The sequence below is a fragment of the Enterovibrio nigricans DSM 22720 genome (assembly GCF_900167155.1).
Lineage (GTDB): Bacteria > Pseudomonadota > Gammaproteobacteria > Enterobacterales > Vibrionaceae > Enterovibrio > Enterovibrio nigricans.
The window spans coordinates 1-48205 of sequence record NZ_FUXU01000032.1; the positions used below are offsets into that span (position 1 = coordinate 1).

General features: G+C 46.1%; 60 protein-coding genes and 1 pseudogene. 38 read left to right on the forward strand and 23 right to left on the reverse strand.

Annotated elements, in window-relative coordinates; all coding sequences use genetic code 11:
- Positions 1-59 precede the first annotated feature (59 nt).
- The 13 genes and pseudogenes from B5D35_RS12440 to B5D35_RS12490 all read left to right on the forward strand — a co-directional run.
- Positions 60-296 (forward strand): annotated as a pseudogene (locus B5D35_RS12440) (DUF3164 family protein); the annotation flags it as partial.
- Positions 297-386: 90 nt separating this feature from the next.
- Positions 387-578 carry an SEC-C metal-binding domain-containing protein gene (locus B5D35_RS12445; protein WP_078752899.1) on the forward strand — a complete coding sequence of 64 codons (192 nt, stop codon included), beginning with the start codon at positions 387-389 and terminating at the stop codon, positions 576-578.
- Positions 579-589: 11 nt separating this feature from the next.
- Complete coding sequence (locus B5D35_RS12450; RefSeq protein ID WP_078752900.1) at positions 590-793, forward strand: hypothetical protein; 204 nt, start codon at positions 590-592, stop codon at positions 791-793.
- Positions 790-993 (forward strand): hypothetical protein, encoded by a 204-nt coding sequence (locus tag B5D35_RS12455; RefSeq protein WP_078752901.1) that lies wholly within the window; start codon positions 790-792, stop codon positions 991-993. Before B5D35_RS12450 ends, B5D35_RS12455 begins: the two co-directional genes overlap by 4 nt.
- A 283-nt stretch (positions 994-1276) precedes the next feature.
- Positions 1277-1450, forward strand: coding sequence for a hypothetical protein (locus B5D35_RS24315; RefSeq protein ID WP_170915175.1), 174 nt, complete (start codon positions 1277-1279; stop codon positions 1448-1450).
- Positions 1443-1808: a hypothetical protein gene (locus B5D35_RS12460; protein WP_078752902.1), complete on the forward strand. Its 366-nt coding sequence runs from the start codon at positions 1443-1445 to the stop codon at positions 1806-1808. Before B5D35_RS24315 ends, B5D35_RS12460 begins: the two co-directional genes overlap by 8 nt.
- Before the next feature lie 2 nt (positions 1809-1810).
- A complete protein-coding gene (locus B5D35_RS12465; RefSeq protein ID WP_078752903.1) occupies positions 1811-1996 on the forward strand; it encodes a hypothetical protein in 186 nt (61 codons plus the stop codon).
- Position 1997: 1 nt separating this feature from the next.
- Entirely contained in the window at positions 1998-2246 is a 249-nt protein-coding gene (locus B5D35_RS24050) for a hypothetical protein (RefSeq protein ID WP_139367762.1), read from the forward strand.
- 1 nt (position 2247) lies between these two features.
- Positions 2248-2826 (forward strand): 3'-5' exonuclease, encoded by a 579-nt coding sequence (locus tag B5D35_RS12470; protein WP_078752904.1) that lies wholly within the window; start codon positions 2248-2250, stop codon positions 2824-2826.
- Positions 2819-3247 carry a hypothetical protein gene (locus B5D35_RS12475; protein WP_078752905.1) on the forward strand — a complete coding sequence of 143 codons (429 nt, stop codon included), beginning with the start codon at positions 2819-2821 and terminating at the stop codon, positions 3245-3247. The genes B5D35_RS12470 and B5D35_RS12475 overlap by 8 nt, the downstream gene beginning before the upstream one ends.
- A gap of 124 nt (positions 3248-3371) precedes the next feature.
- Positions 3372-3653: a hypothetical protein gene (locus tag B5D35_RS24320; RefSeq protein WP_078752906.1), complete on the forward strand. Its 282-nt coding sequence runs from the start codon at positions 3372-3374 to the stop codon at positions 3651-3653.
- A 1-nt stretch (position 3654) separates the two neighbouring features.
- Positions 3655-4104, forward strand: coding sequence for a regulatory protein GemA (locus B5D35_RS12485; RefSeq protein WP_078752907.1), 450 nt, complete (start codon positions 3655-3657; stop codon positions 4102-4104).
- Complete coding sequence (locus tag B5D35_RS12490; protein ID WP_078752908.1) at positions 4104-4373, forward strand: hypothetical protein; 270 nt, start codon at positions 4104-4106, stop codon at positions 4371-4373. The genes B5D35_RS12485 and B5D35_RS12490 overlap by 1 nt, the downstream gene beginning before the upstream one ends.
- Before the next feature lie 148 nt (positions 4374-4521).
- On the opposite strand, the gene lysC is transcribed toward B5D35_RS12490, so the two are convergent.
- Genes lysC through B5D35_RS12540 form a run of 11 tightly spaced genes read right to left on the reverse strand, consistent with a single transcriptional unit; the run spans position 4522 to position 9979 of the window.
- On the reverse strand, positions 4522-4842 hold the full coding sequence (lysC, locus tag B5D35_RS12495; protein ID WP_198557022.1) for an Rz1-like lysis system protein LysC: 321 nt from the start codon (positions 4840-4842) through the stop codon (positions 4522-4524).
- Entirely contained in the window at positions 4787-5125 is a 339-nt protein-coding gene (locus tag B5D35_RS12500; RefSeq protein ID WP_078752909.1) for a hypothetical protein, read from the reverse strand. The genes lysC and B5D35_RS12500 overlap by 56 nt, the downstream gene beginning before the upstream one ends.
- The gene (locus B5D35_RS12505; RefSeq protein WP_078752910.1) at positions 5122-5661 is read right to left on the reverse strand and encodes a lysozyme; all 540 of its coding nucleotides are present in this window, start codon (positions 5659-5661) and stop codon (positions 5122-5124) included. Before B5D35_RS12505 ends, B5D35_RS12500 begins: the two co-directional genes overlap by 4 nt.
- Positions 5662-5868, reverse strand: coding sequence for a hypothetical protein (locus B5D35_RS12510; RefSeq protein ID WP_078752911.1), 207 nt, complete (start codon positions 5866-5868; stop codon positions 5662-5664).
- Between the two features lie 40 nt (positions 5869-5908).
- Positions 5909-6550, reverse strand: a complete 642-nt coding sequence (locus B5D35_RS25620) for a hypothetical protein (RefSeq protein WP_483189026.1) — start codon at positions 6548-6550, stop codon at positions 5909-5911.
- Between the two features lie 3 nt (positions 6551-6553).
- Entirely contained in the window at positions 6554-7090 is a 537-nt protein-coding gene (locus B5D35_RS25625; RefSeq protein ID WP_483189025.1) for a baseplate J/gp47 family protein, read from the reverse strand.
- Positions 7087-8136, reverse strand: a complete 1050-nt coding sequence (locus B5D35_RS12520; RefSeq protein WP_078752912.1) for a phage late control D family protein — start codon at positions 8134-8136, stop codon at positions 7087-7089. Before B5D35_RS12520 ends, B5D35_RS25625 begins: the two co-directional genes overlap by 4 nt.
- Positions 8124-8348, reverse strand: coding sequence for a tail protein X (locus tag B5D35_RS12525; RefSeq protein WP_244556583.1), 225 nt, complete (start codon positions 8346-8348; stop codon positions 8124-8126). The genes B5D35_RS12520 and B5D35_RS12525 overlap by 13 nt, the downstream gene beginning before the upstream one ends.
- Positions 8345-8734 carry a phage tail protein gene (locus B5D35_RS12530; protein WP_078752913.1) on the reverse strand — a complete coding sequence of 130 codons (390 nt, stop codon included), beginning with the start codon at positions 8732-8734 and terminating at the stop codon, positions 8345-8347. Before B5D35_RS12530 ends, B5D35_RS12525 begins: the two co-directional genes overlap by 4 nt.
- Entirely contained in the window at positions 8724-9344 is a 621-nt protein-coding gene (locus B5D35_RS12535) for a hypothetical protein (protein WP_078752914.1), read from the reverse strand. The genes B5D35_RS12530 and B5D35_RS12535 overlap by 11 nt, the downstream gene beginning before the upstream one ends.
- Complete coding sequence (locus tag B5D35_RS12540; RefSeq protein WP_078752915.1) at positions 9341-9979, reverse strand: hypothetical protein; 639 nt, start codon at positions 9977-9979, stop codon at positions 9341-9343. Before B5D35_RS12540 ends, B5D35_RS12535 begins: the two co-directional genes overlap by 4 nt.
- A 133-nt stretch (positions 9980-10112) precedes the next feature.
- Between B5D35_RS12540 and B5D35_RS12545 the strand changes: the two genes are divergently transcribed.
- From B5D35_RS12545 to B5D35_RS12605, 14 genes are all read left to right on the forward strand, one after another.
- On the forward strand, positions 10113-10655 hold the full coding sequence (locus B5D35_RS12545) for a phage protein Gp27 family protein (protein WP_078752916.1): 543 nt from the start codon (positions 10113-10115) through the stop codon (positions 10653-10655).
- Positions 10656-10657: 2 nt separating this feature from the next.
- Entirely contained in the window at positions 10658-12379 is a 1722-nt protein-coding gene (terL, locus tag B5D35_RS12550) for a phage terminase large subunit (RefSeq protein ID WP_078752917.1), read from the forward strand.
- Complete coding sequence (locus B5D35_RS12555; RefSeq protein ID WP_078752918.1) at positions 12376-13119, forward strand: phage baseplate assembly protein V; 744 nt, start codon at positions 12376-12378, stop codon at positions 13117-13119. The genes terL and B5D35_RS12555 overlap by 4 nt, the downstream gene beginning before the upstream one ends.
- A gap of 130 nt (positions 13120-13249) precedes the next feature.
- The gene (locus B5D35_RS12560; protein WP_078752919.1) at positions 13250-13591 is read left to right on the forward strand and encodes a GPW/gp25 family protein; all 342 of its coding nucleotides are present in this window, start codon (positions 13250-13252) and stop codon (positions 13589-13591) included.
- 128 nt (positions 13592-13719) lie between these two features.
- The gene (locus B5D35_RS12565; protein WP_078752920.1) at positions 13720-15534 is read left to right on the forward strand and encodes a phage tail sheath family protein; all 1815 of its coding nucleotides are present in this window, start codon (positions 13720-13722) and stop codon (positions 15532-15534) included.
- 7 nt (positions 15535-15541) lie between these two features.
- Complete coding sequence (locus tag B5D35_RS12570) at positions 15542-16054, forward strand: phage major tail tube protein (RefSeq protein ID WP_078752921.1); 513 nt, start codon at positions 15542-15544, stop codon at positions 16052-16054.
- Between the two features lie 9 nt (positions 16055-16063).
- On the forward strand, positions 16064-17038 hold the full coding sequence (locus B5D35_RS12575) for a hypothetical protein (protein ID WP_078752922.1): 975 nt from the start codon (positions 16064-16066) through the stop codon (positions 17036-17038).
- Positions 17039-17052: 14 nt separating this feature from the next.
- Positions 17053-17412 carry a hypothetical protein gene (locus B5D35_RS12580; protein ID WP_078752923.1) on the forward strand — a complete coding sequence of 120 codons (360 nt, stop codon included), beginning with the start codon at positions 17053-17055 and terminating at the stop codon, positions 17410-17412.
- Positions 17412-18197, forward strand: a complete 786-nt coding sequence (locus B5D35_RS24565; RefSeq protein WP_078752924.1) for an Ig-like domain-containing protein — start codon at positions 17412-17414, stop codon at positions 18195-18197. The genes B5D35_RS12580 and B5D35_RS24565 overlap by 1 nt, the downstream gene beginning before the upstream one ends.
- An 82-nt stretch (positions 18198-18279) precedes the next feature.
- Positions 18280-19305, forward strand: coding sequence for a major capsid protein (locus B5D35_RS12590; protein WP_078752925.1), 1026 nt, complete (start codon positions 18280-18282; stop codon positions 19303-19305).
- Positions 19306-19309: 4 nt separating this feature from the next.
- On the forward strand, positions 19310-19747 hold the full coding sequence (locus B5D35_RS12595) for a hypothetical protein (protein ID WP_078752926.1): 438 nt from the start codon (positions 19310-19312) through the stop codon (positions 19745-19747).
- Positions 19689-20336: a phage portal protein family protein gene (locus B5D35_RS24890; RefSeq protein ID WP_244556584.1), complete on the forward strand. Its 648-nt coding sequence runs from the start codon at positions 19689-19691 to the stop codon at positions 20334-20336. The genes B5D35_RS12595 and B5D35_RS24890 overlap by 59 nt, the downstream gene beginning before the upstream one ends.
- A 50-nt stretch (positions 20337-20386) precedes the next feature.
- A complete protein-coding gene (locus B5D35_RS24895; protein ID WP_425291237.1) occupies positions 20387-20782 on the forward strand; it encodes a phage portal protein family protein in 396 nt (131 codons plus the stop codon).
- Positions 20770-22101 (forward strand): phage head morphogenesis protein, encoded by a 1332-nt coding sequence (locus B5D35_RS12605; protein WP_078752927.1) that lies wholly within the window; start codon positions 20770-20772, stop codon positions 22099-22101. The genes B5D35_RS24895 and B5D35_RS12605 overlap by 13 nt, the downstream gene beginning before the upstream one ends.
- Before the next feature lie 153 nt (positions 22102-22254).
- On the opposite strand, the gene B5D35_RS12610 is transcribed toward B5D35_RS12605, so the two are convergent.
- On the reverse strand, positions 22255-24600 hold the full coding sequence (locus B5D35_RS12610) for a coiled-coil domain-containing protein (RefSeq protein WP_078752928.1): 2346 nt from the start codon (positions 24598-24600) through the stop codon (positions 22255-22257).
- Between the two features lie 138 nt (positions 24601-24738).
- Positions 24739-25149, reverse strand: a complete 411-nt coding sequence (locus B5D35_RS12615; protein ID WP_078752929.1) for a hypothetical protein — start codon at positions 25147-25149, stop codon at positions 24739-24741.
- Positions 25150-25272: 123 nt separating this feature from the next.
- Here B5D35_RS12615 and B5D35_RS12620 point away from each other — a divergent pair, with 123 nt between their 5' ends.
- The 3 genes from B5D35_RS12620 to B5D35_RS12630 are packed head-to-tail and all read left to right on the forward strand — an operon-like array spanning position 25273 to position 27691.
- Positions 25273-25896 carry a phage tail protein I gene (locus B5D35_RS12620; RefSeq protein WP_078752930.1) on the forward strand — a complete coding sequence of 208 codons (624 nt, stop codon included), beginning with the start codon at positions 25273-25275 and terminating at the stop codon, positions 25894-25896.
- 2 nt (positions 25897-25898) lie between these two features.
- Positions 25899-27137 (forward strand): phage tail-collar fiber domain-containing protein, encoded by a 1239-nt coding sequence (locus B5D35_RS12625; RefSeq protein WP_078752931.1) that lies wholly within the window; start codon positions 25899-25901, stop codon positions 27135-27137.
- Positions 27137-27691: a hypothetical protein gene (locus tag B5D35_RS12630; protein ID WP_078752932.1), complete on the forward strand. Its 555-nt coding sequence runs from the start codon at positions 27137-27139 to the stop codon at positions 27689-27691. Before B5D35_RS12625 ends, B5D35_RS12630 begins: the two co-directional genes overlap by 1 nt.
- A 105-nt stretch (positions 27692-27796) precedes the next feature.
- Here the strand turns inward: B5D35_RS12630 and B5D35_RS12635 are convergent, their stop codons facing one another.
- From B5D35_RS12635 to B5D35_RS12645, 3 genes are read right to left on the reverse strand one after another with little or no spacing between them, the layout of a single operon-like run.
- Complete coding sequence (locus B5D35_RS12635; protein ID WP_078752933.1) at positions 27797-28132, reverse strand: lipocalin-like domain-containing protein; 336 nt, start codon at positions 28130-28132, stop codon at positions 27797-27799.
- Positions 28132-30591 (reverse strand): ABC transporter permease, encoded by a 2460-nt coding sequence (locus B5D35_RS12640; RefSeq protein WP_078752934.1) that lies wholly within the window; start codon positions 30589-30591, stop codon positions 28132-28134. Before B5D35_RS12640 ends, B5D35_RS12635 begins: the two co-directional genes overlap by 1 nt.
- A complete protein-coding gene (locus B5D35_RS12645; protein WP_078752947.1) occupies positions 30572-31243 on the reverse strand; it encodes an ABC transporter ATP-binding protein in 672 nt (223 codons plus the stop codon). The genes B5D35_RS12640 and B5D35_RS12645 overlap by 20 nt, the downstream gene beginning before the upstream one ends.
- Positions 31244-31620: 377 nt before the next feature.
- On the opposite strand from B5D35_RS12645, the gene B5D35_RS12650 reads away from it, so the two are divergent.
- Positions 31621-33141, forward strand: a complete 1521-nt coding sequence (locus tag B5D35_RS12650) for a DUF2867 domain-containing protein (protein WP_101210142.1) — start codon at positions 31621-31623, stop codon at positions 33139-33141.
- On the opposite strand, the gene B5D35_RS12655 is transcribed toward B5D35_RS12650, so the two are convergent.
- From B5D35_RS12655 to rsuA, 3 genes are all read right to left on the reverse strand, one after another.
- Complete coding sequence (locus tag B5D35_RS12655) at positions 33124-33777, reverse strand: DUF2913 family protein (protein ID WP_078752935.1); 654 nt, start codon at positions 33775-33777, stop codon at positions 33124-33126. The two genes, B5D35_RS12650 and B5D35_RS12655, sit on opposite strands and share 18 nt — an antisense overlap.
- 4 nt (positions 33778-33781) lie before the next feature.
- Positions 33782-34981, reverse strand: a complete 1200-nt coding sequence (locus B5D35_RS12660; RefSeq protein WP_078752936.1) for a Bcr/CflA family multidrug efflux MFS transporter — start codon at positions 34979-34981, stop codon at positions 33782-33784.
- Between the two features lie 292 nt (positions 34982-35273).
- Positions 35274-35978 (reverse strand): 16S rRNA pseudouridine(516) synthase RsuA, encoded by a 705-nt coding sequence (rsuA, locus tag B5D35_RS12665; protein ID WP_078752937.1) that lies wholly within the window; start codon positions 35976-35978, stop codon positions 35274-35276.
- 328 nt (positions 35979-36306) lie between these two features.
- Here rsuA and B5D35_RS12670 point away from each other — a divergent pair, with 328 nt between their 5' ends.
- The 3 genes from B5D35_RS12670 (at position 36307) to rplY (ending at position 39103) form a co-directional block, all read left to right on the forward strand.
- Complete coding sequence (locus B5D35_RS12670; RefSeq protein ID WP_078752938.1) at positions 36307-36774, forward strand: GNAT family N-acetyltransferase; 468 nt, start codon at positions 36307-36309, stop codon at positions 36772-36774.
- A 66-nt stretch (positions 36775-36840) separates the two neighbouring features.
- Positions 36841-38616 (forward strand): DNA repair helicase RadD, encoded by a 1776-nt coding sequence (gene radD / locus B5D35_RS12675; protein WP_078752939.1) that lies wholly within the window; start codon positions 36841-36843, stop codon positions 38614-38616.
- A gap of 208 nt (positions 38617-38824) precedes the next feature.
- Positions 38825-39103 (forward strand): 50S ribosomal protein L25, encoded by a 279-nt coding sequence (gene rplY, locus B5D35_RS12680; protein WP_078752940.1) that lies wholly within the window; start codon positions 38825-38827, stop codon positions 39101-39103.
- Between the two features lie 111 nt (positions 39104-39214).
- Here the strand turns inward: rplY and B5D35_RS12685 are convergent, their stop codons facing one another.
- Positions 39215-39493, reverse strand: a complete 279-nt coding sequence (locus B5D35_RS12685) for a DUF1289 domain-containing protein (RefSeq protein ID WP_078752941.1) — start codon at positions 39491-39493, stop codon at positions 39215-39217.
- A gap of 302 nt (positions 39494-39795) precedes the next feature.
- Here B5D35_RS12685 and B5D35_RS12690 point away from each other — a divergent pair, with 302 nt between their 5' ends.
- A complete protein-coding gene (locus B5D35_RS12690) occupies positions 39796-40107 on the forward strand; it encodes a hypothetical protein (RefSeq protein ID WP_078752942.1) in 312 nt (103 codons plus the stop codon).
- A gap of 53 nt (positions 40108-40160) precedes the next feature.
- Here the strand turns inward: B5D35_RS12690 and B5D35_RS12695 are convergent, their stop codons facing one another.
- Complete coding sequence (locus tag B5D35_RS12695) at positions 40161-42524, reverse strand: DNA polymerase II (RefSeq protein ID WP_078752943.1); 2364 nt, start codon at positions 42522-42524, stop codon at positions 40161-40163.
- A 151-nt stretch (positions 42525-42675) separates the two neighbouring features.
- On the opposite strand from B5D35_RS12695, the gene B5D35_RS12700 reads away from it, so the two are divergent.
- From B5D35_RS12700 to B5D35_RS24905, 3 genes are all read left to right on the forward strand, one after another.
- Complete coding sequence (locus B5D35_RS12700; RefSeq protein WP_244556586.1) at positions 42676-43356, forward strand: response regulator; 681 nt, start codon at positions 42676-42678, stop codon at positions 43354-43356.
- Between the two features lie 171 nt (positions 43357-43527).
- Positions 43528-44172 (forward strand): hypothetical protein, encoded by a 645-nt coding sequence (locus B5D35_RS24900; protein ID WP_078752944.1) that lies wholly within the window; start codon positions 43528-43530, stop codon positions 44170-44172.
- Positions 44173-44180: 8 nt separating this feature from the next.
- Entirely contained in the window at positions 44181-44498 is a 318-nt protein-coding gene (locus tag B5D35_RS24905; protein ID WP_244556587.1) for a hypothetical protein, read from the forward strand.
- Here B5D35_RS24905 and B5D35_RS12710 read toward each other — a convergent pair.
- Positions 44382-47951 carry an RHS repeat-associated core domain-containing protein gene (locus B5D35_RS12710; protein WP_078752945.1) on the reverse strand — a complete coding sequence of 1190 codons (3570 nt, stop codon included), beginning with the start codon at positions 47949-47951 and terminating at the stop codon, positions 44382-44384. The two genes, B5D35_RS24905 and B5D35_RS12710, sit on opposite strands and share 117 nt — an antisense overlap.
- Positions 47952-47969: 18 nt before the next feature.
- Positions 47970-48205: hypothetical protein (locus B5D35_RS24570; RefSeq protein ID WP_212567541.1), on the reverse strand; the 236-nt coding region annotated here is incomplete at its 5' end.

The window sequence follows — 48205 nt, forward strand, 5'->3', positions numbered from 1 at the left end:
ATCGTAGCTTCTAGATTTAGTTCCATCGATTTAAGCAACAAAGCCCTGGCAACGCTGATGAAAAGCTGAAAGCCTTTATTCATGATGCATTCGATGTGGATAAAGAAGGTAATTTAAATACAGGTCGTATTCTTTCATTGCGCCGTATTGAAATTAAAGATGACCGTTGGAATGAAGCCATGAAAGCCATTGCTGATTCCATCATGGTGTCATCGACAAAGCCTTATGTACGCTTTGCTCAGCGCAATGCTGAAGGGAAGATTGTTAATATCCCACTTGATTTAGCTGCGCTTTAAAACTGATTTAAACCTTATTTAAATACCATTCAGGCAAGGTGTCACACGCCCTGCTACGGGTTCGCTTTGCCTGAATTTAAGGAAGAAATAATGATGACCAAACATGAAGAACCGAAATTTGAAACCCGTGAAGAGAAGATAAAGCTCTTACGTGAAGTGTTAAAAGCCAAGTACCGCAATCAACCATGTAGCTGTGGCTCAGGCTTCAAGTTCAAACAATGCTGTGTTCATAACGTCAAGGCTGAATACATCTTTCTAACCAACAATGCCAACTTCGAATAAAGGTGATGACTATGAAAACTTGGACAGTTGAAGAGGCAGCAAAAGCATTTCCAGTAGGCTCGAAGGTGAAATACTTCCCACTACTACGCGATAAAAGCACGTTCCATGAAGGAGAAGTCAGAAGTGAGCCGTGGATGGTATGTGGCTGCGTTGTGATTAGCGTAACAGGTAAGCCTGGCGGTTTGGATGTTGATCATTTGGAGTTAGTGAAATGATTACATTATTCAATAAAGACGGTTCGATTGTTCCAGAACGCCCTGATGTGGATAACGACGACGTTAAAGAGATTGTTATCAAGCAAGCGGTAGAGGATTTATTTGCAGAAAGAAATTGCGACTTTTCTGAGTGTGATAAAAAAATCTTATCGATTCGCTACTCCGTCATTGGGACGATGGGTGTGATGAATATGAACTAGCTAAAGGTTTTGAAGGCGATTATTGGAAAGTTAATTACGACTTTGTTGGCAAGCTAGAAAACGTTTGTGGGTATGTCAACTCAGCCCTTAAAGCACACATTGATGAGTGGGCGAATAGTAACGACATTGCACCACCATATGAGATAGGCACTCAACTTGATATAGGCGTGATTACAGGCGTTTCAGAATATGACCCAGCTACCTATCGCGTTCTTGTGCATGGTGAGCCTAAAAGCTCAACCTCTCGACGTTTAATTAAGTTTGAAGATGCGAGATTAGCATAATGGATCGTGACCAATTACTTGTAGAAGTCAAAAGCATTATTGGTCACGCGGTCTGCACTATACGTGCAGGCCATGCCTCGCAAAGCCAGCGTGATAATGCATTAGACAATTTAGCCTCGGCAATGTTTGCCATCGAAGAACATCTATCTCAATCAGGAGATCAACATGACTAAGAATACACTGGGCTGTGATTACAAAGGGTATGAGTTTGGTGCTCATTACCTCGACTCTACCTGTATCGATGGTTATCTATGGGATATGGATAGCGGTGGTACTGATGAACATGGCGATCATTATTTAGATTCAGGTGGTGATATCCCTTGCCCTCAATGCAATGCTAAAAAACACATTAAGTCATACCTATCTGACTATTTGAATAGTGAGGGTTATGTATCGCTTGTGTTGCCGCTCACTACAAAGAAAATCAAGAATGTGCTGCGTAAATGGCCTTCTAATCGTCGTCGAATGGCAATGCGCTACTTGCGTTCTGGTCGTCGTGAAGCGATTAAAGAAGCGAAATTGGAAGGTTAACCATGGCTATTGTAGTAACAGTCAAATGCGACACCAAAGGGTGTACTAGTGAGATTGAACTCATCGCGGTTTGTTTTCGCTCTGCTGAAACTGAGTTCTATCAACTTGAAGAGATACACGGTTGGGAAATTGATAACGACGGCGTGGATAAGTGTCCTGCTTGTTACGTCCAATCTAAGGCTGGCTAATATGGAGTACACAACATTAACGTTCTCCATTTCAGTACCAGTGATTCATCATCTTTTTGATTTGTTTGTTTTCTGGTTCTGCTTTGGCTCTTTGATTTTAATGCCTTGGTCAATTTATCGCGCACAAAATCGAGGTGCTATTTATCAAAATCTAACTTCGGTCAAAGGGATACCATGGTTATTTTTAATATTAATGCTTTGGCCTAGAGCTTTATGGTCAGTAATTCGTGATTGGAATAAGGTTGAATAACATGAAAGATTTAATGCTAGATATTGAAACAATGGGTAATGGTTCTAATGCAGCCATTATTTCTGTCGGTGCTTGCTTTTTCAATATTGAAACTGGCGAAATCGGTAACACTTTTCACCAGCAAATCAATTTACAATCCGCTGTAAACGCTGGTTTTGATATGGATGCATCAACCGTTATGTGGTGGATGCAACAATCAGATGAAGCACGTAGCAAGTTTTATCCAAACTCAAAGTCAGAAGGCATTCATCGTGTTTTGCTTAATTTCAGAACATTCATTAAAGAGACGAATGAGAGCTGTAAGGTTTGGGGAAATGGCGCTGCATTCGATAATGTCATTCTTAGAAACGCATTCAAAAAATGCACGACCATTGGTGAGCCTTGGCATTTTTATAACGACATGGATGTTCGTACTATCGTGCGTCTTGGGCGTGAGATTGGTTTTGACCCTAAGCGTGACATGCCATTTGAGGGAGTTAAGCACGATGCTCTAGCGGATGCGATTCATCAAGCGAAGTATGTCTCAGCTATTTATCAAAAGCTTTTGAAACCATTGAGTGAGGCAACGGCTCATGAGTAACATCACCAAACAACAGTGGAAAGAAATCGAGCAAGCGCTAAGTGAAATGCATGTCAACGTTCGCTTTGAATACAAAGGCTTTGAGTTGACTGTTCAACGTATCCGCATCAAAGAAAGCAAGTTGGCGCTTCGTGTTTATATCAACGATGAATTTAAAGGTTCTTGGTTTACCGATGCAATTGATGGTAAAGAAAACGAAGTTTCAAGCATCTTTAAAGACGTATTTAAACTGTGCCAAAAGTCCATTTACACTGCGGCTGAAATTAAAAAAGTAGAAAAAGCCCTTGGGAAACGACAAAGCAAACAGCTTTATCCTAATCTGCATGAAAAGCATAGCTACTGGATACCTGACTTTAGCAAAGGCTCAGTTCTTTGCAGTCAGTACAAGAAACTGGAAGGGTTAACGTTGATTTCCATCTGAACATAACCACCCCACCAAAGCCGCATTCCAGCGGCTTTTTTTGTGTTTATTTTTTTCTCTGGCGCATTTTTCGACTTTGATATAGTCACCCTAAATTAAATGTTAATGGGTAACGAAAAAGACCATGACGATAAAAGCAGTGCGATTGGGACGACCTCCCGTTCTCAATCCTAAACCACCTGCGCAACGAACCAGAGAATCAAAAGCCCGCGCTAAAGCGCAAGGCTGTGTCGATTACAACTTGATTGTTGAACCTGATATTGATGCGCTGTTTAACCAACTACGAAGTGATGCAGGGTTTAGCCCTCGTGAAAAAAGCCAGTTCTTTGCGGCGCTCATTCTTCGAGTGTCAAATAAGCCTTGGCTTGGCCCATCGTTCACTTTACCTATTGAAGTCGGAGCGTAACATGAAGCAACCACAACTAAACAAAGTGAATCGTCCTGCTCTTTATGGCTTAGTGCATAAGGGCATAAAAGCGTTACTCACAGAGCGCATGGGCTATTTTGATGACGATGAGTACCGCAATTACTTATCGCTTGCTACGGGTGGAAAACTAAGCTGTAAAGAGATGAGTGATACTGAACTCAAGCAGTTGGTTGACCGCCTGACTCGTGAGGGTTGGTTAACGCGCTATACGCCGCGCTTAGGGGGCGAAACCTCAACACAGCCAACAGGCTTACAATGGGCCAAGTTAGCCGCATTAGCCAAGGCACGAGGCTGGACAGGGCTTGATGATGAAGCTCTTGATGCCTTTGTGATGAGAACGGTTAAAGTTGAACGCGCCAAGTGGCTTACTCGCACCACCATTAGCGATGTCATTACAGGATTAGAGCGTTGGATTGAGGGAGGTCGATAATGGCACATGCACGTAAGTTTAGAATTGACCCACAATACGAGCTGCTTAATCCAACCAGCGAAGAAGAGGTGGAAGCGTTGCTACTGGAGATGTACCCAGACAATCGCATTGCAGCACAAACACTTTATGAGGTGATGACGCCTGCGGACATTGCGATCATAAAGTGTGATTTAGGGGTTGGGCGTAACTGGTATACACCCAAAGAGATAGCGCACTATTTTTGGTTAAAGGGGAACTACTATGCGTCAGAATCCAATCCGTTTGGTTAGAGTGAAGGATGCGTTTAACTGCTGCAAACGAACTCAGCGCAACTATGCCAAGGACAATCATTTTTACTCAATGAGATTGAATACCTGGTTTATCTTCGTGAGAGACAAAGGCCCTGAGTTCAGGGCAAAGGACGAAGAGCAGTTAGATTTATTTGGGTGAGACAGAAGGCGACGATACGGTCGCCTTTTTTACGTCGGTACACAGCCGCTTGCCTTGGCTCTCAATGTTATAAAAGCCTCTTATCTCTGCCACTTTAAGCGCACACGCTTCAAAGGCGCACAGCCAAACTTGATCGCGTTCGACTGCTTCCCCATAGGTTTTAGGGGGCGCGTTGAATGGAAGTTCGCACTCGGTGAGATACGCCGATGGCGGCACTTTTTCATGAATCACATATTCAGTGACGACCATCGGCTTACTGGTACAGCCAACCATCAGTAGCAGGAATAGGCACAGAGTAACAATTTTCATATTTGATCTTCTCTCTAACTTGAATGACCACGCGCTCTTTCGTCGCATCAATGCTCGATAGCTTTTGAGCCAGGCTATCGGCGGCAATCTGGGCTTGTTTCTTACTCTCTTTCAATAGGGCAATGGTGGCATTGAGTGAGCGCTGCGCATCCACGGCTTGGTGTAAATTGTTCGTGAGGCTTTGATTGGTTTGGATAGCATCCTCAAGCTCTTGATACAAAAACCAACTGGTTACGATACTAAGCAAAAGCAAGCCAATCCCTACGCCTTTGATGATGTTCATTGAGTCCACCCATTGAGACAAGCGTCGCGCTCGATTTGTCGTCTGGTGACAATGCCTTTGCAGTTACTCTTTGGATCGTTACAGTTCTTACCGCTGACATAAACCCACCGCATTAACTGCTCACAGGCTTGGGCTGGCTTGCCTTGGTTAAAAAGCTTGAGCATGGTGGATTGTTTAAAGTTGCCTTCACCCAAGTTAAAGACAAAGCTCACCATGACATCATATTGAGATTGCGTCACAGGCTTAGTCAGGCTTGCATTGACCACTCGCTCTGCATGAGCAATGTCAGAAACAAAGTTGTTCGCTATCTCTTGATTGGTTACGGTTTCACCCTCCTTAACTCCGCTTGTGTGACCGATGCCTGTTGTCCAGGTGTTTGCGCTGCATTGGTAGGCTTGGCTTCGACACCCTTCTAAGTTAGCAACGTGGGCTAATCCTGGTTCGCTGGTTTTGAGTTGGTTGTCGATACCAAAGACCACGCTCAATATCAGCGCCACTGAGCAAGTAGTGGTGGTCAGTATTTTTTTCGCTAGCATTTACAGCTCTCCACTTTCACGTTTTAGTTTTTCGTTGGTCAGTTTTGCGGTGTGGCCCGACAGCCAGTAGTAACGAAAGGCGGCAATACCAGTCGCAATACTGATGATAATGGCGATCATCTGTCCCACTTCCACCACCGTGAAGCTGGTAATGGCTGAGGTGATAGAGGCCCCTAGTAAAGAGATAGGTTTGAGTTCCATACTCATAAGAGTGTTTCCTAATAAAACTAAGCGGTGCTTAGGGTGGTTATTTAAAGGTTTCATTGACTTGCGACTGTTCATTGCTGATCACAAACGTAAAGTCTTTGATGGTAATAATGGGCCTTTTTGCCTTGCTCAATTGCTTGGTGGTAGTGATGAGTTCATCTTCTGAATCACGCATTTCCGTTTCGACGAAATAAACTCCTTCCATACGTTGAGCAAGGCTACTTAATGCCGCAGGTACAATGTCGCGCCCATGCTGAGTTTTCCAAGCGTTGATGGTCGCTTGAATGCTCGTTTGGGCTGCGGTTTTGATTTGGTCTGCTAATGCGGTGTAGTCCGCATAGATGTGCAGTTTGTAACTGGCGGTTGCGGTCACATCGATGACATCAATAACGTCAACCAAGTCGCCCATCGGGACGCGCTTCTCGCCAGAGCATTGCGCTTTGATTTGATCTTTAATTGCTTTGTTTGGCAGGCTTCCCCCCTCCAAAATCGCGCTGATATTTATGCGGTTAGGCGATGGGTTGGTGACGGACACACTTTTAATGGATGAGTTAGCCGAAAGCGCAAAGAACTCATAGGCATCATAAGGGCCGCATGTACTGAACTTAGAGGGTGATAGGTAGATGCGATAAGCAAACGCCGCATTATCTTCAATCTCTGCGCCACCGTTAGAGGTTTCGATATTCTAGGCACTGGCGACGAACTCAAGCGGTTTGACCATCTGAGCGATTTGGCCTGGTGCAAAGTTATTCCCCACAACGCCTGGTGTTTGACATTGAAAGCCGATCGCTTTTTCGGTGTCTTCTGGTGCAATCGCCGTATCGACCATTGCCACAAACACGGTTTGACCATCAATCGCCATCATTTCAAAGCCTTTGTGGATGACAAAGCCCGTGTGAGGTTTCATCACAAACTGAATGGTGGTGAGCGCGGATGAGGCTGGTAGTCGCTCGGTTTCGGTCAGTAAGCCCAGGTTATCGAGGCGAGCGCCTACGGCAAACGGTAAGAGGTTCTGTTTTCCCTCTTCGTTTATCATCTCTTTGAGTTCGCTTTTCTCATAAGCAAGCTGCTCAAGCGTCACGGTTTCAGGATCGCTTATGCCAGGATAGTGACCAGTACGCGCTTGATACGCTTCTTTCAGGCGTCGCAAATCGGCGTCATAATTGACATCGAGTATGGAAGGCTCTGGAATGTCGGGAAAACGAACGTGTTGTAAACTCATGATCCTGCTCTCTTCATTTGAATATTGGTACTCCAACGGTCGCCAGTGATGGACGTATTCACGGTAGTGGCTTTCCATTGGTTGGCTATCTTTCCGCTGTTTAACAGGCGGATGGTTTGACCTGCTCGCGCAACGGTATTAATGAGGTTCAAGCGCCCACTGGCGTTTTGCCTGATGCTTTGCTTTTTATCCCCATCTTGCAAGTAGGACTCAGCGTATTGTCTTGCTGCATCAATCGAGTTGATGTTGCTGATGTTGTAAAGCTTCTTCACTTTGTCACCGCTTAGGCTGGCATCGCCTGCGCGATAGACCACGGTCTCTTGAGAAAGCTGATCGTAATACTCAATCTCTACCGCGCTGAATGTGCCGCGCTTAGACATGGGCAATACGGCGTTAGTGATGACATCTCGATTGCGTAAATCAATCTCAAGCACGCTGTCTTCAAACTCACCCACAACCAGCTTGTTGCTTTTAATCGACACGGGGATATTGGTCTCATTCACCAACCTGTCGATATAGGCTTGTGCGCTCTCGTTTCGTTGCTGTGTGCTTTCAAAGAGGAAGTCATTACTCACGATGCCTTGCACGTAGCCAAGGCCACACTCGCTGGCGAGTTGTTTCATCAATGCCGTGAAGGTGATGTTCTCAAACTTCTTGCTCTGGACGTTCTCCAGCTTTCCGCGCTCGATGGGTTTTGCGCTGGCCCCAATCGTGACTTCATCGGGGGAGAGTTTGAACGTCACTTCATCTATCGTGAATTTGCCAAAGAGCCATTGATATTCATTACCTTGATCATCTTTCCAGCTAATGCCTGGTTTAAGCTCATCCCCCTCTTGGGGAAACCAATCTTCATTAAAAATGCCGTCCTTGTTGACCAGGGTAAGCGACAACATATCTGTGCCCGTACTGTCACTTTCGATGATGTCGGTGTAGCTCAATGACTTCACAAAAGGGCTTAACGTTTGGGAAACATCACGCCCTGCCCACGTCAGTTGTGCGCGAGGCTGAATAACGCCAAGGGCTTTAGTGGCGATCATCTCTCCCATGGCGCAACCTCAATGGTGATCTTTTTAGATTGCGTGATGGTTGGGATGACAATGCGCTCGCCCCCTAAGAAGACGAACCCATTCATTGCCCTTGCGATATCACGATTGGCGTTGCGTAGGCCCATAACAAGCGACTCAGTGCTTTGCTGATAAGCTCGCAAGCCCAGTTGTTCCCAGGATTCCCCTTGCAATGCAATGAGTACGTTCATCATCGAACCTCTACAATATCCACTTTGTATTCAATGCTGGTGATAACGCCGCTAGGGGTAGTTTGCATCTTGCTTTCACTGATGGACTTGATCCCAAAGTTGCCGTAAATCTTTTGACCAATCACCAACATGCGCGGAATCCCTTTTTCCGCCATGCGCTCTAAGGTCTTGGTGGCCTTGGTGATATCAACAAACGCATTGTTTAACTCCATGGTCAACGAGGCAGTTTGTTCTTTCTCACCAAAGAACTGATGCATGGGATAGCCATTCACGACATCTTGCGCTTTCAGTGCAAACTGGCGAGTACGATTAACACTGTTTGGGGTGAAGTGTCCTTTAAACGACACATCACCAAATGCACCCCATTGGGTGTGGTTGCTATTCTTCATCGGTTATTACCATCTCTTCGTTATAGGTTTCATTGAGCGCAGTGACTTGCTGCATCGGTGGGTTGTAGAATCGTCGGTGCAAGGTCAGCATTAACTTGGCGGTGTAATCAATCCGATAGACGAACAATTCATCACGGCTTTCATAGTCATCATCGGATTTAGTCGATGAGAACCCTGCATTCATGAACTTGACCTGTGTCAGTTCGCCATCACCAACAATCACCAAGCTGTCATCGATACTGCGCTCACTGACCGCCCTAGGGTTTTGCAAGGTTTGCCCTATGCCCTCTAACACAATCAGGTCATGCTCTAGGTATTCGGATAACTCAAGGTTGTACGCAAGGGCTTGCGAGCTAATGCTGTGCTGCGTGTTTCCACCTGAGACGCGAAGCGATATCGTGACATCAACAAGCGCTTCATAAGGCACGAACGTAGCTTGATGAGTGGCATCAAGCCGCGTGAGCTTTTGCGTTCCAGTTAGCATGACGCGCACTTCTGCGCGAGATACCGCATTGGAGGGTTCAACCACCGCTTCAAGCCCAAGGCGTTTTTCAATGCAGTGCTTTAATGCGTCAATCGCCTTGATTGGGGCAATCGTCAGCTCGTTCATGTCAATGCTCTCTCTAGTAGCGTTTGCGCCATTTGCGCTTGTTCTTTTTGTTGCGCTTCACTTAGGTACATGTATTCACGCTTGGGTACTGTTACCTTGGGTGTGCGGATATACAGGACGTAAAACACGCCCGTTTGTTTCTTCTTGCTGTTCTTGTTGCTCTTGGTTTGAACTTTCTTACCAAAGGCTTTCGCCCCTAATGGAGCGCGACCCATGATCGAGTGAGGCCGATAAAAGATTTTCCAACCTTGGCTTTCAAGCCAAGCAATGGTCTTTCTCACGCCGTACACCTCGGTACGCTTTTTCACTTGCTTGTTAATTGGGATCGCAAGCTGGCGTGATTTCTTCGCTTTGATAACACCACCGTCATTGATTAAGGTGGCATGAGGTCGATTGGTTCCCACTCGGTATCCGTCATCGTCTGCGGTGTACGTGAGTGAGGCATACGTTTCCCCTGAATCAAATAACGGTTTTGCGCCTGCGTTTTTCGTGTTCTTGGTCAGTGTCGAGTTGGGTTTAAATTTCCCATGCTTCATGTTGTCTCGAACACACTGAAGCCCAAACGGGGCCAATTGCTCAGGGAGCGAATTCACCGTCCTTTGTGTTTTCTCCAATGCGTCTAAAAATACTTTCATGCGGTTTTAAACCCCTTTTAAAACGAGGTTTACACTGTCTCATTTATTACGTTCTATCCCTGCCAATTGGAAATGACTTTATAAGCAACTGGTTACGATGAAATCCTAGAAAACCCATGCTGTTGAGGATTCCATGGCAAATAAATCAAAGATTGAAATGCAGGGCTTGCTTGAGCGAGTGATTGCAATGTATGTCAATGAACACGTCACACTGACCGACATCGCTAAGACACTGCAAGATGAGGGCTATGACGTATCGAGAACGGGCGTGTATCGAGTCATTCGCACCAATGAAGAACTCATCAAAGAGCAGCGACTTGTACAAGAGCACGCGGACGCCTTTTTAAAAGAGTTTCGTAACAGTCCAAATACGGACGTATCTGAAATCAACTTGCAAATCATGCAGCGCAACGTATTCAACGCATTGCGTGATTTAGACTTCAGCGCTTATAAGTTTGAAGACCCAACTAAGCTCGCAAACCTAGTTGCACGTTTGGCGGATTCACAAGTGAACTTGTCACGCCTTCGCGTCGAATTTAATAAAGGCGTGGATGCGGCTAAGGATAAGATCGAGAAATCACTTCGAGTGTTGCTCAAAGAAAAAGATCCCGAATTGCTACTTAAACTCGTCACCATCGTGCAAGAGATGAAAGTCGAGAATTCAAAACGGGGTTAATGATGAGTGATGAATTCGATCTCTTTGGTGATACGTCAATCGCTGACTTAGAAAACATCAAGACAGACACAGAGCTGGCAATCGATGAAAAGAAGCAAGCCATCAAAAGCCAAAGAGCGTCTCAGCAATTAAGCAAAGAAGAAGTGCGCGAGGAACGCGCACGCCTACGCCGTCGCAAAAAGGCCAAGTCTAACTTTGCGTATTTTTGTAAGACGTACATGTCAGAAGCGTTCTCTCTGGATTTTTCAGAATATCAATTGGCGTTAACACGCCTAGCTTCCGATCGCATGTTAAGCCCCAAGGATGAATTCACACTCAAAGAGCTAATCGACCCCATCGACCATGGCTTTATTGTTCAACCTATCTCTGGCAAATATGAGGGTGTGCTTGATATTGAACCGCGTGACCACGGTAAGACCACCCGAAACACTCAGGCGATGCCGTTGTGGTTAGCCTTGAACTATCCTAAATCCTTTATCGTGATATGTGGCGCAAGCTCGACCAGTGCCGAAGATATGATGGATGCGGTCAAACAAGATTTGGAAGATAACGATCTTCTTATCAATGATTACGGTATTCAAAAGGTACACGGCAATAAATGGGCGCAACGTAAAATCCTATTGCCTAACGGCTCTGCGATTGCGTGTGTAGGCCGTGACCAACCGCTTCGTGGTATAAAAAACAAGTACCAGCGTCCAACGCACATTATCTGTGATGACTTGCTGCTCGATACAGAGGTAGATAACCCACGCCTTCGTAACAAGGCAGAGAAATGGTTTAACCGTGTGGTGCTTAACTTGGGTAAAGGCGCATTAACCATTGTTGCCAACACAATCTTGCATCCAGATGATTTACCCTCTCGCTTACTGAAACGTATTGAAGCTGGTGTTCTGCCCAATTGGGTAGGCTTTCGCTTTTCTGCTATCACGCCAAGCGGCCGCCCTTTGTTTCCGACTCGATGGTCACTGCAAGATCTAGAGCACAAACGAATGACCGTGGGCGCGGCGTGGTGGACAGAATGGATGAACCGCCCAATATCCGACGATGAAGCGGACTTTAAGAGCGAGTGGCTGCATCACTACAAGCTGCATGATCTTGATTTGCGTGATTGCGATATCGGCATGGCGGTGGATTCCGCGACAGGTCTAATGAAAGGCGATTACTCAGCGATTGCCGTTGTAGCGCGAAATCGCATCACCATGGTTGACCATGTGCTCTTTTGTAATGGTTGGAAAGAGTCTGACTTGCAGTTTGCAAGGCGCATTGTCGATATCTATATGAAATATCACCCGACCTTCATTGAGTTTGAAGATGTGGCATTTCAGAAGATCTACAAAAAAGAGGTCTTACGCTATGCCAAGTCTCGCAATGTTCGCTTGCCTATTCGTGGCTTTAAAGGTGGCAATAAAGAGATGCGCATTAAATCGCTCTCTTCTGAGGTGGAGAACGGCGGCATTCAGTTCTTAGAATCTCAAACCTTATTGAAGCAGCAATTACTTGAATTCCCTCGTGGACACGATGACTTACCCGATGCGTTGGAGATGTGTATCAGTGGCTTTGGTGGTTCATCCTTTATCGGTGGTGCAACGCCAATACGTGAAGTGGTGAGAAGCGCCGCGCAAAAACTTTCTCGTCTAGGTGGTGGTGCGCGTGGTCGTATTCTTAGACAAGCCATTGCGGACGCGTTATTTCCTAAAAGACCATGGGTATTGGGGGCGGCATGATTGCAAGCATTAAGTCACTGCAAAAGAAGATGAATGATGTGTTCTCTCGCTTTGAGCGCATCCTTTCTGTTGCCAATGTTGCAGAGGTGGATAGCGAGCTGCACCGCGTCAAGGTGCGCTTTCCATCAAAAGGCATCCCAAACTCAGACTGGTTGCCCGTTTTGACGGGACGTTCAAAGGGCGTTAAAACCAGTTTTAATTTGCAAGTGGATGAGCAGGTGCTTTGTCTCTTTCTTCCCTGGGGTAGTTTAAATCAAGGCTTTGTGTTGGGTGCGTTGAACAATATCAAAGATAAGCCTTACACCGATAACCCGAATAAGTTTGGGGTGCAGTTCATTGATGGCACGTTACTGGAGTATGACCAAGCCACACAAACAGGTGTGTTAAAAATCAAAGGAGGCACACCCTCGATACAGGTTGGCCCAACAAAAACCATCATCATCTCTGATGTGTTTATAGATGGTGCTGTGTCTATTACCAAGACGCTTGATGTGACCAAAGCGACGAACCTTGCTGATACTCTGACTATCTTAGGCGCGGTGAATGGTATGCAAACGGCTAACTTTATGGGGACGGTCGGCGCGGCTGGCTACGGTGGCCCTGTAGCCGGCGCATCAGCCACGATGCAAAACGGCATGGGCGTACTGGGTAATGCCACGATTAATGGCGTTAAAATCTCAGTTGATACGCACAATCACATGGATGCGGAGAATCGCCCAACCTCGGATGTTTTAGGGTGATTTTAAATGCACCATTTAAACGCACTGTGCGCACAGCTAAGCGTCTTTGTTTTTATTTGGTGTCATTTATCGACAAAGTTTATTTAAAACATTTAGCAGTGGCTTTAAAACGATTTAAAACAGGTGTGATATGATTTACTCGACGATACTTTACGGCTCAGGTCGAAACGCCACTTTAAAGGACGATATCAAGCAATCTTTGTTCTTGATTATTTTCACGGGTAAAGGTGAGCGGATCTATTTGCCCGACTATGGCGCAGATGCATTATCCTACATTGATAAGCCGCAATGGGAATGGCAACGACTGATTGTGTCGATAGCGGAATCGGTGAAAAAGTACGAGCCTCGCGTTTCGGTGGATTCGCTCGAAGTGGTTTCATCTTCACTAAAAGACGGTATTATTGCCATCAAAGCGGTCTATGAAATTGTTGATACGGGTGAAGTGATTGTTGAGACATTCGCTAATCAATAATTTGTCCTCACACCGTGTTCCTCATCTCTCGCTAAAGCAATATTCCACCACGCACATCTACGCCAGTTGGAAATGCACCTTCCAACTGGCATAGATAATTGTCCCTACTTTATTAAGGGGGCAATTCAATGTCTGAACTCATACACGGTATCAGAACCATCGAGCAACTAAGTGGGCCGTTATCGGTTATTGAAGTTTCATCTTCAGTAATTGGTGTATTCGGTACATCTGAACTTGCTACGCCGATGGAGATGTACCACACCACCAAACTTGAAGACGCTCAAAAGGTCTTTGGTAAAGGTTCGCTTCTTGATGCGATCACTCGCATTCATCGTTACGTGCCTAGCAACTCTATTATTTCATTTCCACTTGGGAAAGCGTCTGACTTCCCAGAGGTCGTTGTGCCTGAAACAACAGGTGTGACGTTCAGTACCTCTACCGCATCGGCTTATATTGATGATGGCGCGGTATCACCTGTTAAAACATTCAACCCTAAAGCGTTGACTATTGCCTATTCCAGTAGTGCGGCGGCAGTTGCAACGGTTGATGCATCAACAGGCGTGGTAACGCCACTGACCCAAGGCTCAACGATTATCACGGCTACGGTCACGCTTCCTAGTGAAGCGGCAGAGGTCGCAGAAGCCAGTGAGGGTGAACAACCAGCAAAAGGTCGCAATGCAAAATCGCCATCACCTGCAACAGAAACGCACACGTACACCCTAACGGTGGCGCAAACAAACCCTGATGCTTCGCTTGAATCATCTGGCGCATTGTTATCAAGCTCAGATGCCGTGGCTTGCATTGGCATGGACACATTACCTGTCTCTTTGACCAATCCGCACAATCTGACTGTGGTCTGGTCAATTGAAGATGAAACCGTGGCTCTTGTGGATTCAGCCAGTGGTGTTATCTCGCCATTGAAAGAAGGCACGACGACGGTAACGGCAAAGTTAATGGCGAGTGATGCGGTTGCAGGTATGGTCTTAACCTACGAGTTAACGCTCAAAGAACAAGATGACAAACTGCTTGCAGCCTTTATGAAAGCGTTACCGATGATGCGTAAAGCAAAGCAGCGATTTGGCTTCTTTCCAAAAATTAATATCGCACCAGGCATCTTACATAAACCAGGCGCAGCAGGTTTAGCAGTATCGGCTATCTCGACCATTCGCGGTGTTTGGATTTCAGACATGCCAGAGACGATATCAACGGTTGATGAAGCGATTGCTTATAAAGGTCAGTTCACTGACAAGCGTTTATACAGTGTTTGGCCTCGCCCTAAAGTGCTTAATGAAGAGGGTGCGACGGTTGTTGATTGGTACTCGCCTGGCATGGCTGGACTGATTGCTCAAGTTGACCGCAATCTAACCTCTCAAGCGATTGTCTCTCAAACGGGTTTTTGGTGCTCTCCGTCTAACTACGTGATGCCTGATGTGATTGGCCCGTCTATTGAGCTGGAGTACGTACCAAACGATCCAACCAGTGAAGTGAACCGCTTAAATGCGAATGGCATTGCCACGCTGATGAATCACGGCGGCTGGAAGAACTTTGGTAACTACACCACGTCGTACCCAACCACTATGGACGCACTGAACTTTCTCTCATGGCGCAGAACGATGGATATCATCGAGGAGAGTATCGAGGATGCTTCTCGTCAGTTCTTAGATTTCCCAATGTTCACGTCGCCAACCGATATCGCCAACACAACCGCTGGTCGTGTGCGCGACACCGTGAACGATTACTTGCTAAGTAAAAATGGGACGGCCTTGGTATACAGCTCGATTTCAATTGAGAAAGAAGATAACCCTCTTTCTGAAATCATGAAGGGCAAAATCAAGTACCGCTATAAAGCGACGCCACCTGTGCCAATGCAAACCATTGAGTACGCCGCCGTGGTGTATGTGGAAGGCTTAGAAACTGCCTTTAACCAACTAATTTCAGGGTAATTAACTCATGGCAGAAACCAGTGTAATTATGCGCAACCCTATGGTCTTCATTAACGAGACTCACTATGTGGGTCGTGTGAAGTCTGTAGCTTGTGAAATGACCAAGAAGATGATGTCTGTCGGTGGCATGGGTGGGGTCGGCAATATGGAGATCCCAACGGGCAAATACGAGCCTGCGACGGCATCGGTTGAGTTCTCTTCGATTGCCAATGGTGATGTGGTTCAGCTCAATAAAAACGATGGTTTTGTGAAGCTTCGTATGACGGCGCAAATCCGTATGCTCGATGCAAGCTCAGGAACGCGCATCATTGACCAAGCGGTCACTCGTATTCATGGCTATGTGAAAAACCCACCTGTGCCTGGATACAGCGATGATGGTTCACCGTACACCGCGCAAATTGCAGTCTCGTTCATTGAGATCTTAAACACTAGCGGTCGTATCTTCATGGTCGATTTTGTTAACGGCGTAATGTACCCAGACGGCAGTCCAGGTGAATACGGCATCACCGTTTCGTTCTAAGGGGTAAACATGCGAGTACGTAAGCTAAGAATTGTGGCAACAGGCATTCAAAAAAACGGTCAACCCGTCACGAAAGCCCAATTGGAATCAGTGGTTAAAAACTACAAGCCTGACTCAAGGCCACCAGTCACACCGGGTCATCCCGCAAAAGGTGCTGACCAAACCTCTGCTCTAGGGCGTGTTGCCAACCTAAGAACGGAAGAATACGTCGAGAACGGCGTGACCAAAACGGGCTTGTTTGGTGAGGTGAACTACACGCAAGAGTTAGAAGCGCGTGAAGACAAAGGCGAGTTCGAAGGCTTTAGCGCAGGTATTCACCCTGTCCCTGAGCAAGATGGTGAGTGGTACATGCACCACCTTGCGGTGCTCGGTCAATTACCGCCAGCCGCAGACACCAAAACATTAGATGTCATTAATCTCAGTGATTCCGATTTTAATGATCATTGTATTTATTTATCTGCCGAAGTCGGCAACAACGATGAGAATCTTGATATGAATGAAAAACAACTGGCGGCAATGAAAGCAGCAATGAAAGAAGTCGTGGATGAGCGCCTGACTGCGGCAGGTGTTCTTGATAAAGATGGTAAACCTGTCGTGCCGCCTGTCACTAAACCAGAAGATAAATCTGATGGTGATAAAACAACGGTGACTGATGACAAAGGCCCATCAGAAGAAGTGAAAGCTCTTCAAGAAAGCATGGCAGGCGATCGCCGCCAGCAGCTAACAGAGCTGTCAGACTCTCGTGAAATGACGGATGGAATGCGTAAATCCATCAAGACCATGATTGATGGTGTGAGCGCAGTTGAGCTGTGCGCTTCTGGCGATAGCAACAAGTTCAATGAACTAAAAGCGTTGCTCAAAGAGATGCCAGAGAAAGCCTCAAACGCAACCAAGGCAGGCGACCTTGATAAATTATTGGAAGAAATCAACCTTGCTGATGAAGGTCAAAGCAAGAGCGGTGCTTTCGATTCTAAAGATTGGTAATAAGGAAGCAGATCATGAAATGTTCAGTAAGTGCAAGTTTACTCCATGGCTCTAGCATTGTTGCGCCAATCTCATCTGGCCCCAAAATTCACCAGATCATCGTGGTGGGTTCATTAAGTGGCTTAATGCCTGGTCATGCTGTGGTCATCGATGCAACAGGCGTCAAGGCGCGTTGGGATGGCAGTGCGCCAACAGCAACAGAAGCGATCGGTATTGTGACGGTTACTCAAATGCCTGGTGATAAATCCGTGTCGGTATTGAGAACCGGTGACTTTATCCGTCAAGGTGTCGCGCTTGCAGATGGCTCAGCGTTAAGCGCCGCGCAAGACTTCATTTTGTCTCAACATGGTCTTTGGTCTGAAGGGGCTTGGTAATGGATAAGAACAACGAGCAACGTATCGCGCAACTCGATAACGCCTTTGCAGGTGCGCTGGATGATTTATCGCATTCGGTGATTTCCCTAGGTGGTCACTCTCGCATTCTTCTTAATCGAAGTGGTTGTGAAGAAAGCATTGTGCTTGTCATTGCAAGCTCAATGGCACTTGGTGGCATTGCCAGTGAATACAACAAGCTGCTAGGTAAAGAATCGACTTTTTCAGCAAGCGTGCAAGCGCTGTTTGGTGATGCGGTTAAACAAGCGATTGCAGGCAATCTGAAATCAATGCCACCTCGCGAACTGAGCGATGAAGAGTTTGATGCTGAGATGAAAAAGCGATTACCTGAATCATACGATCTTCTTTCATCACTCAATCAGCATGGCGGTGATGCTCAATCGTTCTTGGCTTCACTCGCAAAAGAGCCATCAATTGATGTCATTGAAAGTGAATTGATTGATGGGTCGCTGCCTAGCGTTGACCTGAACGTGAGCAAACAAGATGCAGCGCCATTAACCATCGGCTTTAACTGTGATGATGCGCAGTATCTTCTTGATGCCAATGATGCGATTGGCTCAACGATTGCGCTTCCTGTGGATGTGTATAACCCACACAACCAAAGCGTGAAGTTTGAAACATCCGATCCAACAGTGCTACGCGTGAATGAAGCGACAGGTGAATTAACCGCAGTGAAAGTTGGCTCTGCCACCATCACGGCAACGCTCAGCAAAAAAGGCGACCACAAGCGCATTCAGTCATCACTCGATGTTCTTATTGACGGTTAATTACCCTCAGATTGAAAACAACTAGGCATTCAAATGGCCTGCTTTAAAGGCCATTTAAACCCCATTTAAAAGAGAAGTTATTATGGATATTTACGATATTGTCCGCGGTATGTTAAGCGCTGATAAGTTTGGCGAGATTCTAAACCGTTACAAGCAAAAGAAAGCCGTTCCAATGCGCATTCGTAAGCGCGTGTTTGGTGCAGCCATCATGTGGCCATCTGCGAAAATCCCTTGGTCGGTACTAAAAGAGTCACTGTCTAACATTCCTGTTGTTCGCCGTGGTACAGCGCCGTTTCGTGATGCAGGTGAAGGCATTGAACTGACTGAAATCATTCCTCAAGGCTTCGATGTGCTTCACTGGATTTCAGCGGCAAACTTGAACAACTACAAAACGCAAGGTCTGAAAAATATCCAATCGTATTTGGACATCGTTCAGTTTGCGAAGATGCGTAAAATTGAAAAGTCCACCGAAGCGCTTTGTGCTCAAGCGTTAACGGGTAAGATTTCTTACCCAATGAAGAGCGAAAACGGCGCACTTGAAACGTTCGATGTGGATTTTGGTCAAACGCTTCGTTACACCTTTGAAAAGAGCCTGCTTAGCCCTGACGCTACGATTGCTAATGTGTTTAGCGCATTGCAAGAAATGGATGCCAAGCTGCAAGATAAAGGCTACGGCGATGATGTCGTGACGCTTTGCGGTAAGACACTATTTGCTAAGATTATCGACCTAGCAAGTAACGTGAAAAGTAACGTGAAAAGTAACGTACTGAGCGTGACCTTTGGCGATAAGAACGTCAATATTGGCGGCTATGTGGTTGAGCTTGAAAACGGTTCATATGAGACGGTGATTGCAGGCAATAAAACCGTTCAGAAAACCGTACCAGACGATCAAATGGTGATGATTGATATCGCCGCAGGCCATAACTTCTATTACGCCGCGATTGATGATTTGGATGCGAACTTGCAAGCGTTGCCGTTCTTCACCAAACCTATCAAGAAAGACGCGCCAAGTGGTATTGATTTGAACATTCAATCTAAGCCTCTTCCAGCCGTCGTGGTGAATGTGATTTGTTGGTCAGATGACGCGCTAAAACCTGTCGCTGGTTAATCGTATGGCGATGACCTTAGCTCAATTAAAGGGAATGGTCACTATCGAGGGCGTATCACGCGCCCTTGATAATCAAATCTATAATTCCCTAACCAGCAATAGTGAAAATAACGCGGACGTGGCTTGCAATCGAGCCGCTATCTGGGCGTATTCTCATATCAACTTAAAATCAAAAGCTAACGAGTTATTGACACCAGACCAAAAAGAGATCATCACCGAAGCGATGATCACAATGGCAATCTATGAGCTATTACGCATCAGCGAGTTTCTTGATGAAGAGTACAAGACCGATGCGATTAATCTAATGAATGCAGCCTTGGGTATTGCTGGCAGTAGTTCAGAGGGTAATGGTTCAAGTTTTATTGGAGCTGCGAGCGCCCACGATGAAAAATCACACATTAACAAGTTTGGTAGCGCATCTTCCCGTCGATACCATCGATAACCACCATCCTCTGCCTTATGAATTCGGGCAGGTTGATTCAGCGCAAACAAGCTACTACTTTCAAGCCATCAGAGCCATGCTGCTTGATGATGAGGTCGCCTCAGATGTTGAGCTGCGACACGCAACCGCAATGACAATCCCCTTTGTTATTTCAGGCAATGACGCTGATGTGACCTTTGCAAAACAAATCCTTGATGATTTTGATCTCGATGACCTCATGGAGCAGATGCTCAGAGCCACTGAGTTTGGCTTTCAGCCTATTGAGCTGTTTTGGGAAAAGCGAGATGGGTTATACATCCCTGTTAACTCAGAGCCTAAACGCCCAGAGCAGTTTCGATTGAAAAAAGATGGCTCAGTGTTCTACGCCAACTATGCCTATCAAATGCAATCCCCACCGATGGGTAAAATTATCAGTGTCGTTCGAGACCAATCAAGTGATCGCCCTTATGGAAAGTCAGTTCTCGAATCGCTATGGGCCATTTGGCAGAGTAAGTGGATTTCATGGGCCAACATTGAACGCCTTGGTGAGAAATACGCGATCCCGTCTGTGGTGGCACTTGTCCCCAATGCAACAGACCAGGGACAGTAAATCAAGTTGCTGAAAACTTAGCGCCGATTGAAAACGGGAGTTCTGTTGCGCTGGCTGGAGTTACTGATGTCAAACTGTTGACCGTATCAGGCAAAGTGACAGAACTACTTGATATCGTCAAAGCGATTGATACGAAAATATCTAAAACCATCACAGGGCAAACCCTGACATCCAACACGCAAAGTCATGGCTCTCGTTCTCTCGGTGAGGTTCACGAACGCGCCGCCATGCGTATCTCAATGAAAGATGCCAAGATGGTGTTTAAGCATTTGAACAAGACGCTATTTAAGTGGATTTTTGAGTTAAATGGTCGTCCAGGGAGAATTAAAATCAGCGTTGATAAAGAGAAGTATCAAGAGCTGGTGGACAAGGTAACCTCAAGCGGTACAGTCGATAAAATCGAACTGTCTGATGTAAAAGGCTCGGAGCATTTATGCATTCTTTAAAAGACATTGCCGCGCTTGAAAAAGACAACTTAACCAAACTAAAGCGCCTTGAAGATAAGGCGCTTTTTTTTACGTCAAGTGAACTTTCAAAAGCCATTAAAGCGGCGTTTAAATCTGATTTAGACACCATTAAAAGCCGTGATATCACCACGTTCTCTGAAACGTATACTGCCTCAATGATGGTGAGTTGGTTGCTTGGTCAATACCATGTGCTCAAATCGGTGGATGAAAATATTGAGCTAAGTAGCGCACCTATTTATCTCGCGGTTGAGCCTATCCCTTTTCAAGAAGCGATTGATTCATTAAAGGCAATGATACCGACCGACAGTTGGGAGTATCGCCAAACAGAAGCGGCGGTAAAGCTGCGCTCTTTTACCATTGCTAACGTTTCAGGTGGCGAAGCGATTAACCGCGTTAAAAAGCTCTACACGCAAGCCTTGGAAGATGGCGCATCCAAATCAGAAACCTTACAAAAGCTTGATGGCTTTATGGAGCAAGCTGGCATAGCACAAGCAAACCCATACTGGTTAGAGCTTCATTATCGCAACAATATGATGACTGCGTACAATTCAGGGCGCTGGACTCAAGTTGCGAATAATGATTTGGTTCAATACTTGGTTTATTCGTCCGTGATGGACGCAGGCACAACAGAGCTATGTCGTCACCTTGATGACGTAGCAAAACCTAAAGACGATCCATTCTGGGAAATCTACTACCCACCCAATCACCACAAATGCCGTGGTACGGTTTCGCCTATGTCGGAAAAGCAATTTAACGCACTGCCAAGCTCATCCCGAAAAAAATCCGCTAGCGTCGATAATACCCAAATTGCAGGTAGCGACACGATGAGCAAAGAGCATCAATTTAAAAGCTCGCCAGTGGTTGCACTAAAAAGCATTCCTCGCTCATTAATGAAAGAAGCCAAAGAATTTGGTTTAGTGGAAAGCATTCTTGAACACTCATCCAAGCAAAGTAAAAAGGAATTACAAGAGCAAATAAGCAGAGCGTCACAATTAGCGATACCGATTAAGCCATTAAAAGAAGCAATAGACGATACGCCAAAATTAAATCCTTATTATGAAATGATAAGCGAGCGATTAATCGCAGATAGTGATGAGGTATTATTTGGCTTTACAGAAGACAGCGCAGCATCTGGTGATTTCATTCCATCTCTACAGTTTATCTTGCACTTAGACGATGAACTGGCTGCAATGGCTCATGTGGCAGCGTTTGACAGTGAGCAGGTCTATCGTATTGATGCGGTTTCGAGAGCAGATTTAAAAGAGGGTGAGCATATTGCTGTAAATACAAAAGAATAAAAACAGAATAAAAACAAAATAAAATGCAATTAAATAAAAAGACCGATATTAATTCGGTCTTTTTTGTTGGTGGGCAATAATTAATTTGCATTAATATTAGATTGCTAATGTTGATATTGAATCATCAGTTTTAATATTATTTTGCTGGTGGCGTTAAGCCTCAATATATTCACCGTTGTTAAATAAATCGCCCATCGTATCTTGAAGTTGCTGTTGCAATTCAGGTGTCATATTTCTCAGGGCCATCACTAAGCTTTCCGATATCGCCTCAACATTGCTCGATTCAGTTTGGATCACAATGCTTGGCGTGAAATTCACTTCAATGGTCGGCAAGGTCGATTGACTGGCTAGCAAGGCTGATTGAGATGCACTATCCACGTGTGACTCAACCTTTGCCACCTCATCATCGTTAAAGAAGCTGTACAGCCATTCTGCGATCTCTTCGCCAGCTACCGCGCCTCCCACACTTCCTGCTGCTGTACCAACGCCAGGCATAACAAATGAACCGCCGATACCGCCAGCCAGCCCACCAATCATCGAGCCAACATCGCCCCATGCATTTTTAGTGTCGCCAGCATTAACGTTACTGGCTAACGATAATGTTTGTAAGCCAGTGCCAATGAAGGGAACAAACTTGCCAGCCCCTTTTAGAGCAGATGCGCCTTTACCAATGATTGATGACGCCATCGATGGTGTCTTAGTGGTGGCATTGGCTGCCACGCTAGAAGCTGCGCCACCACCTTTAAAGAGGGTATCGAATAAGCCACTTAATTTACCTGGTCCGTTAGAGGCGATATTGCTAAAGAACCCACCGCCCAATCGCTTGGATAATAACTTGAAAGCTCCACCACCAATTAAACCCATACCACCCACCTGTGCAGCGATGGCTGCGGTACTAAGAGCGCTGTTATTTTGCAGTGTGCTTGATGTTGATTGAGCAACACTAGAGGCAACATCGGCAATATCACTTAACCCTTCTAATAAATCGCCAGCCGCCGTATTGATGACGCCTTGAACGGAAGTGAGCGCCGTGGTGAACTTATCGGTTGCAGTCCTTGTGTCTAATGCTGCGTTTGCAAGGTTTTTGTCAGAGAGATAGTTCTCAGAGTTGAGCATTCCATCAGTCATAGCAGCCACGCCCTTGCTGCCAACATCTTCAGATAATCGAACGCCACCGATATCTTCAAGTAGCTTTTTCGTCGCTCCTGGCTGGGCTATCTCGACTTTTTGCGTTGACCGAAGCAGTGCGGCGTAGCTTTCACCTGCTGGTCTTCCACTACTCATATCATCACGAACTCGATAAGCAGCATCCTTTACTTCTTTTCTGAGTGCAAGATCGTTAATGTTGTCAATGCTACCTGCTTGGGTGCTACTTCCTACGAGTTTTGCGAATTCATCTGGGTCACTAAAACGGGCCTGAAAGGACTCTTTAAGGCTATCAAAGACGACATCAGCGTTATACACGCCCGCTTTTTTGGCTGCGATAATTGAAGCGTTCAACTGGTCAAAGCTCATATTGTCGCCAATCAGAGGAGTATACTCTTTGTAGTTGGTTAGCATATCGCCGTCTCTATCGCCGACTTGACTCGTAACGTTATAAATCCCGTTTGCCGCTTCTTGGATGCTTACTCCAAACGATTTGGAGGCGTTCGCCACCGCTTGATTGAACATATTGATATCGGTTTCAGGAAAGATGGTTTTATACTCAATTGCGGCAGAGGCTAAATCTTGAGTCTCTTGTTTTGATAAATTTTGTTGCTCTGCGATAGCCAGTGATTCGAACATATCCGCATCACTGACACCGTATTTACGCTGTAACTCGGATCGAAATTCTCTTTCTTTTATGGATTGGATATCCTCCAGACTTTTGCCAGTTTGATTGGCAAGCAATCGCTCGTTCTTCTGCTTACTATTGCCTGCCCAAATAAGACCACCTGTTGCTGCAACGCCGCCAGCAATCATTCCTACGTTCTCCATCGTCTTCATGGAGTTATCCATCGCATTCATGGTTGTGGATTGTTTTTTCAATGCTGCGGTGGTTTTATCAACTTCCGTTTTTAGGCGTCGCTCTTCATTTATTACATCGGATAAATCAATGCCGGTATCTTTGAGAGAGCGTGACAACCTGTTAAATTCACGCTCTTGGGCGCGAGTCGCTTGAGCGTGTTTTTTTCCTGCTATCGTCATCGCTTCGATGTCATCTTTGAACGCTTCAATTGCTTTCTCGTCTCGCTTTTCTGCACGAGTCAGCGCCTCAAGCGCTTTTTTCTGCTCTCTCAATTTGTTGATATGATCGGTTTCAACTTTGCTGAGCTTGTTTAATGCCCCCTCTGCCTTTTGATACGCGCTGACATTATTGACCGTCTTTTGAAGCTCTTTAAATTCACGGTCAAGTTCTCTTGATTCTTTCTCTATTTTTTTCTTGCCTGCGCTAAACAGATCTTGAACACCAACCACTAACTCAAGTGCGTAACCAGAGTTACTTTTTTTTACGCTCATCGTTATAGACCTTGATTAGATAAGTGAATTGACCCCAGTTTAACTTCATTAATTCGCTTGCTGAGATAACCCCAGATTGACGATTAGACAGCAAGCGAAAGGCTTCATCAAAGAGTCGCGTTTTCATCTTGCAGAAGTTTAATTCTTTCCCATTAAGTAGCTCAAATTCACATACTCAGAAAAATCAGAATAAATCAATGTATCAACGGGAACTTCCATTTCACTCGTTAATGAGCATTGAGTGATTTCGCCTTTATCGTTGGTCTCATGATGAAACTGACCGAAGACTAAGACACGACTAGCAACAAACGTGGCAATGGCATCGGGCAGTTCTATTGCATATTGATCCATCGAGAATCGAACGGCTTCTATGCGGTCATTGACTACCGCACGTCGAACGCGTCGTGCGCCTGTTAACGTGATGTCGCCCATCTTAATTGGTGTGTTCAAAGGGCAAATACCATGCTCATTGATGCAGCGTAGTATTTCTTTAGAGGTGAATGTTTTTTGTTCTGTATCAGTCGCTTTTTCATTGGTTGATTCTTTCATGTTGGCTCTCAGTTTGGTTTTTGGACGCCTGAATCTTCTCCTTTATTTACCTTGAATTTTGCCTGTTGGAATTAGCTAAGAGGAGATTTTCTACAATATCCATCATCAACCGATGAGGTGTTTATGCTTCCGTCAATTTTAAGAAAAGATATTCGATACAGAGCGCTAAGTGAGCTATCCCAAGAAGAAATGAATTCACTGCGTGAATCGATCAGAGGGCTTCAAGTTCTTGATATCGCCAGTGTGCATGAATCCTATCTTCCTTGGCTTGCATGGTGGTTCCGTGTCGATATCTGGGATGATACGTGGAGCATTGAAAAAAAGCGGCAAGTGGTTGCTGATGGTCTCGTGCTGTTTAAGTACAAAGGCACTGTTTGGGCGGTTAAGCGCGCTTTAGATTTGGTGGGTTATAACTCCCATCTAGAGATTTGGCATCAAGCTATCCCTCAAGGTCAGCCTGGTACATTTTCAATTGCTGTAGAGCAAAAGCAAGGCGGTGGATTTGATCAGCAAGATTACACCAATATTGTTCGTTTAATTGAGAGTAACAAACAAGGCTCTCAAACATGGTCGTTGGTTGTGAAAAATGATGCGGTAACGGGCGGTATTTATCCCGTTGCTCATTGTCGTGCAAGGCAGCGAGTGACCACGCGCAACTGGCCTCAAAATCCGACATCACAGGGTGGTGTTTACTATGCGGCCCAAACCATCATTCGAAATCGAATGACAATAACAAACAAGGTTTAGTTATGGCAGAAAATGCATCCAACAAAGCTGTGGCATCTAATCAAATGACCACGGCAGTATTAACCAATCTAGGTAAGCGACTTCTCGATGAAGCCTATCAAAGCGGTAATAAGATCACGATTGCCGAGATGTCACTTGGTGACAGTAATCATACATATGTAGAGCCTAACCCTGACTTTACTGAGCTTGTGCATGAGTTTGGTCGTCAGGTTATCAATGAAGGCAATACACAAGAGACCTGGATTAACGCCATTGTTTATGTTGATGCTAAGCGCTGGAAAGGAAACTCCATCTTCGAATTTGGCCTACATGATGCGGCTGGCAATCTGATTGTCTATAGCTCTTATCCAGCAACGACTATCCCAGAAGATGGCTCTGAGCATGTTCAGATTGAAATCGAGTGTTACCTTGATTTGTATAATGCCTCAGCCGTCAGTATCACTATCACTCCAATTATGCAGATTGCTAGCGAGCTTGAAGCAGGGATTGCGCGAGTAGCGACTAAAGCGCAAGTACTCGAAGGTGTCAGTGACAATACGATTGTGACGCCTAAAAAGCTTCGAGATACGCAGCAATTTCAGCTCTACAATCCAGAGCGTTTATACAAGTTAGGAGAGATTTGTTTTACACAATCCGCGGAGACTGGCGAAGTTTCCTATTGGCAATGGTATTCCAATGTCGAGTCCCTAGCTGGTAAAGATCCCTTAAATACAGCTAATCGTCGCTCTGGCTGGTCAGAAACCACTAAGCCGTGGTACTGGTCTCCATTCAACGGTTCACGCCCTGGTGAGACGGTTTGGTGGGGAGGGGCCGAACTTCCCGAAGATGTCATATTAGATAACGAACAAGAATTACCAGCAGTCGTCTATCATCGATTGGCTGCTGCTAGACCTGATTTGGTTTTTAAACCTGATTTGGTTTCTAGTTCTATCAGAATGAAGCCCGCTACAGGACGCTATCTACGCGCGGCTAATGGCTCAAATTATGTTCCGGGTCAAACTCATGAAGACGCAATAAGAAACATTACAGCTAACTTTGCAACTAATAATGGTTGGATGTTTAGCGGTGCAGGTGGAGCAATGGATAGATGGGGCGGAGAAAGCCAGAGAGCTAACGCAACTACAATGGAGGGTGCAGGTAATGTAGCTCCGGCAATTAACTTTGATGCGTCAAGAGTGGTACCAACTGCGAATCAAAATCAACCTGTTACATTAATTGAATGGAAAGGAGTTGCAATATAATGGTTGAACATTATTTTTTGTGGGATAAAGAAACACGCATTGTTAATCACACTGCTATTTCCGTCTTTAATGGTTCGATGATGGCAGAGTATCCATCGACAGCATTGACGGTTCACCCCTTACCAGTGAAAGCAAATAACGTGGTGGTAGTTTGTGAAATTGACGAACATGGAAAACCTCACGCTACGCAGTATATGGACGACCATCGAGGTAAAACGATTTGGCTAAAATCTGACTGCTCTCAATCAAAGCAAGTAAGTGAACTTGGCTCTATAACGGATGATTGGACTCTTTTTGAACCAGAAACGCTATATGATGAATGGATTAATGATGCGTGGGTAACGAATATCAGTAATCAGCACATGGCAGAGTATAACAAGGTCGATACCAATCGGCGTTATTTATACTCACAGATAAGTGATCCTCTTTATTTTGAGTCTGACAGAGAAAAACGACAAGGTAATCTAGAGTTAGCTCAAGCATTAGAAAGCCAAGCTGATGCTGCGGTCGAAAAAATTAAAGCGGAGAATCCTTGGCCTAAAAACTTTATGTAATGTTCAATTGCGAGGGTGAATCACACCCTCTTTTTGTTCCGCCAAATTCCACCCTAAAACGTGTTATTTAATTAATAAAGCGAGGTTATTTTATTTTCCGCGCTGTCAACCTTTTTCTGGCGAAACTGCACTACGAAACACAGTCCATTGCACACCGTATTCATTGCCTTGGTCATCATTGAGGTTTGCGGTGACGTACCACCACTCCTGGCGGAATGCTTCATGAGGCCCATAGTCTTTGGGAAAGCTCACTTTATAACCGGGTTCAACGGTAGCAAACCCTTTTTCATTGTTGGCTAACAGCATTTCGACGGCACCACGCTCTGGCGGCTCGCTCTTAAACAATACCGACCCAAAAAAGGCGATCAGGCAAAGAGCGATGGCAGCACTCCACCCAATAATTTGCGTTGTGAGTGCATGGTTTGACTGCTTCTTTGACATTACTGCGCATCCCTTAGGGACAAAATTGCCGAACGTTTGATCAATCGCCAAACTGGCCAACAGCCCGCAATGAGGAGAGAGGCTAACGCGCCGCCAAGTGTCACAAAATAGCTAAAGGGAAAATACGATACGGTCATTGTCCATCCGAATGAGTATTTAAGCACGATATTGACCAACACTTCTGCAATGAACAGACCTAGAGGTAATGCAAAGAGCGCTGAGAACAGACCAATAAGCATCAACTGACCGCCCCCCACAAACGCGAGCTCGCGACCTGATATACCCATGTATCGCAGCAAAGCATACTGACGCTGCCGTGAAAGCTCCGTTGCAAGCGTGGAGAAGAACAACCCACAAATCGCGATGATCAATGTCAATGTGCAAAGCGTGTCGGTCACAAGGAAGGTTCGATCGAAAATGCGCATGGCCATTGCCAAAATATCGCGCTGATTACTGATTTGAGAGTCCAATAACCCAAACTCTTTTTTGAGTCGACTAACCAGCACTGCGCTGTCAATTCCATCTTTCAATTTCGCAGCAACACCCACTCGCCCCTGATTTTCGACCCATGGAATCAAGGCAGAGCGGTTGGACATGATGACTTGGCCATGAGGGTTACCATAATCAAAGTAAACACCTGCGACAGTCCACTCATCCGCAAACGGTGATGGCAACTGGATCGTATCTCCCGTTTCAACATCAAACTCCAAGGCCAACGACTCGCTGACCAGCAAAGTCTGTTGTTGATGCAACGAATTCCAATAGTCAGGGACCGTGACTTTTAGCGCGAGCGCTTCCCTTTCCTCGGAACTGGTGCCAATTGTCTGGATCTCAACAGTACCCTGTAATGACTCAATTTCATGTCGCCATTGAACAATGTTTTTCTCTACATCCGGTTGTGCTTTTAGCCAATTAGAAAGTGGCTCGGCAATACTCTTGTCTGGTCGAATATAAATATCTGCTGCCAAGCGCTGTTGGAGCCAATTTTCAGTCGTATTACGGAAACTGCCCACCATCGTTTCCATACCTATATTGGTCGCAATCGCCATCATAAACGCCATCGCTGCAATACCACGATAACTGAGACTGGCTGAGGCATCAGACATAAGCCAGCGCAGTCGTGCTATTTTCACGTTGTTCGAAACAAGTAAAAACGTTTTCCACATGAAATAAGGCAGTAGCAATCCGCCACTAATTAAAATCAGCGCGATGAGAGTAAAGCCCTGTGCTTGGCTTTGCGGTGCGCTGTAAACAAATAAGGCAACAATAATGAGGAGAACAGCAATGCCCGCTTGCCATTTAAATTCTTTGCCAGAGAAACGAACAAGCGCCATACGCTTAGACAAATGCGCTGGTGGTGTGGTCAGTAATCGATATAACGGCCAGCCCGAAGCAAGGATAAAGCCACAAACACCGAGCAAGAAGCTATAAAAACCCCACTCCCACTGCCAATGCAGCGTCAGGTCGATATTAGCGCCATATAAGTCACTCAACGTTGTAGCAACAGTAGGCATCAGTTTCTGCGCTAAGTTCAGACCCGCTATGTTCCCACCTACTAGCCCTAAAAACAGCCAGATCAGCATCTCTAACGACACTACAATAGCCAAAGACTTACGACCGACACCCAATTCTCGCATCGTGCCCACGAGCGGTTGACGTTGTGCCATCGAAAGCGAAATCGCTTGATAGAAAATAAACAGGCCTACAACAAAGGCCAGTAATCCCATGGCAAACAGGTTTAAATGAAAAGCATGGGTCAGTGGGCCTAGCTGTGTAGATTCCGTACGAGTAAGAATGGCTGTCGGGTGCATGAATGCACGTAACGCATCCCTTTCTCCTTTCGTCATATTGCCGCAGTAAACTTGCTTAAAGCCTTCGTGATCTGACAATTGGCGGATCACGGATATGTCGCCAAATATACGTGTTCCCGCGCCAATATGACGCGCTTCCATCAATGCTATCGGACCTATTGACTGTCCATTTCTGAGGGTTAAGTACTGGCCTGTTTCCCAGTCGAAATGATTCGCGAGTTCAGTACTGACCCACAATGAGTCATACCCAAGTGACAATGGTTGTTGGTTTTTAATTGAATCAAGGTTAGCGCGATTGAAAGAGAACATGGCAACGGTATCGACGCCCATCAATTGGATATCTTTACCGTCTGCCAATTGTGTACGATACAAGTCAATCGGCACGCACTGAGAAAAGCCCTGCTTTCTCAGAGAAATATATATCGACTCTGGAATGCGTTTTCCACGCTCTTGATGTTGAAGCACGTAAGGGAAAGGATTGGTAAATAGATTAACCCCTTTTTCGTAGCTGTCTTTTGCATGCTGGTTGATGGACATTACCCCAACCAGCAATGCCACACCGAGCGTAAGACCCAACCACACCAACAACACTTGAAATGGGTGTCGTCGGTAATGTCCAAAAAGGGCTCTAGCTACGGGCACGAACATTGAGAACGCCCCCTTGTAAGTTCACTCTATAACCCAAATAATCAGCGACTTTTTCACTGTGCGTGACGATAAGAAGTGCACAGTCGAGAGATTTCGTCAGAGACGTTAATAGACGCATAACCGCGTCGGCATTTCGCTCATCCAAACTACCGGTTGGTTCATCTGCGAGCAAAATTTTCGGTTCCATATACAACGCTCTCGCTATGGCTGCGCGTTGCTGTTGACCACCCGATACTTCTTCTGGGTACCTACCTAACAGTGGCATTAAATCAAGCGCGGATATGATTTGTCGCCACAAACTCTCATTTTCTGGCAACCCTTTGAGCTGACGGCAAAAACGAATGTTATCGGCGATAGTTAAGGTAGGAAGTAAGTTAAACTGTTGGAAAATCATGCCAATGTTATGTCGACGATAACGCGTGCGGTCTCGCTCAGACAAATCGTGTAACGGCGTCTTATCAAGCCAAATTTCGCCCGAGTCTGCGTTATCCAATCCGCCAATCAGGTTGAGCAATGTACTCTTTCCCGATCCGCTTTCCCCCATCAGCGCCATTTGGTCATGCTTAGTCAGAGACAATTCAGCACCTTGCAATACCGGATGGAATTCTCCACCGTCAAGATAACCTTTGCAAAGACCCAACAGCTCTAACATCATTTCCCCTTTTCGAATGATTTCCTTTGCTTACGTTATTCCTAGCAAAGGATTGGTGAAGCAATTTACATCAATATTTACTGTCAAGAAAGGGATTTGAACCAAGTACTCAATTTGACATTCCTTGTCATTCGGTGAATTTGACCAATTCATCGTACAATTCGTAATACCCACGTCAAATCACGATCCCAATTTAATAGAATCTCCTTTATTTCAATGGTGTGACAGCACAAACACTTTATTTTACATTCCATCCTTCGGCTATGTGAAACAGGGGCCTCGAAGGGTCACAAATTTCATGAATCGTTCTTCACCTGCCTTGTAATCCAGATAGTATTTATTTGACCGCCTCAAAGCATTTCAACGAAGGGAACCGGATGGATATTGATCAGCATTCGTTAGTCACACCGCGCATTCTCGTCATTGGTGCTAATGGCTATATCGGCAGTAATCTGGTGCCCGCTCTTCTACGTGAAGGGCATTCGGTGAAAGCCACAAGCAGAAACCTCACCCAACTCTCCAAGCAACGCTGGAATAACCACCCCAATGTTTCATTGCATCACTTAGACCTTGCCAATGATGTTTCTGACACACTTTTAGACATTCTTAAGGACGTAGACATCGTTTACTATTTGGTCCATGGCATGGCGTTAGGATCGTCGTTCTATGACTATGAAGTGGCAATGGCACAGAACGTCTCTAACGCGCTCTCTCGTACCAAGATTTCTAGAATTGTGTACCTCGGTGCAACTCAACCTGATGGCGAGTCCTCGCCCCATTTGAGTGCGCGTAAGGCGACAGGCAACATACTCAGAGAAAGTGGCGTACAAGTCGTGGAGCTCAGAGCTGGGATCATCATTGGTTCAGGGTCGGCGGCATTTGAAGTAATGCGGGATGTCGTGAGCCACCTTCCCATTGTCATCGCCCCCACATGGATCAAATCGCAATCTTGCCCTATAGCCTTAGAAACCGTCATTATTTATCTAAAACGCATGGTGACACTCTCACTTATGGGTTCTCCCATATATGAAATGAAGGGCCCAGATACCATCAGCTACGAACAACAAATGCTCCGGCTGGCAAGACTAATGAACAAGCGCATTGTCATTATTAAATTGCCATTCCTGACACCCAAAATGGCCGCTGCTTGGTTATCGGTAGTCACCTCCGTACCAACACCTATCGCCACTGCGCTCGTCGAAGGTCTCAGTCATCATTTAGTTGCCCACATAGCAGATGTGTCTGACGCGATCCCCTTACCACCTATTCACTTTGAAGTAGCCGTAGAAACGGCCCTGTCCGCAGAAAGTGACGTCGTAAGAAACGAAATTTGGGGATATGACCCTGATGCCATTTTGCGATGGCACAAAGGATACGGTTACTACCCAAAACACGCAGGATTCAGCGTTGATACCGACGCAACAGCCCATGACCTATGGGTCAACATTCAAAAAGTGGGAGGCGATGAAGGTTACTTTTTTGGCAATTGGCTTTGGGAACTTAGAGGGTACATTGATGCGGCGTTTGGTGGGGACGCGCTTGTTAAGCGACGACCTAAATCAAATACGTTGAACGTGGGTGATTACATTGATAGCTGGAAGGTGATTCAGTGCGAGCCTCTGCAACATTTATCACTGCTCTTTGGCATGAAAGCTCCCGGACTAGGACGACTAGAATTTACCCTTACAGACCATGATACGCACCGAACGATAGACATTCGCGCTTGGTGGCATCCCGCGGGGTTTAGAGGGCTTCTTTATTGGTTTGCGATGATGCCCGCTCACCTCTTCATTTTTAAGGGTATGGCGATTGCTCTTGCAAAAAAAAAGCGGGGCAACAGAAATCAATCCATCGCCCCGCTCTTAACGTTCGTTTTTATGTTACGGTTTCAAACTTAACGGCAAAGCCACCAGCCTGTCAGCCTTGTTGCTCGGCCACATCACGTATTCACCGTGATATTTAACAATCGATTTGTAATCGGTGACCTTGGTGAGAAGCATTCCTTTTTCAAGCACCGCATCGAGGAACCAAGGTTCTGGGCCTCGTACATAAAGACTCAACGGTTTAACAAGCTCACCGTCTTGGTTGAAACACTTGGCTAACGCCGCGCTACAAACCGCAAATGAATTCTGCCCATCCGAAATAACACGTACTTTACGGCTTATTTCGTATTCAGTATGAACCATCCAATCTTCGGCTTTCAGCATTTCCACCAGCGTATCAAAATGCGCTCGGGTAATCGGATCGTGTGTATCACCTTCTGGGTAAACAGTATGATAAACCTTGGCTATATGCTGCATTTGACCTTTAAGGTTGGCATTTTTACCAAGGCTACGCCCTTGCTGTAGCCACGTTGTCACTTCTTTTGAAACAGCGTTACTGAAACGCTGTTTTTTCATCGCTTGCGCCACCCAACGACACAAGAATGATTCTTCACTCACTGGGTTGTTCTGTACTTTGCCAGCGGCTTTAATTTCTTCCAACTCGGTCAACGCAGAGTCAACCAATAATTTAATTTCTAGAACGTAACTCATGTTCTTATTTTTTCGCTAAGCCCCAGTAAAACAGGGCAGAAAGAATGGCACACGCAGCCATGGCACCTGTCATAGGCCAGGCTGATTGAACTGGAATCGACGCGACTATACCACCAACAAGCGTGCCTGTCCCAAATCGCATAGTACCTGCAAGTGACGATGCCGTACCCGCAAGCTCAGGATAAGTGCTCAGCACGCAAGCCATCGAGTTACTGCCCACAATAGAGATTGTCCCAACAAAGAAAATGACAGGGATTACCGTCCCCCATAAACCCAGATCAAGAACCTGCCCTGCGATCAGCGCGATACCTGCCAACAACTGAATTGTAAGGCCGATTTTTAACATTTTTTCGCTGCCTAGCTTGCGTACGAATTTTCCGTTAAAAGACGTCATGAAAATCAGGCACACAACGTTCAAGCCGAACAGATAACCAAAGTTTTGGACGCTGACCCCATAGTAGTCGATGTAAACAAACGAACCTGCCGTCAAAAACGAGAACATGCCTGCAAACGAAAAACCGGACGCGAAGATATACCCCACCGATTTTTTGGTACGAAGGATCTTGAGATAGTTTCTCAGCGTCGCGCCTATACGCAGAGGCGGACGGCTCTCTACCGGGAGAGTCTCGGGGATCAGCGTAATAATCAGCACAATGACAAGCACGGAAAAGCCTGCAAGAAGCCAGAAAATTGAACGCCAACCAAACCAAACGGCCAGATAGCCACCAATCATAGGTGCGGCTAAAGGCGCTACGGTCATCACCAAGGTGATGAAAGACATGGTGCGTGCAAAATCTTCACGGTCGAACATATCACGCACAAGCGCTTGAATAACGACCGCTGCGGCAGCACCACAAAAGCCTTGTGCTGCACGAATATAGGTCAAGGTATCAATATCAGACGCTAACGCGCTCACCACCGTACCCACCAGAAACAGTAACGTACCGACAATAAGCACAGGACGACGTCCATAGCTGTCGGAAATAGGCCCGTGAATAAGCTGTCCAATCGCAAAGCCCGCGGTATAGGCCGCAAGCGTGGTTTGAACTTGACCCGGTGTCGCCGCAAGATCTCTTGCAATCTCAGGCATTGCAGGCAAGTACATATCAATGGCAAGCGGCGTCAGTGCTGAGATAGCACCAAGCACGAGGATCAGTAAAAATGTCAGCTGTTGAGCTGGCTGGGTGGTAGCATTCGTTGTCATGGACGCCTTGAAATGAAATGGTGGAAAAAGAAGTTAGCTTACCACGCAGAACGGGTCAGACGTCACATAATAACACTTAGATTAATTCCCTTGAGGAAATAATGACTTTCTAGTTAGTAGCGAAAGAAATAACCTCTAAGCCATAGATACTTAGATGAAAAATGCAGACATTGGTGACTATCTCAGTTTGAATCTTTCCTGCACAAAGCATCGTTATTCTTGATTACAAGGACATAAAAAAGCACTGCGTAAAATCAGTGCTTTCGGTATTCACATTGAGGATCAGATCTGTTTATTTTTTTGGCATAAACAACGCAATTTCACTTTCAGTCAGGGCGCGGTATTCACCCGGAGCCAAAGCCTCATCAAGCACCAGTTCACCCACTGATTCGCGATGTAAACCTACAACTTTATTACCCGCTGCAGCGAACATACGCTTAACTTGGTGGTATTTGCCTTCGTGAATAGTCAGCAACACTTCTTTGTCGGCGACTTTTTCCATTTGTGCAGGCAAGGTTTCTTGTTTCTCACCACGAAGCATCACGCCTTCTGCAAACAAATCCGCCGTTTCTTCTGAGACATCATCATCCAGCAACACGCGGTAGGTTTTATCACATTTGTGTTTTGGTGATGTGACTCGATGAGACCATTGGCCGTCATCAGTAAGAAGTAGAAGGCCTGTTGTATCACAATCTAGACGCCCGGCTATATGCAATTTCTCAGCGCTAACCTCATCGATAAGGATGAATACCGTTGGGTTATGTGCATCTTCGTGTGAACAAACGTAGCCATCTGGCTTGTTCATCATGTAGTAACGAGGGCCAGACAAGCGTAATGGCATGCCATCAAATTCTACATTTGCATCTTCAGCAATTTTTAGTGCACCGCTTTTTACGATATCGCCTTCTACGCTGACACGTTTTTCTCTCAGCAAAATCGCTGCTTCTCTACGCGTAACACCTACGGTGTCACACAGAAATTTATCTAGCCTAATCATTGATTGTTATCCGGGAAGCAATTTAGCGGCGCAGTATATAACGAAATCACACTAATCGGCAGGTGCTGATTCAACATTTGTTTCTATGGAATATGCCAGCTCAGGGCGTTCTTGACGCTATTTGAACGTGAATACGTCATCGCGAGGTCTTATGATTTAGCTTCCCAGAATTGCACTTCCCTTCGGTATGTTCAAAACTTAGAGCCTGGGAACTTAACATTTTCGTTACAGTCTAATTTCTGACATTGGTCTGGTGACTTATTTTGGTAGTTTGTAAATTCAGGTTTATAATCTTTAATCTCGTAACCTATTGATCAGGTATGCATTTATGAATATTTCGCTGTTGGCACCGTCTGTGAACTCTATGTCGCGTCTTTTAGACCTGTCAAAGCAGTTACACGATTATGAAGCATTATCATTTGATGTTGAGCATATCACGACAGCGTTTAATTTCCTGATCTCTAACCCAAGCCACGGCGATGTCTTTCTTGTCGCAGTCAACCATGACGATGAACAAGAGATTATTGGGTTTGTTGTCCTCTGCTACAGCTTCAGTGTTGACCTTGGTGGTCAAATTGCCGTTATAGACCAGATTTACCTGACGCCAGAATGGCGACGTCAAGGTGTTGGCTCTCATGTCCTCCCCAATATCGAAACCCACGCTTTAGCTAAAGAGTGTCATGCTGTCATATTGGAAGTGAATATCGGTAACAGCGGTGCTCGCGAGTTTTATGAGCAATTCGATTACATGCCTCGTCGTCAACATTGCATCATGTCCAAACGTTTGATGCGATGATGTGGCCTTTACACAAACACATCGTTAAACTGGGCAGCCTAATACGGCTGCCTTTTTAGTTTTTTCATGTATACCCTTCGTCCCTACCAAACTGATGCGGTTAAAGCCGTTGTTCATTATTTCAGAAAGAATGGCTCTCCCGCCGTTGCAGTTCTGCCTACGGGCGCCGGAAAAAGTCTGGTGATTGCTGAATTGGCAAAACTTGCACGGGGTCGTGTGCTCGTGCTGGCTCACGTAAAAGAGTTGGTTGAGCAAAACCACGAGAAATATGAAGGATATGGCATGAAAGGTGGTATTTTCTCCGCCGGTTTAGGCCGAAAAGAAAGCAGCGACAAAGTGGTTTTCGCTTCGGTCCAGTCAGTCGTTCGTAATTTAGACGCGTTTAAAGATCAGTTTTCGCTGCTTGTCATCGATGAATGCCACCGCGTACCTGATAATGAAGACAGTAGCTACCGTAAGGTAATTTCACACCTGCAAGAGGTTAACGCCGGCATCAAGGTATTAGGCTTGACGGCGACGCCTTATCGTCTGGGAATGGGATGGATTTATCAGTTCCACACCGCGGGTCGCGTTCGCAGCGAAAAGCCTCGTTTCTTCAAAGACTGCATTTTTGAGCTCCCTATCCGCTTCCTGCTAGATGAAGGGTTCCTCACTGAAGCCAAAATCCTTGATGCTCCCGTGTTGAGTTATGATTTTTCAAGCCTGAAAGCATCTCCGACCGGGTTTTATAAAGAAGCAGATTTAGATCGTGTTATCGAAAATGCGCCCCGAGCTACGCCTCAAATTGTCACTCAGGTGCTCGACTACGCAAAAGAGCGCCATGGTGTGATGATATTTGCCGCCACGGTTAAACATGCTCAGGAGATCCTCACCTTATTGCCAGCGGAAGAATCCGCACTCGTGATTGGTGATACCGCACTAGATGAACGCGACAGCATTATTCAGCGATTCAAACGCCGTGAACTAAAATTCTTGGTCAACGTTTCCGTACTGACGACAGGGTTTGATGCGCCGCATGTTGACCTAATTGCGATTCTTCGCCCCACAGAATCCGTCAGCCTCTATCAGCAAATAGCTGGCCGAGGTTTACGCCTATCACCAGGAAAAAAAGATTGTCTGATTCTGGATTATGCCGGAAATGTCTATGATCTGTACCAACCAGAAATTGGTGATCCTAAACCGGATAGTGACAGTGAGATTGTGACCGTTCCCTGCCCCGCTTGCGGATTCAACAACAATTTCTGGGGCAAGCTCGACAATAACGGTTTTTTGATTGAGCACTATGGCAGACGCTGCCAAGGCTTCTTTGAAGATGACGAGGGTGAAAGAGAAATTTGCGGTTATCGCTTCCGTGCAAAGTTTTGCAGTGAATGTGGCGCCGACAACGACATTGCCGCGCGCCGCTGTCACCAATGTGACCATGCGCTTGTTGACCCAGATAAAAAGCTTCGCGATGCGCTAAAGCTTAAAGACGCCTTGATCATGGCGTGCGCAGACATGAGACTGGAAGCTGGGAAGAATAAGTTTGACAAGCCTCAGCTCAAAGTAACCTATGTTGGACAAGATGGGGCTGAAATCCATGAAGTCTGGCCGTTGTCGACAAAGCGACAGAAGCAAGAGTTTTTGGCCAAATTCATTAATCCGCATTTGATTGATCGCCATCGACCTTTTACCGATACTGTCCCATCAAAAGTGGAACGCGCCGAACATCGCCTTCGGTTTCCTGACTTTGTCGTTGCAAGAAAAAATGGACGATTTTGGGCCATCAGAGACAAAATCTTCGACCTGACCCAATTTGCATCGCAACAGGACGTTAGCAACATGCTATCTCACGTAGCTTGAACATAGCCGTTTGAAAATAGAGCACATTGATTCAATCACCTTCACTTTGCCTAGAAAGGCAACAAACAGGTGCAAGAACCCATGTAACGTCGCATTTTCCCTTGTTATACACTAGGTCGGGTGTTAATATCCGCGCTCGATTTACTCGGCACTTAGTTTGGTCGCAAATCTAGGTGTATTTTTTCACTCTCTATTAAGAGTATTTATTATGAAATTTGAAGCAGTAGTACGTACTGAGCAGGGTAAAGGTGCGAGCCGCCGCCTGCGTCACGCTGAGCAATTCCCAGCAGTTGTTTACGGTGGTGAAGCAGCTCCAGTTGCAATCGCTCTGGATCAAAAAACTGTAATCAACCAAATGGACAAGCCAGAATTCTACGAAGTGATTACTCTAGTAATCGACGGCGTTGAAGTTAAGGTTAAGCCTCAAGACATCCAACGTCACCCGTTCAAGCCTAAAGTTCAGCACATGGACTTCATCCGCATCTAATTGCGTTTGAGCTTGAAAGAGAAAAGCACCCCTAGGGTGCTTTTTTTATATCGGTATCAAACGTTTGAGTCACCGTGAGCCCGTATCACGTTTCAATTTCCAGAAACGTATTCAGTCTTCGCCCCAATTGTCATCATCAAAAAGTGACTGCTGAGGGTTGAGTTCTTCTCTATTCTTTTGCTCAGCTTCCTTCGCCCGTTTTGCACGGAGCACCGTTTGATGACGTTGCTTACACAATCTTACAACGTTGCGTCTCTGTTCATTGGTAAAGTCGTTCCATTGAAAGCGCTCATTTCTGCTTCTGAAACATCCTTTACAGTATCCTTTGTTATTCACCTGGCAAACCCCAATACAGGGACTGGGCACAGTAAAGAAGTCTAATTGTTCCATGCGCAAACCTGTGTGGAGATCCTTATGGTACGTTTCATTCAAGCGATATTTTCGACGAAATGCAAACTTTGTCTTTCAATATCTTTATTTAACAATATGTTGAACTCTTCTTCAATGGCCTTGATTTTCCGATATTTAGGCTGAAAACGGCATTTTTCGCTCAGTCATTTCCCCTAGCCATTCAAAATATCATTGCGTTTAGTCGTCTAAATTTGTTAGGTTAACAACATAACCTATTGGTTATAAGTGAATTATCAGAACAGATGATTAGCTTCAGGGAAGAATGTAATTTAGGAGGAATTATGTCGTTTTTCGTTCCGTCGGCAGAGTCTCAGGATCAAGCAGAATCCATCTATACCGCCATTGCCAAACATGTTGACGCCCCCGTGTCTGACGTGCGCATTTCTACTCTGCAATGGGAACACGAAGGCGTAGAAGTTACCGCCCGAGTAGGAGAGAAATTACCCACTTGCTTCGGATGTGAAGATGAAGTCGTGCTCGCGATCTTTGATTGTGGCGACATCTTCAAAATATGTACCCCAAATCGTGGTGCCGTTTGCTTTGACCCCGTCGTTGCGTCTCGCCCCTTCATATCAAACGTCGATTTCTTCTAACGATTGACGTACAGGCTGACAAAACGCCGACAGCAGTGTCGGCGTTTTTTGCTTCAGAACAATCCTAGTTGAGGCATTGAAAGTTCATCAAACCGCTTACCAATAAAAGGTAGAATACCATCCGCAATCGGCTTTAATTGCTTATCAACATAATGCTGATAGTCGTAAGGGCTTTCCAATGCCTCAAGTGGCTCAGCACCATTGGTGGTGATAACGTATTCTATCCACCCTCCGTGCTGGTATTGCAGTGACCTGCCCAATTTCTGGTTGTATGCATCTGCCTTACGTGCAGCTTTCACATGCGGAGGAACATTTTTTTCGTAATCGGACAACTTTCGCCTGAGCCGCTTACGATAGACTAACTTCTCTTTATTGTTACCGTGTAACGTGTCTTCCACCGTATTCCGAACATATTCTTCAATGTCTTCACCATCAAAAACCCGTTGATAGAGCGTTTGCTGGAACTCTTGCGCTAAAGGAGTCCAATCCGTACGAACGGTTTCTAACCCTTTGTAGACAATTCGTCGATCACCGTCTTTATCCACTAAACCCGCGTATCGCTTTTTACTGCCCGTATCTTGTCCACGAATGGTGGGCATAAGAAATTTTTGGTAATGGGTTTCGTATTCAATTTCCAATGCAGAGTCGATTTGATACTCATCAATAAGGTGTTGAGTCCACCACGCATTAATCAAGGAAACTAATGCCTTTCCTATCTCATCCGCATCCTGATTACTGTATTGCTTACCGAGCGAAACAAACGTCGAATCCGTATCACCGTAGATAACATTGTAACCTTGAGACTCAATCAACTCTCTGGTCATCTTCATGATTTCATGACCGCGCATCGTAATAGACGACGCAAGTCGATGGTCGAAGAACCGACAACCTGACGAACCTAACACACCATAAAATGAATTCATGATGATTTTTATGGCCTGAGAAAAGGCCTTTTCCCCTTGGCGCTTCGCTTCATCCCGCGCTCGCCACAGGAGTTCAATCAATGAAGGAAGAAAGTGTTTCTCTCGGTGGAACACGCCCCCCCGAAAACCCGGCACCGTCTCAGTGTCATCCTTAGTGTGCAGCCCCTCAATCAACCCCTGCGGATCGATAAGAAACGTTCGAATGATTGAGGGATAGAGCGATTTAAAATCGAGTACCAATACCGATGCGTATAAACCCGGCTTACTGTCCATGACATAACCACCGGGACTCGCAATCCAGTTTTCGCTCGCTAACGTCGGCGCGACAAAACCGCCACGGTGTAGCCTTGGCAAATAGAGGTTTGTGAAGGCAGCCACAGAGCCACCAATCCGATCCAACTCAATCCCCGTCAAACGACTTCGCTGGATGAGATACTCCATAAGATGGGTTTCTTTGAATATGCGATTAACCAGTACACAATCTTGCAGGTTGTAAGTCGCGAGCGCGACTTTGTCGTCTCGAAACATACGGTTGATTGAATCCATGCGGTCATAAGGATTGTCGATAGCCTTGCCTTCGCCAAACATCGTCTGCGAAACAGACTCTAACGACCAGGATCGGAAACTGTACGTCGCCGATTTCAAGCCATCAATGCCATCAATCACCACTCGGCCAGGGAGCGTGATAAAACCTTGACGGCTATTACTGGCATCACGCCAATGCGCTTTTTCGCCACCGCGCCCTAAACGTAGATCTATTTGGTTGAAAGCAGCTCGTTTCACCAATAATCTGAAATCAAAATCGACAACACTCCACCCAACAACGACATCGGGATCGAACGTCTCAAACCAACGGTTGAGATTTTTTAGCAAGGATAGCTCATTCGGCACCCATTCTATCCAAGGCGTCTCGTGCGCGTTCTCTGGCTGTTCACCGATCATGATGACACGGCTGTCCATGTCACTGTCTAAACCAATCGAATACAAAACGCCTTTTTCGGAACATTCTATATCCAGCGATACGCGCGACAATGACGTTGTATAATCCGAAGCCTTAGTTTTTACATTTCGATACTCTACATAGCCTTTACGCTGTGTCGCATCACCTGCAAACGTTAAACCGCCACAGATGAACCGTTCCATAAGATACCGGTCACCAAGCCTTACATCCGACTCCAACGCATCAATCCCTTCTGCCATCAGTTCTCTTGCAGCACGGTTAGCGGCCTGAATGGTGGCGAAATAGAACGCAGAAACGGGCTGATAAGAAAAATTCTTTAGAGAGAGTGATTTCTGAGTGAATGGGATGGAGGTCGAACGCAGTACCCTCAGTGCATCATTGACAACGTCCTGAGCAACAAAAAAAACGGGCTTTTCATTGTGTACCAGCAACTTAGCCGGCCCAGATGGCGTTTGAACCCAAAAAACAAGTTCAGTGCGATCGCCAATGTCTCGGCTGTGTCGACTAATAAGAAAACCATCTTGATATTGCAATGTTGCCTCAGCGCAGATTATTACCCCCGAAGTATACCCGAAACCATGCCGTGCTTCTTTCTACATATCACCGACCTCTCGATTTTTATGCTTACATAAGCGCGACGGATAACCCTTGCTAAAATCGATATAAGGTTACCTAGGAGCAGTTATGAACAATCACGTCTCACATATCGTGGTAGTGGACGACGAGAAAGACATCAGAGACGTTCTTGCCGATGTACTTCAGCAACAAGGTTACCGTGTCACTAAGGCGGCAAATGGTGCCGAACTCTTCGCCGCTGGCCCGTCAGAACTCGCCATTATCGACTTACGTTTGGATAACGAAGACGGATTGACGCTCGCGAAAAGCCTCCGTGCACAAAGCGCTATCCCAATCATGATGTTGACCGGAAAAGGCGATGAGACCGATATCATTATTGGTTTAGAGGTCGCCGCCGATGATTACATGATGAAACCTTTCAACCTTCGCGAGTTCACGGCCAGAGTGAATGCGTTGTTACGACGAAGCAATACCTCATTTAGAAGCGATACATCAACAGGACAAATTTCTACCGTTGACTGCGAAGAAACTCTTTATCAATTTGATGACTGGACACTCAATCTTTCACAGCGCACTGTCACCCACCTCAATGGCAGCCAGCCCACCCTAACACACGGCGAATTCTCTCTTTTGGAAGTACTTGTTACTTCTCCTCGAAGAGTGCTTTCTCGTGAGCACTTAATGGAAAGAACCCACGGATATGGTTCAGATTCTCAAGACCGTACCATCGACGTATTGATTGTACGTCTTCGCCGAAAGATTGAGAAAACCCTCGCCTTCCTCAGCTGATAAAAACAGAGCGGGGAATGGGTTATCGCTTTAACTCGACAGTAACGAAACATGTAAGGCGAACTGGCTAGCCACTATGCAGTCTCAGAGTATTCGCCCCTGTTTGATGATGACATTATCGGCGTTACTTTTGCTGACAACCCTTATGGCTGGGTTTTCGTTATTCACGTTGTGGCAAACCAGCACTTTCTAGACAAAATCACCAAAACGACACTCGCAGATGCGCAAACTTCATTGAACTTGTCAGAAAGTGTTGCCCAGATTGCGGCATTGGCGCCGTACATCGCAACATCTGCGCGTCCGTATCAAGTCCAAAAAGAAAAGCAACTGCTGGAACCCCGCACTGCAAAGTTGACTCGCTACACCACGCAGTTGACCGACCCCATTTATTCACTTGAACTATCATCACGCGTCAAAGACGTGAAAGAGGCGCTACAGCAACTAATGAGCAATGTGGAGCAGGAGTTATATATCCGCGAAGACTTGATGGCGCAGCAATTTAGCCTTGATGGATTAAACAAATACCCTTTCGGCTCTGCCTTTGTGGGTGCCTTCACATCAAACCCAACACAGCTTTCCCAAGGATGGATTGAACAGGTTTTGTCCTTGTATCAGAACAACACGAACGGCGAACAGGAAAGAAACACGATCCTACCCGTATTTGCGGCACTCGCTAGAGGAAATCAGCTAATCAAGGAACTCCACCAGCAAAATGCCTTCTTACTGGCCTCTATTCGTGCGCAATCAGATCGTATGGCGGAATACGTTAACAACATCGTATTAACGACCATATGGCGAAAGACCTTCAGCAGGTAACGAAAGAAATGCTCAATCTCGCAGAAGGAGAAACAGAGCTGAAACCCGTTATCCTCGCACGACAAGATGAGATAGGCCAATTGGCAAATGCACTTGGAACGTTTCAAAAAAATGCGATAGAGAAAGTCGAAGCCACCACCCACTTTACGGGTGGTGACTTTGGTATCAAACATGTCAGTGAAACGACAGTGCCACTGATGCCGGAGCCTTTATGTCAAAAACATGTCACCATTCTTGAAGGTAATATTACCGCCCTTAATACCTTGTTTTATGTGTTTTGGACGAAGGTAGCTTCTTACTGGTGGGACATTATGGAAATAACGTAGTGCTTCGTCATTTCGACCAAAACAATAAGCATTAATCACGTGGTAGTTTGGATCCTCATAGTACTGCTTCACCTGATCGACAGTCATGCCATCCATATCCACGGCACGTATCACTCGTTGTCTGAATCCACTTTTTTGCGGGCCGTTTTGAGCGCGTACGAGGTCTTCATTAGTATAAAAATATTTATGTAGAATTTTAGGGTCCCTTCTTGCTGTATTAAAGCAACCCGCCTCGTAATTGTTACCCGACGGCGTACCATGGGTGCCTGAGAGTAAAACAACATCTCTCGGCTTGTACCACATGCTTTTCCTTCGTGCGAGCCTTTGAAGTGGCTCGTCTAATTGATGTGCTCTTATTTCCTGATCTGCACCAAGTATCCGCTTGCTGCCTACTTTTACCTTGTGCCATTCAGGGGAGCGGTTCGTGGCATTACCAACGGGAACGCTCCCTTTGGTGATTTGGCCACCAGATGCGCTGGGCGTATTATAAAAATCGCTCGGGCCGCGTTGGAGCCCTGACGCGGACTCTTTTCCCGTAGCCCGAGCCGAACCAACAGCAGAAGCAAAACCTACTACACCTGTCCCCAGCGATACCCATCCTAGCGTGGAGGAGGCTTCTGGGTTGGAATCTTCCAACGCGCCGCTTGCGATAGAGGTTGCATCAGACACCACACCAAGCGCGCCAACAGCCAGTGAGGTCGCTGATGCCGATTCGAGCGCTGCCGTCACGCTTCCTGCTGCCGCTATTGATGCTCCTCCCGTGAATATTGCTAACCCCAGCCCGAGCGCGCCAAGCACAATGCCGGCAATTCCCTGCCCGCTCATATGTCCTGACGGATCGACGTGGTTTATTGGATCGCCAGAGCAATACGCGTAAGGATTGATCCCTCCAGCATCAAATGGGCTTAAACTATCTGGGCAGTTAAATCGCATAAGCCGTGGGTTATAGGTCCGGTAGCCATTGCCTAAATGGTAGGTTTCACTCACGGGGTCAACACGTTCGCCATTAAACCCGGGCAGAAGGGAGGTTGATTCTCCGCATCCGTACGGAGACCAAGCATGCGATACACCATTACTTTGGCTTCCTTCCCGCGACCACAACAGGCTATTATTTTGGTCACCAGCGGTTAGCGTCAGGTTGTCATCATCGCAAACGCCTAGGCAGGTATGTGCTGCTTTAATCAGGCGAACTTTCCGTTCTTGTTTCGTAGACAGCTCGTTCACCAGTTCTGCGTCGCGATAGTACAGTTGACGATCTTTGTCATCCCCGATGTTTTGACAAACCAAACGACTCAAAGCGTCATAACCATAGGTTGCTGCGTCGGTTGTTTTACCCTTTTCACTCACGCCGACTAATCTGCCAACCGTGTCATAGCACAGTGTGCGTCCTTCGTCGTCAAGGATCATGCGTCCATTGTCGTCATATTTCAGTTGGATGTTTTGTGGGTAGTCGTGGTGGCTGTGTGTGAGGGAGGATAGCTGGGTTGGATCGTCGGCGTTTTCATAATGATATGCCGTTGTATTGCTACTGCCGTCTGCCAATGTGGTGGTGACACTGAGCAAGTTGTTGAGGGCATCAAACTGATACGTCTGCCCAGACATCGCATGTCCATATGTGTCTAGCGGCAATTCACTCCCTTTCACGCTGTAAGTGTCAAGGCGATTGCGAACGTCGTAGTGATAACTTTCATCACGCACGACTTTGCCACTTTGTTTTACGGTTCGCGTGTCCAACAGGCTGTTTGGCAGCCAAGTTTGAGAAACGGTGATCGTAACACCCTTGCTGTCTTCAACTGTACGTGTGAGCTCTCTACCGAAATCGTCATAGGTTAACGTGGTGGTCAATTTGGCCTGTGTTGCTGTGTCCACTACTGTTTGAGATCCTAGTTGGCCGAATTCATCGTATTTCAGCGTCACTGTCAATGCATCGTCCGTTATTGTTGTGACTCGCCCATGCTTGTCTCGTTCATACGTTGTTTGTTTCCCGGTAACATCTGTATAGGTGTGCGGTTCACCGGCCAATGTGTGAGTGTAAGCTGCGTTTAAGCTTTGCCCATTTCGGCTGAATGTTTCTTTCACCAAACTACCGGATGAGTCCCAATCGTTGTTGTTTTCTATGTCTCCTTCCTTTGCGACCAATAAATCAGCCGTGCTTTTGTCATAAGAAAACGTCTGCGTCACGCCATCCGCGGTCATGTCGCTGACCATATTTCCTAGCTCTGGGATATGCGTATACTGCATGGACTTACCTGAGGGTAAGGTAACCTTAGAAGGAACTTGCGACACGCCATCATACGTATAGGAGGTGGTTCTACCTCCAATGACTTTGCTCTTCACACGCCCAAGGCTGTCAAACTCCTGCGAACCTAGCTGCCAAGTCTGTGTTTTACCGTCAGCGTTTAAGCCCTTCACGCTAATACTCGCGACCTGATCGCCTATCAGATGGGGCGCATAGGTCCGGGTGACAACGCTGTCGTCGGGGAGGGTCTGAGTTAAGACCCTTCCAAAGGCGTCATAGGTGCGACTTACTGTGTTTTCACGCTCATCTGTTTCTTGCCACAGACGACCAAGGCCATCCCACTTATAGGTGCGTACACCCACTGTTTTATTTGCCGTATCCGTGTTGGTTTCTGTAAGGAGCAAAAGGCTCTGTTCATCATAGGTCGTGGTGAGTTTTCCCGAAACGACAGTATTGTTGTCAGTGTCGGCAGTGCTTTCAACGTCTGCACTGGCATATACGGTACTGGTCAGAGATATTTGGTCGGTTTCGTTGATGCTGTTGGTGCCGTCTGAGAGTGCTTGCTTGCTCAGCCCCCCCCAGCCGTCATATGATAGCGTCGAACTGACGGAATACGTTTCTGACGACCCGACAAGCCAATCGAAACTTGTACCAGTATCAACCACTCCCTGCGCGTTATAACTCTGTGAGGCAATGTCGTACCAATGATCATTGTCGGTGTCTAAGCGTTGCACACTAATGGCACGGCCAGCGCCGTCAAAGTAGGTCTTTAATTGATTGCCTGAGGCGTCTGTTTCAGTGGTGACTGGCCCCTTATCATCAATGGCATACTCCCATGTGGTTGTGCTTTCAAATTTGGTGTCGGGAGCTTGCGTTCGAGTCAAAGTACGGCCGCACTTATCGTAAGTAAACGCCGTCGTCACACCTTGACCATCCGTTTCTGATAGAAGATAGCCCGTGTGAACATGCCGCAGTGTAGAGCGAGTGATCGCCAACCCATCATGACCCGTTGTTGTGATAGTCTGTTTTAGACCCTCTTTGGTTGTTTCAAAGGTAAAGTTCTGCTGTTTGGTGTAAGCAGCCTTCGCAGTGATATCTGGTGTCAGGATGTTTGTCCGTTTCTCTTCACGTCCGAACGACACTGTTTTACTCGTATCTGTGCGTGCGACCTGAAGTCGTATGAAGCGCTGTTCACCGCGATAAGAGTGAACCATCTGTATCACCAGATGACCCTAGGATCCTGAATAAAGCAGCGGATCCGACAATGTAACGAAGTCCAGTAAATCATGGGACGGGAATGGAATCGTGAGAGGACGTTCCTCCTGATAACCACAAATCGGGTAAGTGCTAGGGTGTCGGTATGATGAACGTAAGTGAATCCATGTAAGGTGCGTTATACGAGGATCAGCGGAAGTGGTGGTTAATACGCTGTGGCCAAAAGGCACGAGAGTAGGAAAGAGATTGGACA

Bases quoted from the DNA above. Each gene is read 5' to 3' on its own strand.
- B5D35_RS12685 (WP_078752941.1), bottom strand. From the start codon at position 39,493: ATGGAACAATTAGACTTCTTTACTGTGCCCAGTCCCTGTATTGGGGTT.
- B5D35_RS12635 (WP_078752933.1), bottom strand. From the start codon at position 28,132: ATGTCAAAGAAGCAGTCAAACCATGCACTCACAACGCAAATTATTGGG.
- B5D35_RS12545 (WP_078752916.1), top strand. From the start codon at position 10,113: ATGGCAAATAAATCAAAGATTGAAATGCAGGGCTTGCTTGAGCGAGTG.
- B5D35_RS24050 (WP_139367762.1), top strand. From the start codon at position 1,998: ATGGAGTACACAACATTAACGTTCTCCATTTCAGTACCAGTGATTCAT.
- B5D35_RS12475 (WP_078752905.1), top strand. From the start codon at position 2,819: ATGAGTAACATCACCAAACAACAGTGGAAAGAAATCGAGCAAGCGCTA.
- B5D35_RS24565 (WP_078752924.1), top strand. From the start codon at position 17,412: ATGGATAAGAACAACGAGCAACGTATCGCGCAACTCGATAACGCCTTT.
- B5D35_RS12615 (WP_078752929.1), bottom strand. From the start codon at position 25,149: ATGAAAGAATCAACCAATGAAAAAGCGACTGATACAGAACAAAAAACA.
- B5D35_RS12555 (WP_078752918.1), top strand. From the start codon at position 12,376: ATGATTGCAAGCATTAAGTCACTGCAAAAGAAGATGAATGATGTGTTC.
- B5D35_RS12710 (WP_078752945.1), bottom strand. From the start codon at position 47,951: ATGGTTCACTCTTATCGCGGTGAACAGCGCTTCATACGACTTCAGGTC.
- B5D35_RS12445 (WP_078752899.1), top strand. From the start codon at position 387: ATGATGACCAAACATGAAGAACCGAAATTTGAAACCCGTGAAGAGAAG.
- lysC (WP_198557022.1), bottom strand. From the start codon at position 4,842: ATGAAAATTGTTACTCTGTGCCTATTCCTGCTACTGATGGTTGGCTGT.
- B5D35_RS12455 (WP_078752901.1), top strand. From the start codon at position 790: ATGATTACATTATTCAATAAAGACGGTTCGATTGTTCCAGAACGCCCT.
- B5D35_RS12690 (WP_078752942.1), top strand. From the start codon at position 39,796: ATGTCGTTTTTCGTTCCGTCGGCAGAGTCTCAGGATCAAGCAGAATCC.
- B5D35_RS12630 (WP_078752932.1), top strand. From the start codon at position 27,137: ATGGTTGAACATTATTTTTTGTGGGATAAAGAAACACGCATTGTTAAT.
- B5D35_RS12525 (WP_244556583.1), bottom strand. From the start codon at position 8,348: ATGATGAACGTACTCATTGCATTGCAAGGGGAATCCTGGGAACAACTG.
- rplY (WP_078752940.1), top strand. From the start codon at position 38,825: ATGAAATTTGAAGCAGTAGTACGTACTGAGCAGGGTAAAGGTGCGAGC.
- B5D35_RS24905 (WP_244556587.1), top strand. From the start codon at position 44,181: ATGCTCAATCTCGCAGAAGGAGAAACAGAGCTGAAACCCGTTATCCTC.
- B5D35_RS12510 (WP_078752911.1), bottom strand. From the start codon at position 5,868: ATGAGTATGGAACTCAAACCTATCTCTTTACTAGGGGCCTCTATCACC.
- B5D35_RS12605 (WP_078752927.1), top strand. From the start codon at position 20,770: ATGCATTCTTTAAAAGACATTGCCGCGCTTGAAAAAGACAACTTAACC.
- B5D35_RS12535 (WP_078752914.1), bottom strand. From the start codon at position 9,344: ATGAACGAGCTGACGATTGCCCCAATCAAGGCGATTGACGCATTAAAG.
- B5D35_RS12650 (WP_101210142.1), top strand. From the start codon at position 31,621: ATGGATATTGATCAGCATTCGTTAGTCACACCGCGCATTCTCGTCATT.
- B5D35_RS12670 (WP_078752938.1), top strand. From the start codon at position 36,307: ATGAATATTTCGCTGTTGGCACCGTCTGTGAACTCTATGTCGCGTCTT.
- B5D35_RS12460 (WP_078752902.1), top strand. From the start codon at position 1,443: ATGACTAAGAATACACTGGGCTGTGATTACAAAGGGTATGAGTTTGGT.
- B5D35_RS12500 (WP_078752909.1), bottom strand. From the start codon at position 5,125: ATGAACATCATCAAAGGCGTAGGGATTGGCTTGCTTTTGCTTAGTATC.
- B5D35_RS12450 (WP_078752900.1), top strand. From the start codon at position 590: ATGAAAACTTGGACAGTTGAAGAGGCAGCAAAAGCATTTCCAGTAGGC.
- B5D35_RS12570 (WP_078752921.1), top strand. From the start codon at position 15,542: ATGGCAGAAACCAGTGTAATTATGCGCAACCCTATGGTCTTCATTAAC.
- B5D35_RS12540 (WP_078752915.1), bottom strand. From the start codon at position 9,979: ATGAAAGTATTTTTAGACGCATTGGAGAAAACACAAAGGACGGTGAAT.
- B5D35_RS12580 (WP_078752923.1), top strand. From the start codon at position 17,053: ATGAAATGTTCAGTAAGTGCAAGTTTACTCCATGGCTCTAGCATTGTT.
- B5D35_RS12465 (WP_078752903.1), top strand. From the start codon at position 1,811: ATGGCTATTGTAGTAACAGTCAAATGCGACACCAAAGGGTGTACTAGT.
- B5D35_RS12625 (WP_078752931.1), top strand. From the start codon at position 25,899: ATGGCAGAAAATGCATCCAACAAAGCTGTGGCATCTAATCAAATGACC.
- B5D35_RS24320 (WP_078752906.1), top strand. From the start codon at position 3,372: ATGACGATAAAAGCAGTGCGATTGGGACGACCTCCCGTTCTCAATCCT.
- B5D35_RS12620 (WP_078752930.1), top strand. From the start codon at position 25,273: ATGCTTCCGTCAATTTTAAGAAAAGATATTCGATACAGAGCGCTAAGT.
- B5D35_RS12640 (WP_078752934.1), bottom strand. From the start codon at position 30,591: ATGTTCGTGCCCGTAGCTAGAGCCCTTTTTGGACATTACCGACGACAC.
- B5D35_RS12560 (WP_078752919.1), top strand. From the start codon at position 13,250: ATGATTTACTCGACGATACTTTACGGCTCAGGTCGAAACGCCACTTTA.
- B5D35_RS12645 (WP_078752947.1), bottom strand. From the start codon at position 31,243: ATGTTAGAGCTGTTGGGTCTTTGCAAAGGTTATCTTGACGGTGGAGAA.
- B5D35_RS12575 (WP_078752922.1), top strand. From the start codon at position 16,064: ATGCGAGTACGTAAGCTAAGAATTGTGGCAACAGGCATTCAAAAAAAC.
- B5D35_RS12610 (WP_078752928.1), bottom strand. From the start codon at position 24,600: ATGAGCGTAAAAAAAAGTAACTCTGGTTACGCACTTGAGTTAGTGGTT.
- B5D35_RS12655 (WP_078752935.1), bottom strand. From the start codon at position 33,777: ATGAGTTACGTTCTAGAAATTAAATTATTGGTTGACTCTGCGTTGACC.
- radD (WP_078752939.1), top strand. From the start codon at position 36,841: ATGTATACCCTTCGTCCCTACCAAACTGATGCGGTTAAAGCCGTTGTT.
- B5D35_RS25625 (WP_483189025.1), bottom strand. From the start codon at position 7,090: ATGAGTTTACAACACGTTCGTTTTCCCGACATTCCAGAGCCTTCCATA.
- B5D35_RS12660 (WP_078752936.1), bottom strand. From the start codon at position 34,981: ATGACAACGAATGCTACCACCCAGCCAGCTCAACAGCTGACATTTTTA.
- B5D35_RS24890 (WP_244556584.1), top strand. From the start codon at position 19,689: ATGAAAAATCACACATTAACAAGTTTGGTAGCGCATCTTCCCGTCGAT.
- B5D35_RS12530 (WP_078752913.1), bottom strand. From the start codon at position 8,734: ATGAAGAATAGCAACCACACCCAATGGGGTGCATTTGGTGATGTGTCG.
- B5D35_RS12485 (WP_078752907.1), top strand. From the start codon at position 3,655: ATGAAGCAACCACAACTAAACAAAGTGAATCGTCCTGCTCTTTATGGC.
- B5D35_RS12595 (WP_078752926.1), top strand. From the start codon at position 19,310: ATGGCGATGACCTTAGCTCAATTAAAGGGAATGGTCACTATCGAGGGC.
- B5D35_RS12490 (WP_078752908.1), top strand. From the start codon at position 4,104: ATGGCACATGCACGTAAGTTTAGAATTGACCCACAATACGAGCTGCTT.
- B5D35_RS24315 (WP_170915175.1), top strand. From the start codon at position 1,277: ATGGATCGTGACCAATTACTTGTAGAAGTCAAAAGCATTATTGGTCAC.
- B5D35_RS12700 (WP_244556586.1), top strand. From the start codon at position 42,676: ATGAACAATCACGTCTCACATATCGTGGTAGTGGACGACGAGAAAGAC.
- B5D35_RS12470 (WP_078752904.1), top strand. From the start codon at position 2,248: ATGAAAGATTTAATGCTAGATATTGAAACAATGGGTAATGGTTCTAAT.
- rsuA (WP_078752937.1), bottom strand. From the start codon at position 35,978: ATGATTAGGCTAGATAAATTTCTGTGTGACACCGTAGGTGTTACGCGT.
- B5D35_RS12520 (WP_078752912.1), bottom strand. From the start codon at position 8,136: ATGGGAGAGATGATCGCCACTAAAGCCCTTGGCGTTATTCAGCCTCGC.
- B5D35_RS12505 (WP_078752910.1), bottom strand. From the start codon at position 5,661: ATGCTAGCGAAAAAAATACTGACCACCACTACTTGCTCAGTGGCGCTG.
- B5D35_RS12590 (WP_078752925.1), top strand. From the start codon at position 18,280: ATGGATATTTACGATATTGTCCGCGGTATGTTAAGCGCTGATAAGTTT.
- B5D35_RS12565 (WP_078752920.1), top strand. From the start codon at position 13,720: ATGTCTGAACTCATACACGGTATCAGAACCATCGAGCAACTAAGTGGG.
- terL (WP_078752917.1), top strand. From the start codon at position 10,658: ATGAGTGATGAATTCGATCTCTTTGGTGATACGTCAATCGCTGACTTA.